The sequence below is a fragment of the Leisingera aquaemixtae genome (assembly GCF_001458395.1).
Classification (GTDB): domain Bacteria; phylum Pseudomonadota; class Alphaproteobacteria; order Rhodobacterales; family Rhodobacteraceae; genus Leisingera; species Leisingera aquaemixtae.
The window spans coordinates 111826-167179 of record NZ_CYSR01000022.1 but is presented as its reverse complement, the minus strand read 5'-3'; the positions used below and the strand labels follow the sequence as shown (position 1 = coordinate 167179).

Below are 55354 nucleotides of genomic sequence, written 5' to 3'. Positions count from 1 at the left end.
GACCGACACGATCAGGGAAATCAGAAAGGCGTTCTGCATGAACGCGAACTGAAATGGCATCAGCAATGTATCAAGGTCCATCACACGGCCCTCTGTTGTGCGGCGGGGCCGCGCTTCAGCGCCTCGCGCGCCCTGCGCTTGGCCGCCAGCAGCCCGTGTTTCGGGGCAAAGACAAACACGATCAGGAAGATCAGGGTCTGCAGCGTCACGATGATGCCGCCGGTGGCTCCATCCAGGAAATAACTGGCATAGGCCCCGAAGAAACTGGTGGCCGCGCCGATGAATACGGAAACCATGATCAGCCGCGGAAAGCGGTCGCACAGCAGATAGGCGGTCGCCCCCGGCGTCACCACCATGGCAATCACCAGAAACGCCCCCACGGTCTGCATCGCCGCCACGACAGAGGCCGACAGCAGCACAAAGAACACCGCCTTCAGCAATCCGGGACGCAGCCCGATGGTGCGGGCGTGGTTTTCATCAAAGAAGGTGACCATCAGGTCCTTCCACTTGGCCAGCAGCACCGCCAGCGACACAAAGCCGATGATCGCCAGCTGCAGCGTGTCCTCCGGCGTGATCGCCAGGATATTGCCCATGGTGATGGTCTGCACCGAGACCGACATCGGGCTGATCGACACGATAAACAGGCCCAGCCCGAAGAAGGACGTGAAGATCAGTCCAATGATCACATCGACCTTCAATCCGGACCGTTCCGACAGGAACAGCATCGCCCCCGCCGCCAGCCCGCCGGCGATAAAGGCGCCCAGCGCGAACGGCAGGCCCAGGATATAGGCCCCCGCCACCCCCGGCACCACCGAATGCGAGAGCGCATCGCCGATCAGCGACCAGCCCTTGAGCATCAGATAAGACGACAGGAAGGCGCAGACGCCGCCAACCAGCGCCGAGACCCACATCGCGTTGGTCATATAGCCGTAGGTGAACGGCTCCAGCAGATAGTCCATCATTGCTGGCTCCCGTCCTCGCGCTTGCTGTCGCTCGTCTGGGTCTTTTCGCCGTACTGGACAAAGGGGCGCTCGTCATCGGTCAGGATGGTGACCTCGCGGGTGTCGCCGTCGTCGTGCAGCGCCTGGCCGCCCAGGGTGAAATGGCGCAGCACGCCGCCAAAGGCGTGTTCCAGGTTTTCGCGGGTAAAGGTGGTCTCGGTCGGGCCGGACCCCAGCACCGTGCCCTTGACCAGCACCGTGCGGTCGCAGAATTCCGGCACGCTGCCCAGGTTATGGGTGGAAACCAGCATCACCCGGCCCTCGTCGCGCAGCTCGCGCAGAAGGGCGATGATCTGCTCCTCGGTCTTCACGTCCACGCCGGTAAAGGGCTCGTCCAGCAGGATCACCTGCCCGTCCTGCGCCAGGGCGCGGGCCAGGAACACCCGTTTGCGCTGGCCGCCGGACAGCTCGCCGATCTGGCGGTGGCGGAAATCCTGCATGTTCACCCGGCGCAGCGCCTGATCGACGGCCTCATGATCGGCCTCCTTGGGCCGGCGCAGAAACCCCATGTGGCCGTAGCGGCCCATCATCACCACGTCTTCGACCAGCACCGGAAAGGCCCAGTCGACCTCCTCCGACTGCGGCACATAGGCGACCAGGTTCTTGCGCAGCGCGTCCTTCACGGACATGCCGAGGATGCGGATTTCGCCCTGCGCGGCCGGGACAAAGCCCATGATCGCCTTGAACAGGGTCGATTTGCCCGCGCCATTGACCCCGACCAGCGCAGTCACGGTGCCGCGGGGAATGTCAAAGCTGGCGTTCCACAGCGCTGTATGGCCGTTGCGGTAGGTCACCGTGACGTTCTTGGCGGCAATCCCGCCCTCCGCAGCTGCGGCGCTGGTGTTCATGATGTGGGTCTCGCTGGCATCAAGCATGGGCTGTCCTGCAGAGTTACACACAGAAATTGTGCTTTGTGAAATGAAACGCCCCGCAACTTGCGCTGCGGGGCTCTTTGGATATGCGAAAATGCGGTCTTAATTGGTCACTTCGGTCAAACCGCGGGCCACGGTCTGAGAGGTGACCTTGAGCAGGTCCAGATAGGTCGGCACCGGGCCGTCCGCCTCGCTGAGGGAGTCGACATAGAGCTCCCCGCCATAGGCCACGCCGGTTTCCCGCGCCACCTGCTCCGCCGGGGCGGTGTTCACGGTGCTTTCGCAGAACACCACCGGGATGTCGTTGGCGCGCACGCCGTCGATCACCGAACGCACCTGCTGCGGGGTGCCGACCTGATCGGCGTTCATCGGCCACAGGTACAGCTCCTTCATGCCGAAATCGCGCGCCAGATAGCTGAAGGCGCCTTCGCAGGTCACCAGCCAGCGTTTGTCCTCGGGGATCTCCGCGATGGCCCGGCGCAGCGGCTCGATGGTGGCGCGCAGCCTGTCCTTGTATTCGCCCGCGTTCTTGACATAGACCGCGGCGTTTTCCGGGTCGTGCTCGGCAAAGGCTTCGACGATGTTGTCGATATAGATCAGCGCGTTATCCAGACCCATCCAGGCATGCGGGTTAGGCTTGCCCTCGTAAGAGCCGGCCGCGATCGGGATCGGGTCGATGCCATCGGTCAGGGTCACCGACGGCACGTCCTTCAGGTTCGACAGGAACTGTTCAAACCACAGCTCCAGGTTCATGCCGTTCCACAGGATCAGGTCGGCATCGGACGCCCGCACGATGTCGCGCGGTGTCGGCTCATAGCCGTGGATCTCTGCGCCCGGCTTGGTGACCGAGACGACTTCTGCGGCATCGCCTGCCACATTGGCCGCCATATCAGCCAGCACGGTGAAAGTGGTGACCACCTTCATCTTGTCTTCGGCCATGGCAGCGCTGGCGGCAGCGGCCGCAATCGCGGCGGCGGAAACCGTCTTGAGCAGGTTCGAAAGCATTCGATTCTCCGTTCTTGAAGATGTCTTTGCAGCATCGTTATTGCAAATCATTCGCAACTGTCAACGAAATTGAGAATGATTTGCAAAAACAGTCGCAACCCCGGGCAAGACGCGCGTTCGTGCAGGCCCGCGTAGCAAAGGGTTAACGCCGGTTAACGCCGTATAAATATTGCCCGGATCCCGGCCGTCTTTTCGCCCGAATCCGCCGCTAGACCTGACAGGGCAGCCAGAACGGCGCGGGACTGAACCTGATCCTTCAACCGTCTGAGCGAGCGATTCCATGATTTCACCCGGGACCCTTTCCGGCTGTTCTGCCGCAATCTGGCTGCTGGTCACCGGCTCCGCCGCGCTTGGCGGCCCGGTGCAAAGCATTGAGCTGCACTGCGGCAAAGCTTTGCAGCAGCCACTGTGCGACGCCTTGGCCGGCGCGTTGAGCGAAAGATTTCCCGGCGCGGCTGTCTCCGCTGCGGACGGTCAGACCGGCCCCGCCGATCTGACCCTGCGCTATGTCGGGCACTCCCAGACCGCCGACTGGATTTCTGGATACCTGGAGTGGCAGCACCGCGATGGCCGGTCCGGCCAGGGCCCGGCCATCGAACAGTCGGTCATGGACGGTCATCTGACCGCGGACAGCATTGCGGACTTTGCCGGCCACCTGGTCGGGCAAACCGAATTCCCCCTTTAAACCAAGGAGCTAGTTTGGAGCACGGTCATGTGTGAATATTGCGGTCAAGCCAATCACAGAATTCCCGAAGCCACCGGCAGCAGCGGCTCTGGCACCGGCACCGGCGATGCCGGCGGCAAGCCGACGTATACGGTCGACCAGATCGCCCAGTATCTGTACCAGGGCTTCTGGCAGGATACCGGCCGCACCCAGCGCTCCTTTGATGTGCAAACCGGCGGGCAGCTGACGGTCAACCTCAGCGGGCTGAATTCAACCGGCAAGGAGACCGCCCGCAAGGCGCTGGAAAGCTGGACCGCGCTGACCGGGATCGAGTTTACCGAGACCACCGGCAGCGCCAAGATCACCTTTGACGACAACAACTCCGGCGCCTACGCCAGCTCCACCGTCAGCAACGGCACCATTCTCAGCTCGCATATCAATGTGGACGACGGCTGGTCCGCCTACGGCAACTACTACCTGCAGACCTACATCCACGAGATCGGCCACGCCCTGGGCCTGGGCCACACCGGCAACTACAACGGCAGCGCCAGCTACGGTTCCGACGCGCATTTTGCCAATGACAGCTGGCAAATGTCGATCATGTCCTACTTCAGCCAGTCCGAAAACACTGCCGTCGATGCCTCCTTTGCCTATCTGGCGACGGCGCAGCTGGCCGATATCGCTGCGGTCCACCATCTCTATGGCACGCCTGTAAACGTGGAAACCGGCGACACCACCTATGGCGACGGCCAGACCACCGGCCGTTTCGGCATGGATCTGAACGGCGGCTGGGCGGTGGCGATTGTCGACAGCGGCGGCACCGACGTGATCAACCTCGGCTTGCGCAGCTACAATCAGACCCTGAACCTCAATGCGGGCACCTTCTCCAGCCTCAATGGCAAGACCGGCAACTTCTCCATCGCCAGCGGAACCGTGATCGAAAACGCCATCACCGGCAGCGGCATAGACAGCATCACCGGCAACGCCGCGGACAATGTTCTGGACAGCGGCGCCGGCAACGATCAGATCTCGGCAGGCGGCGGCAACGACACGCTGATCGGCGGCACCGGCGCGGATTACCTGACCGGCGGCGCGGGCGCCGACCGTTTCGTCTACCGGCAGTTGGGCGAGTCCGGCGACTCCATCGCCGACTTCAGCCTCGCCGCCGGAGACCGCGTCGATGTCAGCGCCCTGCTGCAGGAGATCGGCTATACCGGCACCGATGCGGCAGCCGACGGCGTCGTCTCGCTTCAGGCCGGCAGCGGCGGCTCCTGGCTGAAGATTTCCCACAACGGCAGCAGCACGCTGCTGGTGTTCCTGGCCGGTGTTGATGCAAACGCCGATCCGGCAGAAATCATCAACATCTCCGCCGCCCCGGACCCCGATCCGGAGCCCACACCGGACCCGGACCCAACCCCGGACCCGGATCCCACCCCGGACCCGGAACCAACCCCGGACCCGGATCCCACGCCGGAGGTCATCGACAACATCTATACCTTCACCAACAGCTTTGTGCCGAACTGGACCAGCGTTCTGGGCACCGTCACCGACACCAATGGCGGCACCGACACCCTGGATCTGAGCGCCGTGACCTATACGTCCTCGATCAACCTGCAAAGCGGCGTGCCCGGAACCATCGGCTCCAAAACGCTGACGGTCAGCGAGGGCTCGGAGATCGAGAACCTGATCCTGGGCAGCGCGTCTGACAAGGGCTACGGCAACAGCGCCGCCAACCTGATCGAAGGCCGTGACGGCAACGACCAGCTGTTCGGCCTGGACGGCGACGACACCCTGACCGGCGGCAACGGCAGCGACAAACTGTATGGCGGCCTGGGCAGCGACAGCCTGGACGGCGGTGAGGGCCGGAACCAGCTGTACGGTGAGGACGGCGACGACACCCTTCTGGCGGGCGGCGGAAGCGACAAGATCTACGGCGGCGCCGGAAACGACAGCCTCAACGGCGGCGACGGCAGCAACCGGGTCGAAGGCGGCCTGGGCGATGACGCCGTCGTCACCGGCAGCGGCAGGGACCTGCTGGACGGCGGCGACGGAAATGACACTATTACAGCCGGCGATGGCTACAACAAGGCCGATGGCGGCCTGGGCGATGACCTGATCAGCACCGGCAGCGGCAGAGACCAGCTCAAGGGCGGCGACGGAAATGACACGATTGCCGCCGGCGACGGCTACAACAAGGCCGATGGCGGCCTCGGCGATGACTCGATCAGCGGCGGCAGCGGCAAAGACCAGTTCATCGGCGGCGACGGAAATGACACCCTGTCAGCCGGCGAAGGTTTCAACAAGGCCGATGGCGGCGCGGGCCACGACTGGATCACCAGCGGCAGCGGCAAAGACCAGTTGATCGGCGGTGACGGAAACGACACGATCGCCGCAGGCGATGGCGACAACAGGGCCGATGGCGGCGAAGGCCACGACTCGATCACCAGCGGCAGCGGCAGGGACCGGATCAAGGGCGGCGCCGGAAACGATACGATTGCGGCCGGCGATGGCGACAACCAGGTTTCCGGCGACGATGGCGACGACGTGATCACCAGCGGCAGCGGCAAGGACAGGATCAAGGGCGGCCTCGGCGATGACACCCTCTCGGCTGGCGGCGGCGACAACAAGCTGGACGGCGGCGACGGAAATGATGTGATCACCAGCGGCAGCGGCCGTGATAAGGTGAAAGGCGGCAATGGCGGCGATCTGATCGAAACCGGCGCGGGCGCTGACAATGTCAATGGCGGCGCAGGCAACGATACGATCCAGGCCGGAGCGGCCGCCGACAAAGTCATCGGCGGCGACGGAGACGACAAGATCAGCGCCGGCAATGGTGATGACACCGCCGATGGCGGCGGCGGCGCGGACAAGATCAATGGCGGTGCCGGCAATGACACCATCCGCGGCGGCAGCGGCGATGACATGATTGACGGCAGCGCCGGCAGCGACCGGCTGGAAGGCGGCGCCGGGGCCGATATCCTGAAAGGCGGCGCGGATGCGGACGTGTTTGTCTTCGCCTCTGCCGAAGACGCAGGCGACATCCTGCGCGACTTCAGGCTCGGCGACGGCGATGCCCTGGATATCAGCGGCCTGCTTCTGGAGCTGGACACCAGCCTGGAAGACGCCCTGTCCAGCGGCAGCCTGTCCCTGAGCAGCACCAAAGAGGTCTGGCTGCAATACGACGCCGACGGCGAGGGCGGCAGCGATCCGCTGCAAATCGCCTGGCTGAAAGGGATCAGCTCCAGCAATCAGCTGACCGAAGACTGGTTCATCTGACCCGGTGAACCGCGCAAGGCCCGGCTTCCGGACAGGACCGGGCCTTGCGCCGCGCCGGCGGCCCGGCCTGCGCTCAGCCCCGCGGCGCCTGAAACCGCGGTACGGACCGCGCCCCGTCCGCGGTGATCGACACCAGCGACAGCGTGTGGTCCATATTCTTCATCCGGTGCCGCAGCATCAGCCGGGTCAGCCGGGTCAGATCCGCGGCATACTCCGGGCGCCCGGCCACATTCTCCAGCTCCCCCTGCCCTTCGGCATCAAACAGCATCGGCGGCAGGTCGGCGGCAAACTCCACCAGGGTAAAGCGCCCGTCCCGCAGGATCCCCAGGCTGCTGTCGCTTGGCGTGGTGCCCAGCGCCTTCTGCCACAGCGTCGGCTTCAACGGTTCTGAGAAATCCAGCTCCGAGAAGGAATACTGCCGCCAGTCCTGCGGCACCTCCCCGCGCAACAGCGGCAGCAGCGACCGCCCGTCCATGGCGTTCGGGATCTCCTGCCCCACCCAGTCCAGAATGGTCGGCGTCACGTCGATCGACTCGGTGATCTGAGAGACGCAGGCGCCGGCGTTGCCCTCGTTGCCCGGCATCCGGATGATCAGCGGCGTGTGATAGGCGGCGTCATAGACCGTCATCTTGCCCCAGGCGTGCCGGTCGCCCAGCATCTCGCCGTGGTCGGCGGTGATCACCACCATGGTGCTGTCATACTGGCCAGTGTCCTTGAGGAATTGGATCACCCGCCCGACGTGATGGTCCACCTCGGTGGCAAGGCCCAGGTAAACCGCGCGCAGGCTGCGGATAGTGTCATCCGTCGGCTCCAGATCCGGGAAGCCTTCGACAAAACCCGCCGCCGTGCTGCTGCGCAGCGCCGGGTCAAAGAACGGGTGCTGCGCGCCTTCCTGCTCCGGTGTGTCCAGCCGCTGCGGCAGCGGCAGCGAGGCGGGGTCATACATGGTGTTATAAGGGGCCGGGGCCACCAGCGGCGGATGCGGGCGGATATAGGTCAGATGCGCGAACCAGCTCTCCTTGTGATAGGCCGCCATCTTGCCCAGGAAGGAGTCGGTGAGAAACGCGGTATCGCTGTCCTCTGCCGCGTAAAGCGCCGGATCGTTCAGCCGCGGCGCACCGCCACCGGGCGAAACCGGCTTGTAGACATCCCAGTAGTTTTCAAATTCATAGCCCCGGTTCATCAGATGCGACTGCCAGGGATAGGACATCTCCAGCCGCATCTCGGTCATCTCGTGGAAGCCGTTCATCGGAAACTCATAGGTGCGCAGCGCCGGGTCGTTGGCATCAAAGGCGCGCGGGTCCTGCGCGGTGTCGGTATAGCCGAACAGCATCGGCAAATAGCCCGCCTTGCGCATCTCGGTGGCGATGTTGGGGGTGTCGTGGCGCAGCGGCGTGCCATTGCGCACCGACCGGTGGTTCATCGCATACTGGCCGGTCAGGATCGACGCCCGCGACGGCCCGCAGGGGTTGGTCACCGAGTAATGCCGCTGGAACGACACCGCCTCCTGCATGAAGGCGCGGATGCTGGGCAGCTCCACATGCCTGGCCATCGCCCCGAACACGCAATCCGCCCGCAGCTGGTCGATGATGATGAACAGGACGTTGCGGGTCGCGGGGCAGTTCTGGGGAGGGGTGGCAGGCATCCGGGAGTCCTTGCACGGCACAGGTCAGGTTTCGGCTGTCAAACTGTGATGATCCGGGCGCGGATTTCAAGCGTGGACTGCACGGCCCGGAGGAACAGCCTGCCGCGAATTGTCAGCTGGCAATTCCCGTAAAAATGTATCTATCCGGCCGCCAGACCCCGGGCGAACAGCCTGCCAAAGTGCGGCTGGGGGTCCGTGATCCCGGCCAGCCGCAGCATGTGCCAGGCCAGCGCCTGATTGCTGGAGACCACCGGCACCCCGGCCGCTGCCTCGATCTGCGGGATCACCCGCAGGCAGCGCAGGTTGGTGCAGGAGATCACGATGGCGTCGCAGTCCGCAGCGCTGGCCACCTGCTGCGCCGCCGCGGCAATCGCCGCCTCGGTGATCCGCGCCACCACCCGGTCGTCCATTTCCTCAAACGAGCCGAAACCGGCGATTTCGAACCCCGCCTCCTCCAGCTTCTGCCGCATCTGCGCCGAGACTTCCGGCAGATAAGGCGTGACAAACCCCAGCCGCGCCGCGCCCAGCGCCCGGCCCGCGGCGATGATCGCCGCCAGCGGGTCGGTGACCTTGGCCCGGGGCAGCACGGTCTGCACCGCCGCTGCCACCCTAGCCGAGCCGATCACCGTTGACGCAGACGTGCAGCCATAGCCGATCACGTCGAAATCCGGTGCGGACGGAAACAGCCGGGCAGAGTCCGGCAGATCCGCCTGCATCCGCGCCAGCGTCTCCGGGCGGACTTCGGGCACCATCGGAATGCGGCTGTGATAGAGCGCCACGCCGTCCTGCGCCATCATCCGGGCGAACTCAGGCTCCAGCGTCTCGTCGGTTTCCAGCACGATCACACCCAGCGTGGCGCGGGTGCCGATGCCTGCATCCGTGTCAAAGGGCAGTTTCATGGCCCAAGGCCTCCTTCAGATTACCGGCAGCTCGGGGGCGGCGCGGGTTGTCAGCAGCTCAGCACCCTCCGCCCGCACCACGATGTTTTCCTCATGCACCATGATACGGCCATCGCCATAGCTCAGCGAGGGCTCCAGCGTCAGCACCATGTTTTCCTCGATCACCGTCCCGTCAAACGCGGCGTGCGAGGGCCATTCGGTCAGCTGCATCCCCAGCCCATGCCCCAGCCGCCCCACGTCGCCGCCCTGATCGTCCATTTCGGCGATCACGGACTGCATCGCCTGGAACAGCTCGCGGCAGGTGGCACCGGGTTTGGCTGCGGCAATCCCGGCCTCGGTTGCCCGCCACAGCACGTCATAAGCTTGGCGCGACAGGTCATCGGCCCGGCCAATCGCAAAGTTGCGGTCGAAATCGCAGAAGTAGCCGTCCCAGGTGGCGCCGGTGTCCAGCATCACGATGTCGCCCGCCTGCAAGGGCCGGCCGGTCGGCGGCGAGATCACGTCGCTGTAGCCGCCCTGACCGGCGCCGCCGACCAGATAGGGCACATCGTCCGCCCCCTGCGCCAGCGCCTCGCGGCGGAAGGCGCGGAACAGAACCTCAAACGGCTGGCCTTCATGAGCGATTTCAGGAACCCGCGCAAACGTGCGGGAGCCGATGGCGCAGATATGGCGCAGCTTCTCGATCTCGGCGGCGGATTTCACCATCCGCAGGCTGCGCACCAGCGGCGTGGCATCCGCCACCTTCAGTCCCGGCAGCCCCGCCATCAGCCGCTCATAATCGCCCAGCGGCATCCGCAGAGAGGTCTCATGACCTTTCATCAGACCGATGGAACCGCCACGGGCCGCAATCGGCGACAGCAGCTCCGTCAGCAGGCCGAGGCCGTCATCCTGCGGCGCGGGCGCGCTCCAGGTGCGGATGTCCTCGATCCAGGTGCGGCGCATCAGGTCGGCGCCGATCTCCGGGATGATGGCAACGGGCTTGCCCGCGGGCGGCACAAACAGGAACCAGGGCCGGGTCGGGCTTTGCCAGAACAGGGTGTGGAAGCCGCTGAAATAGCGCACTTCCGGCTCCGTCAGCAGCAACAGCCCGTCCAGACCCTGCGCCGCCATCAGCGCCTGTGCTTTCTCGGTACGGGCTGCAAACTCCTCGTCCGGGAACCCGCGGGCGGGCGCGTCAGACATGGTCCTTGCCTTCCATGATCGCGGCATAGATCGCCGGATCGGTGACCCCCTCGGAACCGATCAGCAGCACGCGGGCGCTTTCATCCAGACCGAGTGTCTTCTTCATCTCAGGCGACTTGCACGCCGCGATCAGCGCCGCCAGCCCCGCCACCGCGCTTTCGCCGGCCTCCACCACCGGATCGCCGGTTTCGCCATTGGCCAGCAGCCGCACTGCGGGGGCCACGATGCTGTCGGGAATGGTCACGAAATCGGTGGCTTCTTCGGCCAGGATCTCCCAGGCCATTTCCGACGGCTCGCCGCAGGAGAGGCCCGCCATGATGGTTTCTTCCTTGATGGCGAAATTGGTTGCCTTGCCAGCCTTGGCGCTGTCGAACAGGCAGGCCGCCAGTTCCGGCTCGACAATCACCACCCGCGGCGATGCCGCACCGTAAAACTGCCGCAACGCCGCCGCGACCGAGGCCGCCAGCCCGCCAACCCCGCCCTGCAGGAACACATGGGTCGGGGGCTGCTCCAGCTCGCCGCAGGCCTCGCGGGTCATCACGCTGTAGCCGGCCATCACGTCGCGCGGCGGCTCGGTGTAGCCTTCCCAGGACGTGTCGGAAACCACGAACCAGCCGTTTTCCTCCGCCTCATTCTTGGCCAGCAGGACCGAGGCATCATAGTCGCCGTCGATCCGGATCACCTCGGCGCCCAGATCGCGCATCGCCGCGGCGCGACCCTCGCTGACCTCGGCATGGATGTAGATCCGGCAGGGCGCGCCGAACCGCTGGCAGCCCCAGGCCAGCGAGCGGCCGTGGTTGCCGTCGGTGGCAGAGACCAGGGTGATCCCGGCGCAGGCGTCCTTGTGGGCGCCCTTGCGGATTTCCTCCAGGCTGACGTCCTGGCCCAGCTGCTTGCTCAGCTCCCGCTGCAGCACCCGCAGCGCCGCGTAAGACCCGCCCAGCGCCTTGAAGCTGCCCAGGCCGAACCGCGGGCCTTCGTGCTTGTAGTCGATCCGGGCAACACCGATCTCCGACGCCAGCCCGGACAGGGACACCAGCGGCGTTGCCGCATACCCCTCCCAGGCGGTGATTTCTGCCTGAGCCTTGGCAAAATCCTGTTCCGACAGCACGCTATAGGCCGCCTCGCCGGGTTTCGGGTTTCCTGCCGTGTGGCGCAGGGCAACAGCAAATTGTTCAAGCATCGTCAGTCCTTTCCCGCTGGCAGCCGGTCCCGCACCAGCTGCACCCAGACCTCCGCGCCGATGGGCAGCAGAGCGTCGTTGAAATCATAGTCCGCCGCATGGAGCGGCTGGCCGTGCGGCCCGTCCTCGCCATTGCCCAAGAGCAGGAAGCAGCCGGGCACCGCGTTGGCGAAATGGGCAAAATCCTCCGAGAAGCTCATCGGCGGGCGGTTGCGGATCACGGCGCAGCCCGCGGCCTCTGCGGCGCGACAGACGGCCTCTGCCGGGCCTTGGGCGTTGATGGTTTCCACAAATTCGGTGTTAAAGCTCACCTCCGCCTCCACCCCGTGGGTGGCAGCCACACCGGCAGCGATCTGGCGCATGAAGCGTTCCACCGCGGCGCGGTCCTCCGGCACCCGGGCGCGCACGTCGCCCTTCAGCACCGCATGGCCCGGCAGCACGTTGCGCTGGCCGTCGGTCAGAAACTCGGTGACGGAAACAACCGCGCCCGCCCCCGGCGCCAGCTTTCGCGAGACGATGGTTTGCAGCGCCAGCACCATTTCGGCGCCGACGGTGATGGCGTCCACGCCCGCCTGCGGCATCGAGGCATGGCCGCCCTGCCCCTTGATCGCGATCTCAAACAGGCTCTCGCTGCTGCAGATCTGGCCCGTCCGGGTCGAGACCTGCCCCGCCGGCGCGCCCGGCAGATTGTGGATGGCATAGACCTCCTCGATCGGGAACCGCTCCAGCACGCCCTCGGCAATCATTGCCTGCGCGCCCAGGCCGTGTTCCTCGTTCGGCTGGAACAGGAACACCACGGTGCCGTCAAACCCCTGCTCCTGCGCCAGCCGCTCGGCGGCCCCCAAGAGCATCGCCATGTGGCCGTCATGGCCGCAGGCGTGCATGACGCCCGGCGTTTCGGAAACGTAGTCATGGGCAGAGGTTTCGCTGATCGGCAGCGCATCCATATCGGCGCGCAGCCCGATGGCGCGGTTGCCGGTGCCGGCCCGCAGCAGCCCGACCACGCCCGCGCCCTCATGCACCTCCAGCCCCAGGGCGCGCAGATGCGCCGCCACCCTGGCCTTGGTGCGGTCTTCCCGGAAGCCAAGCTCCGGGTGCCGGTGAAAGTCCCGGCGCAGCGCTGTCAGGCGGTTCTGAAAGCTGGTCATAGGCGCTCTCCAAGCTGTTTGAGGCGACTTTAGGCCGCCGCATCCGGCTTGACGCATATTATTCCGGCCCGAGGGTGACGAAATTGATCAAGCCGCCGGGCAATCGGGCTGAATTTCGTACTCTGCCCCGGCGCGGCGCCAACGGTCCTTGACGGATGGCCCAGCCCGCTAGATTTCCTCGCCTTTTTCCAGCAGGTCCTCGATCAGCTGCCGCTGGATCCCCGGGCTGTCGCCGCCTCCGAATTGCAAGGCTCCCCCGGTGTAGAGCGTGCCATAGGTGCGCGCGATATTCACCGTCTGCCCAAGGCCCGAGATCAGCTGATCCTTTTGCAGCGCGGACAGCGGGTGGATGAACACCGCCCACAGCTGGCCGCGCGCCACCGCATAGCGCGCATCCAGCGCGGTGTCGAAATTGGCCTGCATCATCCGCATCAGCTCCTCCGCCGTCAGCCCGTCGGACGGGCGCAGCGGCACCATCGCCCGCATCCGGTCCGCAGCCGGGTCGGTGATCACCAGCACCGGCACCCCGGCGATGGTCAGCTGAAAGCCCGGGCCCACCGGCTGCGCCGCGCCGTCCAGGGCAAAGAGGATGCGGCCCAGCCGTTCATAGGTCATCGGCGGCTCCGGCTCTGCGCCTGTGTCCTGCGCCAACGCGGGCGCAGCCAATACGCAAGCAATCACAAATCTCCACAGCCAGGCCATGACGGCACCTCCCCCTTTTGACGCTGCCTTTCAGGCTAATGCGCTGCCGCCTGCGGCTCCATGCACAGTTGGGTGAGGCGCCGGCAGGTGATCAGCCCGGAATTTCAGGACGATCTGCAAGATCACCGGGACGGATGGAGATTAAACGTACAGCGCTGCGGACTTAGCTTCAGATCACCGGGCTGCACAGCCGCCCGGGACATCTTGAAACCGCAGATAGATCCGATGAGGACCAACATGAAAACGCTTCTGACAACCGCCCTGATTTCGCTGACTGCCGCGCTGGCCGCGCCCGCCTTTGCCGCCGACGAGGTCAACGTCTCCAACGGCATCTCTGCCGGCGGCGCGCCGCTGGGCGCGCATGGCGTCGATCTGGTGGCGCTGCTGGACAGCCGCAACCCGGTGGAAGGCGTGGCCTCCTATTCCGCCACCGTGGACGGCGCTTCGTATTATTTCGCGTCTGAGGAAAACAAGACCGCGTTCGAGGCCAACCCGGCGAAATACCTGCCGCAGCATGGCGGCTTCTGCTCCTACGGCGTGTCAGTCGGCAAGAAGTTCGACGGCGACCCGGACCAGTATCTGGTGCATGACGGCAAGCTGTTCCTGTTCCTGAACGCCGCCACCCGCGCCGCCTTCCTGGAAGACGTGACAGGTACTGCCAAAACCGCGGACAGCCAGTGGGGCGAAATCAAGCACGTGGCGGTCGGCGCGCTCTGATCCCGCGCAGGCCGTGTCCCGCCGGGCAGGCTTTCCCACCTGCCTCTTGGCCCGCAGCTGATGTCTCAGTTGCGGGCGCTGCCGCGTCAGTCCGCGGGCTGCATCCGGCTTTCGATCACGGCCAAAGCCCGGGCTAGCGCTTCTTCGATGCTCAGCTCGCTGGTGTCAATCAGCACCGCATCATCGGCCGGCTTCAGCGGCGCCTCGGCGCGGTTCATGTCGCGGTCGTCGCGCGCCTTCACGTCGGCCAGAACTTCGGCCAGGGTGATCACCTTGCCGGCGGCCGCCAGTTCCAGGAACCGCCGCCGCGCGCGCACCTCGGCGCTGGCGGTGACAAACAGCTTCACCTGCGCATAGGGGCAGATCACCGTGCCGATGTCGCGCCCGTCCAGCACCGCGCCGCCCGCCCGGCGGGCAAAGGCGCGCTGAAAGTCCACCAGCGCCGCGCGCACTTCGGCAATCACCGCCACCTTGGAGGCCGCCTGCGCCACCTCCGGCCCGCGCAAATCCTCGCGCGCCAGATCCTGCGGCGTCAGAGTCTGGGCCGCCGTGACCGGCGCCACGCCTTCCAGCATCTTGGCGCCGACCGCCCGGTACAGCAGCCCGGTATCCAGGTGGCCGAAGCCGTAATGGGCCGCCACCGCCTTGGAGATGGTGCCCTTGCCTGCGGCGGCCGGTCCGTCGACCGCAATGGTAAAGCTCTTGCTCATGTGCGTTCCAGCCTGGCCCCCAGATTGCCCATCAGGGTTTCAAAGATCGGGAAGGAGGTTGCGATCGGGCTGCCGTCATCGACCGAGACAGCGTTTTGCGCGCCCATGCCCATCACCATGAAGGACATGGCGATGCGGTGGTCCAGGAAGCTTTCGCAGGTGCCGCCGCCCGGCACGCCGTCAATGCCAAGGCCGGTGACCGCCCACCAGTCCTCGCCTTCCTCGACCGCGACGCCATTGGCGCGCAGGCCCCTGGCCATCGCGTCGATCCGGTCGCTTTCCTTGACCCGCAGTTCCTTCACACCCGCCATCATGGTCTTGCCCTCGGCGAAGGCGGCCACCACCGACAGCACCGGGTATTCGTCGATCATCGAGGCGGCGCGCTCCGGCGGCACTTCGATACCCTTCATGCCGGGCGAGTATTTGGCGCGCAGATCGGCCACCGGCTCGCCGCCTTCTTCGCGCATGTTCTCAAACGTCAGATCGGCGCCCATATCCTGCAGGGTGTAGTACAGGCCCGCGCGGGTCGGATTGAGGCCGATGTTCGGCACCAGCACGTCGGAGCCGGGGGTGATCAGCGCCGCGCAAACCGGAAACGCCGCGGAGGACGGATCACGCGGCACCGCAATCACCTGTGGTTTCAGCTCCGGGCGGCCGGTCAGGGTGATGACGCGGCCCTCGTCGGTGTCCTCGGTGGTGATCTCGGCGCCGAAACCGGCCAGCATCCGCTCGGTGTGGTCGCGGGTGGCTTCCTTCTCGATCACCACGGTCTTGCCGGGCGCGTTGAGGCCTGCAAACAGCACCGCGGATTTCACCTGCGCCGACGGCACCGGCACCTCATAGCGCACCGGCACCGGATCCGCCGCGCCGATGATGGTCATCGGCAGCCGCCCGCCGGAGCGGCCCACGGACTGGGTTCCGAACAGCGCCAGCGGGTCGGTGACGCGCGCCATCGGGCGCTTGTTCAGCGAGGCGTCGCCCGTGAAGGTCGCGGTGATCGGAGAGGTCGCCATAACGCCCATGATCAGCCGCACGCCGGTGCCGGAGTTGCCGCAGTCGATCACATTGTCCGGCTCCGCAAAGCCGCCGACGCCGACGCCGAACACCGACCAGTTGCCGCCGCCGTGGTTCACCACCTCGGCGCCAAAAGCCTGCATCGCCTTGGCGGTGTCCAGCACATCTTCGCCTTCCAGCAGGCCGGAGATCTTCGTCTCCCCCACCGACAGCGCGCCCAGAATCAGCGACCGGTGCGAGATCGACTTGTCGCCGGGCACCTCCGCCACGCCCTTGAGCGGGCCAGAGCGGTGCGAGGTCATCGGGATGGGCGTGCCGTGTCCGGACATGGGGCTTCCTTCGTCTGTCGGTCGTTCGTCTGTTCGTTTGCGCTATCGGTAACGGATCGGGGCCGGCCGGTCCAGCGCATTTGCCCGTCGGCCTGCCTCGCCTGGTCAGCCGAGGCGGCGGAAGGTCAGGTAATGCGGCGTGCGGCCTTCGCGCAGGGCTTTCTGCTCATAGCGGGTGGAGATCCAGTCCTCCCAGGGCTGGCGCCAGTCTTCGGGGCCTTCGGCCAGCCATTCGAACCCGGCCTTCGGCACCTCCTCAAGCGTCTGGCGCACGTAATCGGGGATATCGGTCGCCACCCGGAAGATCGCGCCGGGCTTCAGGCAGCGGGCCAGCGGCTCCAGATGCTCCTGCGTCACAAACCGGCGGCGGTGGTGGCGCTTCTTCGGCCAGGGGTCCGGGTACAGCAGGAAGGCGCGCGAGACCGACCCCGCGGGCAGCACATCCATCAGGTCGCGGGCATCGCCCGGGTGGATGGCGATATTGTCCGCGCCTGAGTTGCGGATCTTGCCCAGCAGCATCGCCACGCCGTTGATAAAGGGTTCGGCACCGATGATGCCGGCATCCGGATTGCTGACGGCCTGATGCACCAGATGCTCGCCGCCGCCAAAGCCGACTTCCAGCCACACATCCCTGCCGCCAAACAGCGCGCCGAGGTCCAGCGGCGTGCGCTCCGGGTTTTCCTCCCAGCCGACGGCGCCGGGGCTGAGCTGGGCCAGATCCTCATCCAGATAGCGCTTCTGGCTGTCCTTCAGCGTCTTGCCCTTGAAGCGGCCGTAAAAATTGCGCCAGGGCGCGCCGCTGGCGTGTTTCTCTGCCGCATTGGTGGCGGCGGGCTGGGCATCCTTGGACTGGTCGTCGCGGGGCTTCTGGTCGCCGGACATGCGTCTGGGCTCCTGTTCGAGGCGGTATTTGAAAGGCTGGCCGCTCCTGTGCCGCAAGCAGGCCTTGGGGTCAAGCCGGCGTCAGCGCGGCTGCCGCTGCGGCCCGGGCAGAACCTCCCGCAGAACCCCGGCGGCGATCAGGCGCAGGCGGCTGGGATACCACTCCCCGTCGGGGCCGGTGCGCAGCGTCTCGATGGCAAAGGCAGGATCGACGCCGCGCGCCACCATATAGCTGAGATGGTCGTAGATCTCGCGCTGGGTGTCTTCATAAATCCACGAGCCGAACTCAAACGGGGTCGACCAGCGCTGCGCCTTGCGTTCGCTGCGGTAGTATTCGTGCACCGCCTGCGCCGGCCAGTTGCGCTGGTGGAACCCGATGCGGGAGCCAAGCGTCATCCGCCGCCGGTTGCCGGCCAGAAAGACATCGACGCAGGCGCTGATGCACTCGCCGTCGATCAGGGTGTCCAGCCCGTAATCCAGCACCAGCGCGGCAATCTCCTCGCCCGCAAAGACACTGCCGCCGATGCTGTTGAGCTGCAGTTCGGTGATCTGCGGCGTCTGGGCCAGGATCTCCTTCAGCTGTTCGGCATCCTCGTCGGTGATCTCCGCCGGCTCGCCTTCCACATCCGTTCCGGTGTCATAGACAAGCGTCTGGCCCTGCAGGCTGAATTTCTGCGGCAGCGTGTCCCTGGCCATCGCGGACAGCGGCAGCGCCAGGCAAAGAAAGGCAGTTGTCAATCGCAGCATCGCAGCCCCGGAAGCTGAAGAAGTCCACCCGATACTATGGCGCAGCCGGGCGGCCGGCTCCAGCCTGATCACGTCAGGAAGGCTGCCGGTGCGCCGCGCCCGGCGGGCGCGGCGCGTTGCCTGAATGTGCCGGTCCGGGCGAAAGTACCCCGGACATGAAAAGAGCGGACCCTGCGGCCCGCTCCCCCTTTGTGCCAATGGCCTCAGACCGCTTTTTTCAGCGCCTCGGCCAGATCGGTGCGTTCCCAGCTGAAGCCGCCGTCAGCCTCCGGCTCGCGGCCGAAGTGGCCATAGGCCGCGGTGCGCTGGTAGATCGGCCTGTTCAGACCCAGGTGCTGGCGGATGCCGCGCGGGGTCAGGTCCATCACCTGATCAATCGCCTTTTCGATGGCAGCGGGCTCAACTTCGCCGGTGCCGTGGGTGTCGGCATAGATCGACAGCGGCTTGGACACGCCGATCGCGTAGGACAGCTGGATGGTGCATTTGTCCGCCATCCCCGCGGCCACCACGTTCTTGGCCAGGTAGCGCGCAGCATAGGCGGCCGAGCGGTCCACCTTGGTCGGATCCTTGCCGGAGAACGCGCCGCCGCCGTGCGGGGCCGCGCCGCCGTAGGTGTCGACGATGATCTTGCGGCCGGTCAGGCCCGCGTCGCCATCCGGGCCGCCGATCACGAACTTGCCGGTCGGGTTCACGTGCCAAACGGTGTTCTCGGTCAGCCAGCCGTCGGGCAGGGTTTCGCGGATGTAGGGTTCGACGATGGCGCGGATGTCATTCGAGGTCAGAGATTCATCGAGGTGCTGGGTCGACAGCACCAGCGAGCTGATGCCCACCGGCTTGCCGCCTTCATAGATCACTGACAGCTGCGATTTCGCATCCGGGCCCAGCGCCGGCTCGGTGCCGTTTTTGCGCACCTCGGCCAGGCGGCGCAGGATGGCGTGCGAATACTGGATCGGGGCCGGCATCAGCGCGCTGGTTTCATTGGTGGCAAACCCGAACATGATGCCCTGGTCGCCGGCGCCTTCGTCCTTCTCGCCCGAGGCATCGACGCCCTGCGCGATATGGGCGGACTGCTCGTGCAGCAGGTTGGTCACTTCCACCGTCTCGTGGTGGAATTTCTCCTGCTCGTAGCCGATGTCCTTGATGCAGGCGCGGGCGATCTCGTCGATCTTGCCCATGTAGTCGTGCAGCTTGTCCTGATCGGACAGGCCGACTTCGCCCCCGATGACGACACGGTTCGTGGTGGCGAAAGTTTCAGCTGCCACACGTGCTTCGGGCTCTTCCGCCAGGAAAGCGTCCAGCACTGCATCGGAAATGCGGTCGCAGACCTTGTCCGGGTGGCCTTCGGAAACCGATTCCGAAGTGAAGGTGTAGTTCATACGGGTCATGAAAGAGTGCTCCATTGAGGTTCAGCCCGCCACGCCAGGAAGCCGTTGTGGCAGGTATCGGGCCGCATTACGCGGCAAGACCGCGCGGGTCAACTTATATTCGGATAGAGTTAATCAGCTATGAGCGCAGCGCAAGGGGCCGGCGGCGGAAGAATGCGGCAAATGCCCCCAAAAGACACAGCAGCAGAACCGGCCAGTCGCCGGTGCGGCTGTAGAGCGTCGGCGGCAGCGCTTTCGGCAGGCTTGCGTCGATGTATCCGGCCTCGCCCAGCGGCAGGCTGTCCAGCAGCGCCCCGTCCGGCGCGATCATGGCGGAGACGCCGGTGTTGGCGGCGCGGATCATCGGCAGCCCCTGCTCCAGCGCCCGCATCCGGGCCTGCACCAGGTGCTGGTAAGGGCCGGACCGGGTGCCGAACCAGGCGTCATTGGTGATCTGCACCAGCATCTGCGGCCGGGTTTCGGCGGCGTTCACATCCTGAGGGAAAACAGCCTCATAGCAGATCAGCGGCAGGGCGCTGCCGACCGGCAGCTCCATCACCTGCGCGCCGGGCCCGGCGGCATAGCCCGCGCCCGCCTGGGAGGCAAAGCCGTAGATGCCGAACCGCGCCAGCAGGTCGCCAAACGGCACATATTCCCCGAACGGCACCAGATGCGCCTTGTCATAGGTGGCGGTGGCCATGCCGCCGGCGTCCAGCAGCACCGCGGAGTTATAGTAGGCGCCTGCCTCTTCCCGCTGGATGCCCAGCAGGACCGGCACGCCGCCCGCGCTGTCCGAGATGACCCGCAGCGTGTCCCCGGCATAGTTCAGCAGCTGCGGCACCGCGGTTTCCGGCCAGACGATCAGGTCGGGGCGCGGCGCCCCTGCCGAAAACGCAACGGAGCGGCGGACGAATTCCCAGCGGTGGTCCGGGTGCCATTTCAGGTTCTGCGGCGCGTTGGGCTGAACGATTCGCACCGTCTTGCCGGCTGGCGCGGCCTGCTCTGGGGCCGGCACGGCGGCGGCCGCAGCCGCGGACAGGATCAGCGGCGCGGCGGCGGCAAGGGGCGCCTGCCGGATCAGGGCCAGCGGCAGGAAGGCCGCCAGCGTCAGCAGCCCCAGCCCCTGCGGCCCGATCCAGGGCAGCAGGTTCGCGGCCGGCGTATCGATCCAGAACTGCCCGAAGCCCGCCCAGGGAAACCCCGTCAGCAGATAGGCCCGGGCAAATTCCGCCAGCGTCCATACCGCCACCAGCACCGGCACCCGCCAGGCGCCGCGGCTGAGCCGCGCGGTGAGGCCAAAGGCCGCCCCCCAGAACAGGGCAAGGCCCGCGGCCAGGAACACCAGCGCAAACGGCGCCATCCAGGCGTGCCGCTCCGGGTCGATTTGAAAGGGTTCGATGATCCACGACAGGCCAAAGGCGAAATACCCCAGCCCGAACAGCCAGCCCGCCAGCGCCGCCGTGCGGGCCGAGGCGGCCTGCAGGACCAGCCAGCCGGCCGCAGCCAGCGCCACCGGCAGCCCGAACAGGAAATGCCAGGGGGCAAGCGCCAGCGACAGCAACGCGCCGCCGCCAACCGCCAGAGCGGCCGGCGCCAGCCGGAGCCCGCGGGCCGCCCGGCGCAGCCCGAGTGACATCATGCGGCGGCGTCCGGCAGCCGCACGCGCAGCCGCTTGATCCGGCGCGGATCGGCGTCGATCACCTCAAACTCGGCCCCTTCAGGATGCTCGATCACCTCGCCGCGGGCGGGCACCCGGCCCGACAGCATGAAGACCAGACCGCCCAGGGTGTCGATTTCTTCTTCATCGACCGCGTCATGGCTGGTCAGAGACTGGCCGATCTCGCTCTCGAATTCCGGCAGCGGCGTGCGGGCCAGGGCGATGTAGCTGCCCGGCTTCTCCTGGTACCAGGTCTGCAGCTCGTCTGCGTCGTGCTCATCCTCGATCTCGCCGACCACCTGTTCGATCAGGTCCTCGATGGTCACCAGACCGTCGACACCGCCGTATTCGTCGATCACCAGCGCCATGTGGCGGCGCTCGGCCTGCATCTTGGTCAGCAGCACCCCGATCGGCATCGACGGCGGCACAAACAGCAGCGGCCGCAGCATCCGCTGCAGGTCGAACTCAGTGCTGCCGCCATTGAAGCCATGGGTGAGCGAGAAATCCTTGAGGTGGACAAAGCCCAGCGGCGTGTCCAGCGTGCCCTCGTACACCGGGATCCGGGTAAAGCCGCTTTGCCGGAAGATGCCGACCAGGTCGTCCTTGCCGATGGTGACCGGCACCGCAGCAATCTCGGCGGAGGGGATGGCCACGTCTTCCACCCGCAGCCTGCGCAGATTGATCATGCCATGCGCGCCGGAGCCGGCGGCCGGCTGATCGCTGCCTGGATCGTCTTCTGCCTGCGGTTCCGCGCCGAACACGCTGAAAAGCCGTGCCCAGAAACCGGTTTTCTCGGTGACCGGCGCTTCTGGCGCCGTGCCGTTCATGTTCTGCAGCGCGCCCTGCGCCGCGTTAGAACTTCCTTCTGTGTCGCCCATCGGTCCTATCCAAAAGCCCCGTCTAAGAGGCGTCCTCAGTCATATATGGGTTTGCGATACCCATTTTGCCAAGTATCAGCACCTCAATCCCTTCCATTAATGCGGCATCGCGGTCACGGATGTGATCATAGCCCAGAAGATGCAACAGTCCGTGAACGATCAGATGGCGGGCATGGTCGGCCAGCAGCTTGCCTGCCTCCGATGCCTCGCGGGCGCAGGTGCCATAGGAGATGGCGATGTCGCCCAGCGGGATTTCGCCAGTGAAATCAGGCTCTGGCGGCACCGGCGTGCCGCCGTCCGTGTCCGGGGCGCGCTCCTCTGCGGGCCAGCTCAGCACATTGGTCGGCACGGGTTTTTCGCGGAACTCCGCATTCAGCCCGGCGATCTGGGCATCGTCGCAGCCCAGCAGCGAAATTTCGCACATCTCCGCATCCAGCCCGAAATGGGCCAGGACGGCAGCAACGGCCTCCTCCGCCAGCAGCTCAAGTCCGGCCTGCTGCCAGCGGGCGTCTTCGATGGTGATGTCGAGCGTCATGGATATCTTCCGGAAACGGGGGCCAGCCCCCGCACCCCCGCGGTCATTCGGGCAAGAGGACTGCGGGATCAGGCCGGCATGGCGTCTGCGTCATAGGCCTCGATGATGGCCGCCACAAGGGGGTGGCGCACCACGTCGCGGGCGGTGAAGTAGTTGAAGCTGATCTTGGGGATCGATTTCAGCAGCCGTTCGGCATCGGCAAGCCCCGATTGCACGCCCCGCGGCAGGTCGACCTGGCTGCGGTCGCCGGTGATCACCATGCGCGAGCCTTCGCCCAGGCGGGTCAGGAACATCTTCATCTGCATGGTGGTGGCGTTCTGCGCCTCGTCCAGCACCACGAAGGCATTCGACAGCGTGCGGCCGCGCATAAAGGCCAAGGGCGCGATCTCGATGCGTTTTTCCTCGAGCAGCTTGGCCAGCTGCTTGCCCGGCAGGAAGTCGTTCAGCGCGTCGTAGAGCGGCTGCATGTAGGGATCGACCTTGTCCTTCATGTCGCCGGGCAGATAGCCGAGCTTCTCGCCCGCCTCCACCGCCGGACGGGACAGGATGATGCGGTCGACATGGCCGGTGATGAACATCGAGACCCCCACCGCCACGGCCAGATAGGTCTTGCCGGTGCCGGCCGGGCCGATCCCGAAGGCCAGCTCGTTTTCAAACAGCGAATGCACATAGGCCTTTTGCGCCTCGGTGCGCGGCTCCACCAGTTTCTTGCGGGTCTTGATCTCCACCCGGCCGCCGCGGAACATCTGCAGCTGGCCATCGGGTTCGGCCTCGTCAGTTTCCGGGCCCATGCGCAATTCGCGGTCGATGTCGCCGCTTTCGACGCTGCGGCCGGTTTCCAGCCGGTCGTAGAGAGCCGTCAGCACGCCGGCCGCCTGTTCGCGCGCCGAATCTTCGCCCATCACCGAGAGCTGATTGCCCCGGCGGACGATCTGCACGCCCAGTTTTTGTTCGATGTCAGCCAGATTGCGGTCGTATTCGCCGCACAGGTCGATCAGCAAGCGGTTGTCGGGAAATTCCAGAAGCACTTCATGGGTTGCGGTCTGGTCTTGCGCGTCATTCAGGGCACCGATGGCCAAGCTGATCTCCTCATTCCAAGGTTGCCCTTTCAGTTTGCCGCCCCTGTTCCGTTTGCGCAAGCATCAGCAGCGGAAATTCACTCAATTGAAACAAATCAGCCGCCCCGAGGGGCGGCTGCAGGCAGCGGCGCTTGTCTGCCGCGGTCAGATCGGATCCCAGAGGGTCGAGCCGTTCTTGAACGGGCCGGTTGCCACATTGCGCGGCAGGTTGCTGTTGCAGACCGGCTTGCCATCGGGGGTGCGGCGCAGGTCGGCATAGCCCTCCAGGCCGTCATCAATGATCCAATGCTCGCAGCCATTGGGGTCGACCCAGATGCCTGCGGTCATGTTCGACAGGGTCGAGGAGCTGCCATCGCCGAAATGCCCGTCGGAGGATTTGTCGGCGCCCGTAGCACAGGCTGAAACTGCGGCGGCGGCGGCAAGGAGGAAGGCCGTTCTTATTGATGTCATCGTCTGTCTCTCCTCAGCGCAGGCAATAGATTTCGACACGGCGGTTCGTTGCCATGTTGGCGGCGCTGGTGTTGGGCACCCGCGGTTCGCGTTCGCCGTAGGCACGGACGTCATTGACCCGTGCGCCCGCCGAACGGGCCACCTGTGCCACCGCATTGGCGCGGCGCTGCGACAGGCCGATGTTGTATTCGTCCGAGGCGCGGCTGTCGGTGTGACCGGCGATCACAAAGGAACGGGCGCCGTCGGTCCTGGCCTTCTGGAAGAATTCGGTCAGGCGTTTGCGGCCAGCGGCATTGATGTGATGCTTGTTGGTGGCAAAGAACTGGTCGGACGGCATCACGCCGCAAATGTTGCCGCGGCGGCAGACCGGTTTGCCGTCCGGGGTGACATGCGGCGTCATAAAGCCCTCGGCGCCATCGTCCATCACCCAATGCTCGCAGCCGTCCGGATCGACCCAGATGGTGGGAACGTAGCGTTCGCCCTTGATCGTCCGCTGCTGCGACTGCGCGCCGGCCGGCGCGGCGGCGATGCTGAGCGCAGCCGAGGCAGCGGCAGCCAGCGCAATCACCTTGTTCAATTTGAATTTCGACACAACCAGATTTCCTTCACCTAAGTTCCCCAGGGTGTTAGCCGCATTGGTGCCCACCGCTCAGGCTTGACAGCAGAATTAACTGAAATTGATACTCTATATCTGTTAAATTTCTGTTTTTAGCGCGCACGCTGATTGCGCGCCACGGACACTTGGCGCGCGCGGGACAGATTGTGTCTGAGCAAGATGCAGTAAGGACACACCCGGTTCGCGCCGGGCGGCCGCGGCGGGCCTTGGGGAACCCGCCCGCGACAGGAGATTCGCGGGTGCCGCGGCAGGCTCAGCCGATCAGCTCGCCCGCCAGCGAATTCGCGCCCGAGGAGACAATCCGGACCCGCGCCAGCTCTCCGGCGTCCCGGTTGCAATCGGCGACGTGGACAGCGTGGAGGTAATCGGACTTGCCCACCATCTGGCCCGGCAGGCGGCCGGTTTTCTCAAACAGCACGCCAACCTCGCGGCCGACCATGCTGTCCTGCACCTCGCGCTGCTGCCGGGTGAGCAGGGCCTGCAGCCGCTGCAGCCGGTCGTCCGCCGCAGCGGGGTCGACCTGGGGACGCTCCGCCGCCGGGGTGCCCGGGCGGGTGGAGTATTTGAAGGAATAAGCGGTGCCGTATTTGACCTCTTCCACCAGGTCCATGGTGGCCTGGAAGTCCTCCTCGGTCTCTTCCGGGAAGCCGACGATGAAATCGCCGGAAATCAGGATGTCGGGACGCGCGGCGCGGATGCGCTCGATCAGGCGGATATAGCTTTCCGCCGTGTGCGCGCGGTTCATCCGCTTTAGGATCTTGTCCGAGCCTGCCTGTACCGGCAGGTGCAGATAGGGCATCAGCTTGGCGCAGGTGCCATGCGCTTTGATCAGGTCGTCCTGCATGTCGTTGGGGTGCGAGGTGGTGAAGCGGATGCGTTCCAGCCCGTCGATCTTGTCCAGCTCCCAGATCAGCTGCGCGAGGGTCAGGTCGCCGTTGGAACCGGCACCGTGATAGGCGTTCACGTTCTGGCCCAGCAGGGTGATTTCGCGTACGCCGCGCTCCACCAGGTCCTGAGCTTCGCGCAGGATGCGGTCCGCCGGGCGCGAGACCTCAGCGCCGCGGGTATAAGGCACCACGCAGAAGGCGCAGAATTTGTCGCAGCCCTCCTGCACGGTCAGGAACGCGGTCGGGCCGCGTTTGGCCTTGGGGCGGTTCTTCAGCTTCTCGAATTTGTCCTCTTCGGGGAAATCGGTGTCCAGCACCTTCTGCCCCGCGCGGGTCTTCGCTTCCATCTCCGGCAGCCGGTGATAGCTTTGCGGGCCGACCACCAGATCAACCAGCGGCTGGCGGCGCATGATCTCCTCGCCCTCAGCCTGGGCGACGCAGCCCGCGACACCGATTTTCAGTTCCGGCTTCTGCGCTTTCAGCCCCTTGAAGCGGCCCAGTTCGGAATAAACCTTCTCCGCCGCCTTTTCCCGGATGTGGCAGGTGTTCAGCAGGATCATGTCGGCGTCGTCGGCGGATTTGGTCTCGACATAGCCCTCGCCGCCCAGCGCTTCGGCCATGCGTTCGCTGTCGTAGACATTCATCTGACAGCCATAGGTCTTGATAAACAGCTTCTTCGGGGCGCTCATGAGTCTCAGCCTTTTAGCCTGATCCGGGGTCAGCGGCCTGCCATACAGGCAAATGCCGATGCTTGCAATGACGCCGGAATTACCCGATTTTGGCCGCAAAGGCCAGAAAGGCAGGGGCAGACGGGCATGATGCATTCTTCGCTGGAGGATTTCCTGAAGCAGGGCAAGGTGCTGCTGGCCAAAGGCCCGGTGGCGCTGGTGTTCATCGAGGATGAGGTGGAGATTGCCACCACCCTGCGCCACCACCTGCAATGCGGCTTCAAAGCGGTGGCCGCGCTGATGCCGGATGCCTTCGACCTGCCGCAGGACGTGCGCGCCAAGGTGCACCGGGTGCCGTTTGACTGCGGGCCGGAGGGCGCGGTCACCGATGCCGTCAACGCGGTCATTGCTGCGGCGCGGCCGGGCTGCTGGCTGTATTACTGCTACAATGCGGAATACCTGTTCTACCCGTTCTGCGAGACCCGCAGCATCGGCGAGATGCTGACCTTTCACACCGAGGAGCGGCGCGATGCGATGCTCAGCTATGTGATCGACCTTTATGCGGGCGATCTGGACAGTTGCCCCGGTGCGGTGTCGCTGGAAAATGCCCATCTGGATAAGTCCGGCTATTACGCCCAGGCGCGCACCGACCCCGCATCCGGCCAACCCCACGAGCGGCAGCTGGACTTTTTCGGCGGCGTGCGCTGGCGGTTCGAGGAGCACATCCCCCCGGCCAGCCGCAAGATCGACCGGATTTCGCTGTTCCGGGCCAAGCCGGGGCTGAAGCTGCAGCAGGGCCACATTTTCAACGATCCGGAATACAACACCTATGCCTGCCCCTGGCATCACAACCTGACCGCTGCCGTCTGCTCCTTCCGCACCGCAAAGGCGCTGAAGCGCAACCCCGGCTCCACCTTTGATATCGCAACCTTCCGCTGGCACAATTCCGCGCCGTTCGAGTGGCACTCGCGCCAGCTGCTGGATCTGGGGCTGATGGAACCCGGTCAGTGGTTCTGAGCGGCTGACGCCCGGCAGGCGCCCCTGCCCGCGCGCCCAGGCCGAAACGGCGGGATGCCGCTTCCCTGCCCGGGGATTATGTGTATTCTTATAGGTGTTAAATTTCTTTATGACCCTGAGAGGCACCATGGCAGCACCGCGCCAGAACATGAGCTACCGGGATATCAAGCAGGTCGTTCTTGACCGGATCCAGAACCGGATCTGGGCGCCCGACAGCCTGCTGCCGAGCGAGACCGACCTGGCGGAGGAGTTTTCCAGCACCCGCACCACCGTCAACCGGGCCCTGAGGGAACTGGCCGAGGAAGGCTTCCTGGAACGCAAGCGCAAGGCGGGCACAAGGGTGCTGAATTCGCCGGTGCGCAAGGCGCAGTTCTCCATCCCGCTGGTGCGCGATGAGATCGCCGGAACCGGCGCGGAGTACCGCTATGCGCTGGTGGAGCGCAGCGTGGCCGCCGCGCCCGCCTGGCTGTCGGCGCGGCTTGATCTGCCGCAGGGCCAGGAGGTGCTGCATGTCAGGTGCATGCATTATGCGGACAACGCCCCTTTCCAGTACGAGGTCCGCTGGATCATCCCTGGCAGCGTCCCGGAGGTGCTGGAGGCGGATTTTTCGCACTCGGGTCCGAATGACTGGCTGGTGCAGAAAGTGCCGTTCACCAATCTTGAGCTGAGCTTCATGGCCACCAAGGCGGATCAATCGGTGGCGGAGTTTCTGGATGCGCCGCTCGGGGATCCGGTGTTCACCGCGGAACGGATCACCTGGCTGCGCGGCAGCCCGGTGACGCTGGCCAAACTGTACTTTGCGCCGGGCTACAAGCTGACCACGCATCTTTGATGCCCGGGCGGGAGCCGGTCCGGCCACGGAAAAAGGCCCCGGCAGATGCCGGGGCCTTTGCGGTTGCGGGCGGGATCAGGCGTTCTGCACGCTGTCCGCGTGGGTGAGCACGTCAGGCTCCAGATCCCAGATCTTGCCGTCCAGGCCCTCGATCTGGTCGTCCTCATGCACCCGCAGGCCCACGGTGCGCTCCAGGATGAAGGACAGGATCAGCGCCGTGACCACGCCGGTGCCGATGCAGGCAGCCGTGCCCGCCAGCTGCATCACCAGCGAGATTTCCCCGTGCTGGAACGCATAGGCGCCCTCCTCGATGCCGAAGTAGCCGCCGCGCGGGGTGCCGGCCTTGAAAATCCCCAGCATGACCATCCCGAAGACGCCCGCGCCCAGGAACAGCGGGAACAGCTTGTGCTCATCAATGCCGCGCTTCAGCGTGAACTCATACACCGCGTAGGCCACAAACGGCGCCGCAAGGCCGACGATGAAGGCCTGCCAGGGCAGGTAGACATCGAAACCCGATGCCCCGGCGACATAGCCCGCCAGCGGGCCAAGCAGAGTATAGGCGTATTTGCCGGTCGAATAGGCAATCAGCAGGCCCGTGATCGCGCCGCCGGCCCAGACCATCGCGTAGTTGTTGATCGCGATACCGACGCTGGTGTCGGCCATGGTGACGCTCACTGCCAGCGCTTCGGGATCAAAGAAGAACAGGCAGGACAGGATCACCATCGGCAGCCCCGCAAAGATCAGCAGGAGGCCCGGCGCGCACAGGCCGATGCTGGGCGCCAGATAGGCCGAGATCCGCGGGTGCGGTGCCATCATGCCGGGGCGCGCGCCCAGCTTCGGGGTGAACACCAGCGCCATGCCCGCAGGGAACAGATACACAAAACCAACGCCAAAGAAGTCATGGAAACCCGCATTGGTCAGCGGCCCGACCGACCCCCAGGTGGCCCAGCTGAGTGCCGAGGACACTACCGCGGCGACGATGCAGGTGATGAAATAGGCCGGGGCCTTCATCCGCTCCGACACCGCGAAATGCAGCAGGATGTTGATGATCCCGGCAAACACCGCCAGGAAGAAGATGAAGATCTGGAAGGTGTTCAGCCCCGGAAAGGTCCCCGGATCGGTGTGATGCGCCATGGCGTTGGTCATCGCGCCGCCCAGCCACCAGTCGTTGATGGAATCCATCATGGTCGCGCCTTCCATGATGTAATACTGCCCGGCCCACAGGCCGAACCCGATGACGTAGTAGGTGGCAAACCCCAGGAAGAAGCCCAGCGTCTTTTCGATGGTCGAGTTGAACAGGTTCCTGCGGCGCGCGGTGCCCGCGTCGATCAGCAGAAGCCCGACAACCACCAGAATTGCCCCGACGATCCCCGATGCGTACAGAATGTTCTGCACCAGCGAGTTCAGAGTGACTTGCTGAGCAAATATTGTGCTCACGTCCAATGACATTTGAATTTTCCTCCCGGTTCATTGCCATTTTGCCGAGTGTGTTGCCTCGGCTTTTATCTCCCGGCGTGCGCAGCCGCCTCAGACGGGGCGGGCCGGTGTCAAGCGCACCAGATCAGGGCCGGCGTGCGGACTCATCTGGTCTCAAGAGAATGATGCGAGGAAGAAGGCGCATCACAAAGACATTTTTTATTTTCCGGAAATGTTTTTTACCTAGAGTGCGCATTTGCGGCGGAGCCTGCCGCATACGGCCAGGCAGAGAGGGTCATTGTGCCAGAAATTTGGGCTCCGCTTCCGCGAAAGGGACGCCAGCCTTCCATCCCGCGCCCGCCCTTAGCCCGGATAAAGACCTTCGGGGCAGCTCTGGCGCTTGCGGCGGGTCAGGGTTCGATAAGGCTGCCGTCCCAGGCGAAACACTGGCCGCTGTCGTCAGGCGTCAGGGCGGCGATCACATCCAGCATCCGGGACACCGCATACTGCGGCGAGAAGCGTTTCTCCGGGGCGACGTTGCGCAGGAAGGGCTGGGACAGGCCGCTTTCCACCGTGCCGGGATGCAGCCCGGCGGCAATGGCCTGCGGGTTGCGGCGGCGGATTTCTATCGCGGCATTGCGGATGATCATGTTCAGCGCGGCCTTGGACGCCCGGTAGGAGTACCAGCCGCCCAGATGGTTGTCGGAGATGCTGCCGACCCGGGCGGACAGGGCGGCGAAAACGCCCCGCCGGGCCCGCGGCAACAGCGGCAGGAAATGCTTGGCGGTCAGGGCCGGGACGACCGTGTTGGCGGTGAACAGCGCCAGGAGTTTTTCGGCGCTCAGCTCCCGCAGCGATTTTTCCGGCATCATATCCCCTTGATGCAGGATTCCCCCCGCCAGGATCATCAGATCAACCGCACCCGCCTTGCCGGCCTGTTCCGCCGCGGCTTGCAGGCTGTCCTCGTCCAGGTAATCCACCTGCAGCCTGTGCACGCCCTCCGGGACACGGGCGTCCGGGCTGCGGGACAGGCTGTGGATGCGGGCCTGCGGGTACTTGCGGGCCAGTGCGTCAACAAAGGCCGACCCGATCGCCCCGGACCCGCCGCTGACAACAATATTGCGCATAAGCAGTCACCTTCTTGAGAGCTGTTTGCTGCTGTTACGCGCCGCCGCCGCAGGCGGATCAGTTTGCCTGCACTGCCGGCATCTGCCCCGCGTAAAAAATGCGATAGCCCGTGATCCAACTTTCCCAGCGCTCCGTAACCGGACTATGCTGACACTAAACTTGGATAGGCCGCCCGGAAAAACCGCTGTGCTTCGGGCATCCCCTGAGGGCAAAGCAGTAGTGTCAAAAGACAAAACCTATTCTGAGCTGACCGTCTGGCTTTTGGCTGTGCGCGACCACCGGGACCGTGCGGCGTTCGGCGACATGTTCGATTTCCTGGCCCCGCGGCTCAAGGGGTTCATCATCCGCTGCGGCGCGCGGCCTGCGCTTGCCGAGGAAATCGTCCAGGACGTCATGCTGACGATCTGGCGCAAGGCGGCGATGTTTGACCCGCACAAGGCGCAGGCGTCGGCCTGGATCTACCAGATCGCCCGCAACCGCCATATAGATATCATCCGCAAGGAAAGCCGGCCGGTGCCCGATGAACTGGGAGAGGATCCCGGAGCCGAGCCCGACGCCAGCCAGATCCTCGCCCTGGAGCAGGAGGCCCTGCACCTGAAACAGGCGATCCAGCAGCTTCACCCCGATCAGAAGGAGATGATCGAAAAGGCCTATATCGGGGATTTGACCCATCAGGAGATCAGCACCCAGACCGGCTTGCCGCTGGGAACAGTAAAGTCGCGTATCCGCCTTGGCCTTGGGCGGCTGCGCAAGGAACTAAAAGGATTGCGTTGAATGCCTGCAATCACACATCACATCCCCGATCCGATGATCGCGGCCTATGCGTCCGGCAGCCTGCCGCACGCCTATTCCATGGTTGTCGCCAGCCACCTGTCCTATTGCCGCGACTGCCAGGCGGCGCTTGGCGCGCATCAGGCGGTTGGCGGCGCGCTGCTGGAAACGTCCGCTTGCGCGGCCTTGACGCAGGACGCAAAGCCGAAACTGATGGCGCAGCTGGATGCCCCCGCAGCGCCGGAGCCGGTGTATGACGCCGCCGGGATCTACCCCGGGCCGGTGATGCAGTCGCTGAAAGGGCGGCCGCTGCGCTGGAAGACACTGGGCATGGGGGTGAAACAGGACATCCTGTTCGAAGATGCGGCGGGATCCGCCCGGCTGCTGTATATCCCTGCGGGCCAGGCGGTGCCGGATCACAGCCACAACGGGCTGGAGCTGACGCTGGTGCTGCAGGGCAGCTTCAGCGACGAGACCGGGCGGTTTGGTGTGGGCGATGTCGAAATCGGTGACGAGGACCTGGACCATACGCCGGTTGCAGATCCCGGCGATCCCTGCATCTGCCTGGCGGCCACCGACGCGCCGCTGCGGTTCAAGGCGCTGATGCCGCGCCTGCTGCAGCCGCTGTTCCGGATCTGAGGCCCGCAAGCCGGGGGCGCTGCCCGTGCGGCGGCCCCGCTTACTTGCCGCGGTAGACCAGCCAGTCGGGCAGCAGCTCAAACGCTCTGATCGCATAGGAAAAGGGACGCGGGAAATCCGTCCGGAACCGCCGCGAGCGCATCGCGGACACCACATGCCCGGCGGCCTCCTCAGGCTCCATCAGCTGCGGCATCTTAAAGCTGTTCTTGTCCGTCAGCCGGGTTTTGATAAAGCCCGGATTGACCACGCGGACGGTGACGCCGCTGTCTCTCAGGTCAAGCCGCATGGTTTCCGCCAGGCTGATCAGCGCCGCCTTGCTGGCGCCATAGCCGATGGAGGCCGGCAGACCCCGGTATCCGGCCAAGGACCCGACCAGCGTGATGTCGCCGCGCCCGGCCTTCACGAACGCCGGCACGATCTGCCCCAGAACCCGCAGCGCACCGGTGAAGTTCACGTCGCTCATCCCCAGCACCGCGTCCGCATCCCAGTCCTGTGTCCGCATCGGCTCATAAGCGCCGGCGTTATACAGCAGCGCATCAACCGGACCAGCCCGGCGGGCAGCCTCTGCGACCGACTCCGCATCGGTCACATCCAAAGGCACCGCCCGCGCCTGCGTCAGCTCGCTTGCCAGTTCCTCCAGCGCGTCTTCGGACCGCGCCGACAGAATCAGCCGGGCGCCGGCCCGGTCGAGCTTCCGCGCCACCGCGCGCCCCAGCCCGTGACTGGCCCCGACCAGCCAGATCGTCTTGCCTGCAAAATCTGTCACGCTCAGCCTCCGGAAAATGTCGAACTGTCGGAAATCAGCGGCTTTGGCGGCGGCGGCTTGCGCAGGAACGGCGCCCGCTTGATCCAAAGCCTGAGCGCCTGCCAGTAAATCAGCGCCACCACGCGGGCCGCCCCGAAGGGCCTGCGCAGTGCGGCGCGCAGCAGGCCGCCGGATGTCACCGGGCGGCGCGGCCCGTCCAGCGTGGCCAGCACGCCCTCGGCCCCGTTGGTATAGAAAATCCGGATGTTGAACGCTTGGTCCGTCATCCCGAAATTGAACCGGTAGCGCCCCGCGACCTGCTGAAACGGCGAGACATGCATGAGCTTCTCCGCTTCGATCACATCGCTGCGCCGGATCGGGCGGAAGTCCGGGTGCGCCGCGAAATAGCAGTGGCGGTGGCCAAAGGTGTTGTTCACCTCCGCGATAAAGGCACGCGGGCTGCCGTCCCTGACCGCAATCCAGAAACTGACCGGGTTGAAGTGAAACCACAGGAAGCTCGGCTGGGTCAGCAGCAGCAGCTGGGCGCCCTCCAAAGGAAAGCCGCGCCGCTCCAGCTCCTCCCGGAACCACAGGATGCCGCGGCCGCAGCCGCGCGGGCCGCCGTGGCGGCGGTCGTGGATCGAAAACAGATTGAAGCGGTTGCGCGACAGCAGCGGCAGCGCGCCACTGGTCATATCGGTCAGAACGTAGTCCACGCCATAGCGGAAGGCGTTTTTCAGGCGCCCCCGGCGGGCGTGAAACGTCTGTGCTGAAACATGCTCAATCATGCACCGGTTACGCAGGCGCCGCCGCCCCGGATCACCCGCACGCACAGTTTTATCGCGAAAGCGGTGATCCGCTTTCTTGCCTGCGGCGTATCCGGTCCAAACAACAGCAAGGGAAAACCGTCGCATGCTGGATCAAACTCAGGGGCCACGCCGCAAGATCGCCATCGCGGGAGGCGGCATTTCCGGACTGTCCGCGGCGTATTATCTGGCTGGCAGCCATGACGTCACCTTGTTTGAGGCCGCGCCCCGGCTGGGCGGCCATGCCCGCACGGTTCTGGCGGGCAAGAACGGCGATCAGCCGGTCGATACCGGCTTCATCGTGTTCAACTATGTCACCTACCCTTACCTCACCCGGCTGTTCCGCGAGCTCGACGTGCCGGTGATCAAAAGCGAGATGAGCTTTTGCGCCAGCATCGACGACGGCCGCCTGGAATACGGGCTGAACAGCCTGCGGATGCTGGCGGCGCAGAAGCGCAACCTGGTGCGCCCGCAGTTTCACAAGATGGTCGCGGACATCGTGCGTTTCGGAAAACGGGCCGAGGCCGCCGCCACCGATGACGACAAGACCATTGGCGAGCTGGTGGAGGAACTGGGACTCGGCAGCTGGTTCCGCAACCATTACCTGATGCCGATGTGCGGCGCGATCTGGTCGACCCCGGTCACCGACGTCGATGCCTTCCCGGCCAAGTCGCTGGTCCGCTTCTTCCGCAACCACGCGCTGCTGGCGGGCACCGGCAAACACCAGTGGTGGACGGTCAAGGGCGGCAGCATCGAATATGTCCGCCGGCTGGAGGCGGCGCTGATTGCGCGGGGCTGCGAAATCCGCACCGGCAGCCCCATCCGGCAGGTCACCCGGCAGGCGGGCGGCGTTTCGGTGCAGGCAGAGGGCGCAGACCCGCGCCTGTTCGACGACATTATCCTTGCCTGCCATTCCGATCAGGCGCTGGCCATCCTGGGGGCCGATGCCACACCGGAAGAGGCCGCAGCGCTGGGGGCGATCCGCTATCAGCCGAACACGGCGGTTCTGCATTGCGACGAAGGCCAGATGCCTAAGCGGCGCAGCTGCTGGTCCAGCTGGGCCTACCGCAGCCAGGACGGCGGCGTTGGCGTCACCTACTGGATGAACCGCCTGCAAAGCATCCCCGAAAGCGATCCGCTGTTCGTGACCCTGAATCCGAGCCGCCCCATTCCTGCGGACAAAGTCTATGACACGGTGGAATTCTCGCATCCGCTTTTCGACAAGGCAGCACTGCGGGCGCAGCACCAAATCCGGGCGATGCAAGGGCAGAATAGGACCTGGTTTGCCGGCGCCTACAACCGCCACGGCTTTCACGAAGACGGTATCGCCAGCGCCATGCGGATTGTCCGCATGATGAACGCTCTCCCCTCCTCTCCGGTCAAAGGAACAGATCATGGCATTCACGGACAAAGCCCTTCAGTCGGAATTCCTGGACACCTGCGCGCGACTGCGTAAGGGGCGGCTGACGCTGCGCACCCCGGATGGCGCGCGCTATCAATTCGGCGATAGCGGTCCCGAGGCCGAAATGCAGATCAATGTCTGGGCCGCGGTTTCCGCGATGGCGGCGCACGGCCAGGTCGGGCTGGGCGAGACCTATGTGCAGGGCCTGTGGGACAGCCCGTCGGTCGATGCCCTGATGCAGCTGGCGATGCGCAACCGCGAGCATCTGGGCAGCTACGATCAGGCCAGCCCGCTGAACCGCGCCAAATTCCGCATTGTCGACACCCTGCTGCGGGCCAACTCCAAGCGCGGCGCGCGCAAGAACATCCGCGCCCATTACGATGTTGGCAATGAGTTCTATCAGCTGTGGCTGGACGATGGCATGACCTATTCCTCCGGCCTGTTCGCGGCGGAGGGCGATGATCTGGCGCAGGCGCAGACCCGCAAGAACGCCCGCATCCTGTCACGGCTGGGGGATGGCGAGCAAGTGCTGGAGATCGGCTGCGGCTGGGGCGGTTTTGCCGAACAAGCCAGTGCCGAGGGCCGCGATGTGACCGGCGTCACCATCTCGCGCAACCAGCACAGCTATGCCGAAAGCCGCCTGGACGGGCGCGCCGACATCCAGCTGCGCGACTACCGCGATATCGAGGGCAAGTTCTCCAGCATCGTCTCGATCGAGATGATCGAGGCCGTGGGCGAGCGGTACTGGCCCAGCTATTTCGCCAAGCTCAAAAGCAGCCTGGCCGAAGGCGGCCGGGTGCTGCTGCAGGCGATCACCGTGCGGGACGACTTCTTTCCGACCTACCGGACCTCCTCCGACTATATCCGCCAGTATGTCTTTCCCGGCGGCATGCTGCTGTCCGACCAGGTGATCGCGCAGCAGGCAAAATCGGCCGGGCTGCAGGTCGCGGACAGTTTCGCCTTCGGCCAGGATTACGCCCGCACCTGCCGGATCTGGGCAGAGCGCCTGGCCGCGCAGAAGCGCCGGATCGCGGAACTGGGCTATGGCGAGGCGTTCTTCCGCAACTGGCAGTACTATCTGGAGATCTGCGCCGCCTCCTTTGCCATCGGCCACACTAATGTGGTGCAGGTGGAGCTGGCCCATGCGTAGGCTGCTTCTGACCCTGTGCCTGCTGGCGGTTCCGGCGGCTGGGTTTGCCTCTCCGGTGCAGTCGCTGCTGCCGGGGGCCGAACAGCGCGGCGCGGCGACGTTCCGGTTCCTTGGTTCTCCGGTCTATCAGGCGCGGCTGTTCACGCGGGGCGCAGCGCCTTTGGACTGGTCGCAGGATTTCGGGATCGAGCTGACCTATCAGCGCCGGCTGAGCCAGAAGGATCTGGTCGAATCCACCCTGCGCGAGATGCGGCGCCTGGGGCATCCCGCCCCGGCCCGCGCCCGCTTTGAGGCCTGTTTCCAGGCCGTCTCCCCCGGCGACCGCTATCTGGCCGTCAGCCAGGGGCCGGACCGGGTGACGTTCCTGCGCAACGGGCGCACCGCCTGCACCCTGAGCCAGCCGGGCATCAAGCGCGGCTTCATGTCGATCTTTGTCGGCGCAAACACCCGCTCTGCCCGGTTCACCCGCGCGCTTCTGGGCTGATGATGCTGTATCCACGCGTCAGCCTCTATGCGATGATGCTCGCCTCGGCGGGGATCCCGCTTTATATTCACCTGCCGCAGTTTGCCTCGGTGACATTGGGGATCGGCCTGGGGGTGCTTGGCGGCATCCTCTTGGCGATCCGCCTGTTCGATCTGGTTCAGGACCCGCTGATCGGCTGGGCCATCGACCGCTGGCCGCAGGCGCAGCGCTGGTTCGCGCTGGCGGCTGCGGGCGGGCTGGCCATCGGGTTTCCGCTGCTGTTCACCCTCTCTGCCGGCCCCCTTGCGGTGCCCAAGCTGGTGCTGATCCTGCTGTTGCTGTTTTCGGCCTACAGCCTGGGCATGATCCTGCTCTATGGCCGCAGCGCCACGCTAGCCAATCATTCCACCCCGCGCGAACTGATGAGGCTGGCCGCCTTCCGCGAGGCGGGAATGCTGAGCGGTGTGATCTTTGCCGCCATCGCGCCGGCGGTTCTGGTGGCGCTCGGAGCCGCGGGCCAGGGCTATGCCGCCTTTGGCCTGGCCCTCGGCGGCTTTGCCCTGCTGACCGCTGCGGCCACCCGGCCCATGTGGAGCCGCCCGGCGGTCACCGGCCAGCCGCTGTCGGCGATGGCGCTGACCCAGGCCGGCGCGGTGCGCCTGCTGGCGCTGGCGGTGCTCAACAGCCTGCCGGTGGCGCTGACCTCCACCCTGTTCCTGTTCTTTGTCGAGGACCGGCTGCACCTGCCCGCCTATGCAGGGCCGCTGCTGGTGCTGTTTTTCCTCTGCGCCGGGCTCAGCGTGCCGCTGTGGGCGCGCCTCAGCCAGCGGATCGGGGCGAAACAGACCTTGCTGATCGCCATGCCGCTGGCCATTGCCAGCTTTGCCGGCGCAGCCTTTCTGGGGCCGGGCAGCCTGCTGGGCTTTGCGGTGATCTGCGCGGTGTCGGGCGCCACCCTGGGCGCTGACATGGTGCTGCTGCCCGCCATGTTCAGCATCGCGCTGACCCGCGCGGGCCTCAACGCCTCCGCTGCCTTCGGGATCTGGTCCTTTGCCGGCAAGCTGGCGCTGGCGCTGGCCGCCGCCCTGGCGCTGCCGCTGCTCGAACAGCAGGGCTTCCAGCCCGGGGCGGACAACAGCCCGCAAGCGCTGAGCGCGCTGGCCCTGGCCTATGCCGTCCTGCCCTGCGTTCTGAAAACCGCCGCCTTCGCCTTTGCCCTGACCCTGCCATCAGAAAGAGCAACCGCATGAAACTCCTGACCCTCGCCCTCGCCCTCATCGTGCTTGCGATGATCGCAAAAACCTATCTGTTCAGCTTCCGCTTCCAGTCCCCGGAGGATTACGCGGACAAAGGCCCGCAGTTCATCCTGACCAAGCACCTCTCTGGCGAGATCCTGTCGGAAGGGGTGATTTTCGGCCCCACCGGCAAGATGGCCAACAGCTTCACCGCCAGGATGGTGGGCGAATGGGACGGCGATACCGGCACGCTGAGCGAGGAATTCACCTATTCCAACGGCGTTACCCAAAGCCGGAAATGGTTTCTCACCCTTGGGCCCGGCAACACGTTCACCGCCACAGCCGATGACCTTGCCGGAGAGGCCAAGGGCATCGTGTCCGGCTCCACCGTGCAGCTGACCTACGAGATCATCCTGCCCGAAAGCGCAGGCGGGCACACGCTGCAGGCCACCGACTGGCTGTATCTCACCGCAAACGGGGTGATCATGAACAAATCGGAGATGCGCAAATTCGGCCTCAAGGCCGCGGAGCTGGTCGCCACCATGCGGCCTGCCAGCTGAGCCCGGCGGTGACACCCGATGACCGCCTCTGACGATCAGCCCGCCGGCCGCAGCCTCATCCTCATTCTGGGCGATCAGCTCACCCGCAACATCGCCGCGCTCAAGGACGCAGACCCTGACCGCGACATCGTCCTGATGGCGGAAGTTGCGGAGGAAGCCGGTTATGTCCGGCACCACAAGAAAAAGATCGCGTTTCTGTTTTCGGCCATGCGCCATTTCGCCAAGGCGCTCAAGGACGACGGCTGGCAGGTGCATTACGTGCGGCTGGACGACCCGGACAACACCGGCAGCCTGACCGGCGAGGTCGCCCGGCTGCGCGAGGCGCATCCGGTTGCCCGCGTGGTTGTGACCGAACCCGGCGAATACCGGCTGAAATCGGCCTTTGAGGACTGGGCGGAGGCGGCGGATATTCCCCTCGATATGCTGCAAGACAGCCGGTTTCTGTGTTCCCATGAGCGGTTTGGCGAGTGGGCCGAGGGCCGCAAGCAGCTGCGGATGGAGTATTTCTACCGCGAGATGCGCCGCGAAACCGGGCTGCTGATGGACGGCGATGAGCCGGAGGGCGGCCAATGGAACTTCGATCACGAAAACCGCAAGCCCGCTGAGGACGGCCTGACGCTGCCTAAGCCGCCGGAAACCACCCCGGATGAGATCACGGAGGAGGTTCTTGATCTGGTGGAGGAGCAGTTCGGCGATCACTTCGGCACCCTGCGCCCGTTCTGGTTCGCAGTGACCCGCGAGGATGCGCTGGCGGCCCTGGAGCGCTTCGCCGGGGAGGCGCTGCCGAACTTCGGCGATTATCAGGATGCGATGCTGGAGGGGGAGAAGTTTCTCTACCACTCCGTCCTGTCGCAGTACATCAATGCAGGCCTGCTGGAGCCGCTGGAGGTCTGCCGCCGGGTGGAGCGGGCCTATTACGAGGGCGATGCCCCCCTCAATGCGGCCGAGGGGTTCATCCGCCAGATCATCGGCTGGCGCGAATACGTGCGCGGGATCTACTGGCGCAACATGCCGGGCTATACCGAGAAGAACTTTCTGGAGGCCATCCGTCCCCTGCCCGGCTTCTACTGGACCGCTGACACGGACATGGCCTGCGTGGCGGCCGCGGTCAGCCAAACCCGCGACGAGGCCTATGCCCATCACATCCAGCGGCTGATGGTGACGGGGAATTTCGCCATGCTGGCGGGCGTCGATCCGCATCAGGTGCATGAATGGTATCTGGCGGTCTACGCCGACGCCTATGAATGGGTGGAGGCCCCCAATGTGATCGGCATGAGCCAGTATGCCGACGGCGGCCTGCTGGGATCGAAACCCTATGCCGCCAGCGGCAATTACATCAACAAGATGTCCGACCATTGCGCAGGCTGCCGCTACAGCGTGACCAAGAAGACCGGCGAGGACGCCTGCCCGTTCAACCCGCTGTACTGGGATTTCCTGGTGGGCAACCGGGACAAGCTGCGCAACAATCCGCGCCTGAAACGGGCCTACAGCACCTGGGACAGGATGTCCGGGCCGCGGCAGAAGGAATACCTAGACAGCGCGCAGAAGGTGCTGGACCGGCTTTGAACGCAGGCGCGGGGCGGGCCCCGCCCGGGCCGGGGGTCAGTCCGGCCAGGGCAGCGAATAGGTCTTCACATTGGTGAAGAACTTCATCGCTTCGATGACCCCTTCCTTGACCCCGTTGCCGCTGTCCTTGATGCCGCCGAACGGGGACATTTCGATGCGGTAGCCGGGCTGCTCCCAGATGTTGCAGGTGCCGACGTCCAGCCCGTTGATATAGGCAATCGCCCGGTTCAGATCGTTGGTGCAGACGCCCGATGACAGGCCGAATTGGGTGGAGTTCGAGATCCGCATCACCTCTGCGTCATCATCCGGCACCCGCACGATCGGGATGATCGGGCCAAAGGTCTCCTCCATCACCAGCTCGCTGCCGTGGGGCACCTTGTCCACGACGATCGGCGGCAGCAGCGCCCCCTGACGGCCGGGGTGATAGAGGATTTCGGCGCCCGCCCGTTCCGCCTGCAAAACCCGGTTCTCGAACAGTTCGGCCGCCGGTTCATGGATCACGCAGCCCAGTTCCGTTTCAGGGTCCTGCGGATCGCCAAACCTGATCTTCCGGGCCTTTTCCAACACCAGCGGCACGAAGCGGTCCGCAACGCTTTCCTGCACCAGGATGCGCTTGATGGCGGTGCAGCGCTGGCCGGAATTGCCGGTGGCCCCGGCGACGGCGATGGCGGCGGCCTTGTCCAGATCATCGCCGGACAGGTCATTCAGCACGATCAGCGGGTCGTTGCCCCCCAGCTCCAGCGCCTGGCGCTTATAAACGCCCTTCTCGGCGATCATCTTGCCCACCGGCACGCCGCCGGTGAAGGTGATGATGTCGATGTTTTCATTGGTGATCATCTCGTCACCGATGTCCTGCGGCCAGCCGGTGACCACCTGGAACATCTCCGGCGGCAGGCCCGCCTCGTACAAAATGTCGGCCAGCGCGATGCAGGTCAGCGGTGTCAGCTCCGTCGGCTTGCAGACCATGCAGTTGTTGGTCGCAATCGCCGGCGCGACCTTGTGGCTGACCATGTTAAGCGGATGGTTGAACGGGGTGATCGCCGAGATCACCCGGACCGGCTCGCGCTTGGTGAAGATCTTGCGCGCCTTGCCGTTGTGGGTCAGGTCGCAGGAGAAGATCTCGCCATCGTCCTTCAGTGCCTCCGCCGCGGCGAACTGAAAGACGTCCTGTGCCCGCTTGGTCTCATAGATCGCATGCTGGCGGCTGATGCCCAGCTCCAGCACCAGCCATTCGGCCAGCCAGCCGCGCTTCTCGCCGATCAGCTCGCCAGCCCGCTGCAGAATTTGGCTGCGCTCGTAGCGGGTGAGCCTGGGCCTGTAGTTCGCCGCAATCTCAAACGCCATGCGGGCGTGCTCCGCCTGCCCTGCGGGCACGGTGCCGACCAGTTCCCCGGTGTAGGGGTAGTGGACCGGCACGGTTGCTTCGGTAAAAACGGCCTCGCCGCCGATGCGCATGCCCTCGTTGCGGATTTCGATACTGGTCATAGCGTCCCCCGTTGGTTCACAGCGCCGCCGCGGTGCAGGCGTAGAAGAAAGCGTCAAAGTTGCGCAAAGTTTCAGGCTGCTCCGGCAGGTCCAGAACCCGGTTCACGATAAAGGGCACCTCCTGTTCCGTCAGCCCGCCGTGGCTGCGCAATGGCTCCTTCAGCGCGGCCAGGTCGTGGCGGTGGGCCGAGGTGCCAATCGTGACATTCTCGCCGGAGATCACCACCAGATGGCCGATCCGGTCCTTTGGCAGCTCAAAGCGGCGCACGGCCTCATCCTGATCCAAGACATGGGTGATCCCGTCCAGGCCCTCAATCTGCGGAATGATCTCGCTCATTATCACGCCATCGGGCAGGTACACGGTTGCAAAAGACCCCAGCGCGCCGTGGTGGACGACGTAGGGATCGGTAATCGGCAGGATCACTCGGGCCTTTCCCGCGCCCAGGCTTTCATCCAGGTAATCCTGCAGGTAGACCACATTGGGCGACCCGTCGGCGTGGTGCTTGGGTTTCATGCCGTGATCGGCAGTCACCACGATGGCCGCGCCCGTTTCATCCAGTTGCGCCAGATACCTGTCGAACATCGCATAGAAGTCCAGCGCGCCCTGCTGGTCCGGGGCGAACTTGTGCTGGATGTAGTCGGTGGTCGACAGGTACATCACGTCCGGCCGGAACTCCTGCAACAGCTTTACCCCGGCGGCAAAGACAAACTCGCTCAGCTCCGCCGAATAGACCTCCGGCACCGCCATGCCGAGCCATGCGCTGGCGTTATCAATGCCGTGCTCCGCCTTGGTGGTCTCCCCCGACCGCTCCGAGGAGAACGCGACCGCCCGGTTTTCGTCGAACCTGAGGCCCGCCCCCAAAAGCGCCCGCAGCTTGTCCTTGGCGGTGACCACGGCAACCCGGCAGCCCGCCTCGTAGAATTGCGAAAAGATGGTGGGCGCGCGCAAAAACCGCACGTCGTTCATCATCACTTCTTCGCCTGTGTCCGGGTCGATCAGGTAGTTGCCGCAGATCCCGTGCACCGCGGGCGGCCGGCCCGTCGCGATGCTGAGGTTGTTGGGATTTGTGAAGGACGGGATCACCGAATGCGCCAGCCGGTCCGTGCCAGTCTCGCGGATCCGCTTCAGCGTTGGCATCAGCCCCTTGGCGATGGCCGTCTCCAGGTACTCCGGCTCGCAGCCGTCCAGGCAAATCGCAATCGCCGGAACCTTGGGCGCCGGATAGCTGCGCCCGTTGGCGGTGACAGGCCCGGTAAAGGGGGTTCCAGTGGTCATGTCTTGAAGTCCTTTGTGTCTCAGGCGGCCAGTTTGGCGCGTTCTTTCAGGGCCGCAGCGGGCGGCGCCGCGCTGGCGACCCCCATTTCGGCCAGGGTTTCCTTGGCGGCGGCCACAACCCGCCGCATCACATGTTCGTCCATCTGCCCGATGCAGCCGATGCGGAAGCTGTCCACCACCGTCAGCTTGCCCGGGTAGAGGATAAAGCCCTTCGCCTTCATCAGATCGTAAAAGCGGCTGAACTCGAAGTTACGGTCCGCAGGGCAAAAGAATGTGACGATGATGGGGCTCAGCCAGCGGCTGTCCAGCAGGGTCTCAAACCCCAGCTGCCGCATCCCCGCCACCACCACACCGCGGTTCCTGGCATAACGCGCGCCGCGCGCCGCCACCCCGCCCTCCGCTTCATGCGCGCGCAGCGCCTCCAGGAAGGAGGCCGCAACATGCGTCGGCGGCGTGAACCGCCACTGGCCGGTCGTCTCCAGCGCGGCCCATTGCGCATGCACATCCAGGGACAGCGAATGGCTGTTGCCCTCTGCTGCCTCGATTTCCGCCTTGCGGGCCAGGACAAAGCCAAAGCCGGGCACCCCTTCGATGCATTTATTGGCCGAGGACACCATCGCCTCATACCGGATCTGCGCAGGCTCCAGCCCGATCGCGCCAAAGGCCGACATCGAGTCTATCAGCAGCTTGCGCCCCGCCGCATAGGCGGCCTCCGAAATCTCCTCCACCGGGTTCAAAATGCCCGAGGAGGTCTCGCAATGGACCGCCACCACATGGGTGATCGCGGGGTCCTGCGCCAGGATCTGCGCCACCTCCGCGCCGCGCGGCGGCAGGTAGTCGCCCTTGTCCAGCACCGCATGATCGCGGCCCAGATACCGGAGCATCTGCGCCGCGCGCTGCCCGTAGGCGCCGTTGGCCAGCACCAGCGCCTTGCCATCGCGGGGAATGAACGAGCCCAGCATCGCCTCCACCGCAAAGCTGCCCGAGCCCTGCATCGGCACGCAGTCGAACGCTTCCGCGCCTGCGCCCAGCAGCGCCAGCAGGCGGCGGCGGATCTCGCGGGTCATGGCGCGGAAGTCGTCATCCCAGCTGCCCCAGTCCCGCAGCATCGCCTGTTTCACCGCAAAGGACGTGGTCAGCGGCCCCGGCGTCAGCAAATAGGGCTCGCCCAGCCGGGGCGGTTCAAGCGGGTCCGTCGAAACACTCATCTGCAATCTCCCAACGCAGGTTGCCCGCATCATTGCCGCCCGCACTTCCATATGTAAAATTGCAAAAAACGATCTATTCATAGGCTCAGCCTATGAAAAAACAGGACCTCCGCCATGCGCCATTCCCAGCTCAGGGCCTTCCACCATGTCGCCCTTCTCGGGGGGTTCTCCCGCGCGGCAGAGGCCCTGAGCCTCACCCAGCCCGCGGTCTCGGAACAGGTGCGGAAGCTGGAGCAGGACCATGATGTGCTGCTGTTTCACCGCGAGAAGAAGCGGGTCATCCTGACCGGCGCGGGCGAAAAGCTGCTGCAGCTGACGAAGCACTATTTCGAGGTCGAAGGCCAGATCGCCGATCACCTGTCCGAAAGCGGCGCTGCGGCCGGGGGCGAGCTGCGGATCATCGCCGATTCCGCGCAGCATCTGACCGGCTTTCTGGGGCCGTTTCAGCAGCGTTACCCGAATGTCACCATTTCGCTGCGGGCCGGGAACACCGGCGCTATCCTGGATGAACTGCGGGCCTACAACGCCGAAATCGGCGTCGTGGGAAGCCTCACCCCCGGCAAGGACATGAGCGTTCTGAACCTCGGCGCGACCGAAATCACCGCCTTTGCCGCGCGCGGCCTGCTGCCGGCCTCGCAACAGAGGCTGACGTTCAGGGAGCTGGCGCACCTGCCGCTGGTGTTCCGTGAAGACGGATCGAAAACCCGCGAAAAGGTCGAAGCGGCCGCCCGCGCGCAAGGGGTCACGCTGAAGCCCGCGATTGTTGCCGAAGGGCGCGAGGCGGTGCGGGAGCTTGCCGCCTCAGGCGCGGGCGTCGGTTTCGTGTCGGCGGCGGAGTTCGGCCATGACAGCCGCCTGGTACAATACCGGCTGCAGGGGGCCGGTCTGGAGATGAGCGAAAGCATGGTCTACCTGACCCAGCGGCGCGACGTGAAGGTGATCCGGGCCTTCATGGAGTTCGCAACCGGCCTGCAGGCACAGAAAGCCGCCGCAGCGCAGCCGGGGGTATAGCAGAGGCCGGCTGTGCGCCATCGGCGGCCCTCGCCGCCAAGGCTCATCCCCGGCGCCTGCGGACCATCTGCCGAACCGCGTTAATGCTTGCGCACGGCGCTGAACCATTCCGCCATGAAGCGGCGGCGCTTCTCCGCGTCCAGATAGACCAGCAGGCCCGGCCCCAGCTGAATCGGCCGTTTCGGGCTGGCGCTGTCCACAAAGGCAACCGGCGGCTGCGCGAACGGATAGTTGGCCGCTGGCGGCTGCGACCAGGCCGCGGCAGCCAGATGGTCGGCAAAGCTGCGCGCCAGACCGGGCTGCCGCCCGCCCTTCAGCAGCACGGCAGAGCGCATCATCAGATGGGTGTAATCCTCGGGATCGATCACGATGATCTTGTCCGCCAGATCCCGCCGGGCCCGCGCATAGCTGCCCAGAACGTTATAGGCCACCAGGATCTCCCCGGACGCGACGCTTTCGATCATGCTGGAGGAACAGCAGAACAGCTGCGGGTCCAGGCTGCCGATGACCTCCATCAGCCGCCAGTAGGTTTCCGACGTACGCGCATCCTGGGTCGCAAAGAGATACCCCAGCCCGCTCAGCGAGACATCATAGGTGCCCACCTTGCCGCGGAACCGCTCCGGCTCGGCGCGCAAGAGCGAAATCAGGTCCTGACGCGTGCGCAAGGCTTCGCCGCCCGAAAACGCCGCCGCCGACACAACGATGGAGGCGGGCTCCAGGGAGAAGGCAAACACATGGCTGCGCCACTCGCCCCATTCCGGGATCAGCGCAGTCGCCGCTGAGCGGTGCGGGCGGGTGAACCCGTCATTGGCCAGCTTGGTCTGCAAGTCCATGGCCGAAGACAGGGCAACGTCGAACGGCTCCTGCCCCTCCAGCACCGCCTTCATCACCTCGCTGCTGTTGGCCACCGTGTATTCGATCGCCGCCTCCGGATGCTCCTCCAGAAAGCTGCCGATCAGCGGCTCCAGAATGGCGGTGTCCGTGGTCGAGATCACACGCAGCGGGGTGCCGTCCTCGGGGCCGATCCAATGCCGTTCCTCCACCTCGAACCCGGCTGCCGCTGCCGCCGCGAAGGCCAGCAACGTCAGCAGAGCGGAAAACAAAGCGTGACGCATGCGCCTGCTCCTGTCTGGCTGTTTTCGATAATCAGGCGGCCGCCGTGGGCCTCGGCCACCTCGCGGGCAATGGTCAGCCCCAGCCCCGAGCCGATGGTCTCCCCCGCATTGGCGCCGCGGACGAACCGGCGGGTCAGGGCCTCGGTGTCTTCGCCCGCAAAGCCGCCGGCCTCATCCTCCACTTCGATATTGCCCCAGCCGCCATTGCGGACCGTGCGCACCCGCACGGTCCTGTCGCGCCCCGAATACTTGATGGCATTGTCCAGAATGTTGCGCACCGCGTTTTGCAGCAGGATGGCATCGCCCTTGATGCTGACATCGCCATCGCTTTGGAAATGCAGGCCGATGTCCTTCAGCTCCGCCACCGGCTGCAGCCGCTCGGCCAGATCGCGGGCCAGCGCGGTCAGGTTGACCTCTTGCCGCTCCAGGCTGTCGGTGCGGAACGACACCATCGCGTGATCCAACAGCTGCCCCGCCGCGCGGGAGCTTTCGTCGATGGCGCGGATCATCTCGCGCAGGCTGGCCCGGTTGTCCTCATTCTCCACCCGCATCAGGGTGACCTCAGCCTGGGCGCGCACCGTCGCCAGCGGCGTGCGCACCCGGTGCGCGGCTTCGGCGATGAAATCCTCGGACCGGGCCAGCGAGGCCTGCAAGCGGCGGATGAAGCTGTTGAGCGACAAGACCAGCGGCGACATCTCGGCGGGGACCGGGCGGGTGACCGGGCGCAGATCCTTGGGACCCCGCCGCGAGATCGCCTCGGTCAGCGAGCGCAGCGGGGTGATGCTGGACTGGGCGGCCCACACCGCCAGGCCCGAGGCCAGCACGAAAAAGCCCACCCCCAGAAACAGCGCGGACCTGAACAGCTGTTCCAGCAAGGCCGCCTGGCCGGTGCGGGTCTGGGCCACCGACACCTGCACCGCCACCGGCGCGCCCTGCGCCGCCAGGCGGCGCGACACCGTCACTGCCCGGATCGCCTCCCCCTTGTACGCGGCGGTTTCGAACAGCGGCTGCCGCGGCTGCACCGGCTCTTCCGCCACCGGCAGATCGGCATATCCGGTCAGCACCCCGGCAGGGCTTGCGATCCGGTAAAACACCCGGTCATCGCTGACATTGCCCAGCATCGACAGGGCGGCATAGGGGATGTCGGCGGTGATTTCCCCCGCCTGCACCGACACGGAGTCCAGTATCGAGGTTGCCGAGGCCAGCAGGATCCTGTCGTGGCTTTCCTCCGCAACCGTGCGGACAAACCCCAGCACCGCAAAGAACAGCACCGCCGCCAGCAGCGCTGCGCTGCCCACCAGCTGCAGCAGCAGGCGGCGGCGGAGGGAGCCGCTGACATTGACCGCTGCGCTCATTCCAGGCTCAGCCGGTAGCCCAGGCCGCGCACCGTGGTGATCTGCACGCCGGAGCCGGCCAGATGCTTGCGCAGCCGGGCGACATAGACCTCGATGGCATTTTCCGATCCCTCCTCGTCATAGGAAAACAGCCGGTCGACCAGATTCGGTTTGGAAAAAATCCGGTCCGGCGCGTTCAGAAACACCTCCAGCAGCCGCAGTTCCCGGTTGCGCAGCGCCACGGTCCTGCCGCCAGCGGACAGGGTTCCCGCCATCGGATCGAACTGCAGGTTTCCGAATCGCCGCAGGTTGGAACTGCCGCCGCCGCGCCGCCGCAGCACCGCCCGGCAGCGCGCCTCAAGCTCGGAAAAATCAAACGGCTTGGTGATGTAATCGTCGGCGCCAAGGTCCAGCATCCCAACCCGGTCAGACACCTCGGAGCGGGCCGTCAGCACGATGACGGGGGTTTCCTTGCGGTTCTCCCGATGCGCTTTCAGGAAGCTGCGCCCGTCCCCGTCGGGCAGCATAATATCCAGTAAAATCAGATCGTAATCCGTCGTGCCGGAAAATGCAGAGGCGGTGCTCACATCCGGCGCATGGTCCACAACATGCCCGTCCAGCCGCAGCCGGTCCAGAACCGCCTTTGCCAGGCTTTCGTTGTCTTCAACCAGCAGGAAGCGCATCGGCGCCGCTCCTTCCCAAACGGGCCTTGGCGGCCCCGTGACAGGTTTGTGTCAGCTTGCTGTGCTTCCTTCAGTCATGAGCGGCTTGACCGCGATTTGTCAAATGGGAGGACAACATGAACAAATGGACCCTGACCCGCCGCGCAGCGCTGGCGGCAACAGCGGCAGCACTGGCGTTCGCCACCCCGTCCTGGGCCGGCGAGCAGGTGGCCGACAGCATCCACTTCCTGATCCCCGGCGGCGCAGGCGGCGGCTGGGACGGCACCGCCCGTGGCACCGGCGAAGCGCTGACGGAGGCCGGGCTGGTGGGCAAGGTGTCTTACGAAAACATGTCCGGCGGCGGCGGCGGCAAGGCGATCGGCTACCTGATCGAAAACGCCGCCAGCAACCACGGCACGCTGATGGTGAATTCCACCCCGATCGTGATCCGCTCGCTCACCGGTGTGTTCCCGCAGAACTTCCGCGATCTGACCCTGGTGGCGGGCACCATCGGCGACTATGCGGCCATCGTGGTGGGCAAGGACAGCCCGATCAATTCGATGGAGGACCTGCTGGCCGCCTACAGGGCCGACCCGCGCGGCACTGCGGTGGGCGGCGGCTCGGTGCCGGGCGGCATGGACCACCTGGTTGCGGCCATGGTGATGGAGGCCGCGGGCGAAGACCCGACGGCGTTCAAATACATCCCCTATGACGCCGGCGGCAAGGCGATGGCCGCACTGCTGTCGGGCGAGATCGCCGCGCTCAGCACCGGGTTTTCCGAAGCCATCGACCTGGCCAATGCCGGCGAAGTCAAAATCATCGGCGTCACGGCCGATGCCCGCGTGGACAGCTATCCCGATGCGCCGACGATGAAGGAACAGGGGCTCGACACCACCTTCGTCAACTGGCGCGGTTTTTTCGGGGCCCCCGGCCTGCCTGAGGACAAGCTGGCGGCCTATCAGGACGCGCTCGCAAAGATGTACGACACCCCGGAATGGGAAGAGGTCCGCGCCCGCAACGGCTGGGTCAACATCCACAATTCGGGCGATGATTTCCGCGCCTTCCTGGAGGACCAGGAACAGGCCATCGGCGACCTGATGAAAAAGCTCGGCTTCCTCTGACCCCGGGTAACACGCGGGGGCTTTGCCCCCGCACCCCCAGGATATTTCCAGCCAGAAGAAGCCTGCCCCTGCACAGCCGCTCACAGAGTGCCGGTTCCGCCCCCCGGCGCCGCACCCTGTGGTCAAAGCGCCGAGCACGGTCCTTCTTCTGGCCGCAAATATCCCGGGGGAGCCGCGCAGCGCGCGGCGGGGGCAGCGCCCCTTTTCCTTAAATGCCTTCACAATACCGGAGGAGAACATGGCACTCGACCGCTGGATTGCCCTGATCATCCTGATGATCTGCCTCGCCTATGGCTATGCGGCCTTCTTCACCATGGACGCCGCACTGCCGCCGTTCATGAAACGCAACCCGGTCTGGCCCAGCACCTTTCCCAAGGTGCTGTCGGTGATGGCCGTTCTGGCGGCGCTCTTTGTGCTGCTGGGGTTTGAAAAAGGCGCTGACGATCCGAAACCGATGGACATCAACTACCGCCGCTTGACGGAGTACAAGCTGGGCCAGGCGCTGGCGCTGCTGGGGCTGATGGCGGCCTACGCGCTGCTGCTGCGGCCCGCGGGCTTCCTGCCTGCCACCGTGGGCTTTCTGACTGCCGGCGCCTGGGTGCTGGGCGAGCGCAAGCTGCACATCCTGCTGCCGGTCACGGCCGGGGCGGCCGGCGTGGTCTGGTATCTGGTGCAGCAGGTGCTTGGGATTTTCCTGAGCCCCTGGCCCGCATTTCTGACAAACGGAGGCTGACATGCTCGAAGGCATCATGGCCGGGCTGGGAACGGCCTTTTCCCTCACCAATCTTCTGATGGTCATCGGCGGCTGCCTGATCGGCACCTTCATCGGCATGCTGCCGGGGCTGGGGCCGATGTCGATCATCGCCATCATGATCCCGGTGGCGATCTCCATCGGCGATCCTTCCGCGGCGCTGATCCTGCTGGCCGGCGTCTACTACGGCGCGATTTTCGGCGGCTCCACCTCCTCGATCCTGATCAACGCGCCCGGCGTCGCCTCCACCGTGGCGACCAGTTTCGACGGCTACCCGCTGGCGCGCCAGGGCAAGGCGGGCAAAGCGCTGACGGTGGCGGCGATTGCGTCCTTCTCGGGCGGCACCATCGGGGCGGTTCTGCTGATGATCTTTGCCCCGGCGCTGGCGACCGTAGCGCTGCTGTTCCATTCGGCCGAGTATTTCGCGCTGATGGTGGTGGGGCTGTCGGCAATTGCCGCCTTCGCCGGATCCGGCCAGGTCGGCAAGGCGCTGCTGATGACGCTTCTGGGGCTGATCATGGCGACGGTGGGCGAAGGCGCGCTGTTCAACATGCCGCGCTTTACCATGGGCATCATGGACCTGCAGTCGGGCTTTGGCTTCATCACCCTGGCGATGGCGATGTTCGCCCTGCCCGAAGCGATGTATCTGGTGCTGGATCCCTCCCGCTCCAGCTCCGGCAGCGGCAGCGGCGAGATCAAGGACCTGCGTATCACCAAGGCTGAGGCCAAGGCCATCGCCCCGGTGATCGGGCGCCAATCGATCCAGGGTTTTCTGATCGGCGTGCTGCCCGGCGCGGGCGCCACCATCGCGTCCTTCCTCGGCTACGCAGTGGAGCGCAACATTGCCCCGAAGGAGGAGCAGGAGCAGTTCGGCAAGGGCTCTCTCAAAGGCCTCGCCGCACCGGAAAGCGCCAACAACGCCGCCTGCACCGGCTCCTTTGTGCCGCTCCTGACGCTGGGTATCCCCGGCTCCGGCACCACCGCGATCCTGCTGGGGGCGCTGATTGCGCTGAACGTCTCGCCCGGGCCGCGGCTGATGGTGGACGAGCCGCAGATCTTCTGGGCGGTGATCATCTCGATGTACCTCGGCAACCTGATCCTCCTGATCCTGAACCTGCCGCTGATCCCCTATATCGCCAAGGTGCTGGCGGTGCCGCGCAACTACCTGATCCCCTTCATCCTGTTCTTCACGCTGATGGGGGCCTACATCGGCCAGAATAACGCCACCGAGCTGCTGATCCTGGTCGGCCTCGGGATCTGCGCGACAGTGCTGCGGTTTGCGGACTACCCGCTGGCGCCGCTGCTGATCGGGTTCATCCTGGGGCGGATGCTGGAGGACAACTTTGCCCGCTCGATGCAGCTTTATGACGGGCTGGGGTTCATCCTGGAACGGCCGATGACCCTTGGCCTGCTGGGCCTGGCCCTGATCCTGGTGGTTCTGCCCAGCTACCGCGCCCGGCGCGCCCGGCTGCGGGCCGGAGGTGCCGCCGACGCGGACTGATCCCAGGCGGGACAGTCCCCTGCCTGCCCCCCGGCTGCGCGGGCAGGCAGGACAGGGCGGTGATCAGGCCCCCGTGACGGGGGCCTGAACCGGATGATGCCGTTACGCTGCCCCTTGCAGCTCATGCAGCGGACCGAATTGCGAGACTGGCGACAAATAGAACGCGGCCAGATCCTGGTTCACCGCGGGGTCGCAGGCCATCAGAAACGACCGGTACTCCCGCCCGTCGTCCTCGCACATATAGCGGGCCGCCTCCCTGCGCACGGAGTACCCGAACCGCCTCAGCAGCAGCCCCAGGCTGCGCGGCGACAGCGACATCATTTCCGAGGCGCCAAGGCTGAAGGCCGCCTGGCACAGGCCCGCGACGACCAGCTTGGTCTCGATGGACGGCTGCGCGGTGTCCGCCAGGGTTTCATCCATGACAAAGCGGGTGCATTCCCAGGTCCGCCCGGTCTCCGGGTAGGCGCTCAGCAGGCCGCCCGGGATGCCCTGGATCTTGCCGTCCCTGGCATCCTTCAGCATGTAGCTCCAATAGCCGTCGCTGCCGCCGCAGGACGCGGCCCGCGCCCCGGCGACAACCCGGCTGCCCTGCGTGACAATCGAATAGACGGCCCCCGGCCGGTCGTACTGGTCCTGCTCGAAGGTTCCGTCGTGGTCCAGACCCCAGCCCAGTTCATCCACCAGCTTCTGCTTGCGCAGGGCAAGAAAGCCCTGATACGCCGCATTAAAACCGGACCGCTGTTCGAAAGAAAAAATATGTAGATGCATGACGCTCTCCTTATTGCAGCGCCATGATCGAAGGGTCTTAGCCGTTTGAAATCCTGAAGTGTCAGATCAGTCCGAATTTTATTACTTGTGATATAAGCTGAGCGCTTGTTTTTGCGTCCAAAGCTTGCATCGCCGTCCGCCGCCGCGCCCTGACCGTTTCCAGTTTGACGCCCAAATTCTCCGCGATTTCCTGATCTTTACAGCCATTGCACATCATCCGCAGCACATCCTTAACGGGAGCCGTGAGCGTGATGGACTGCGACGGCTCATACTCCAAAGCGTGCAAGGCATAGAGGGCCGCACGGGCAATCCGCAGTTCCTCGTCCCGCCACTTGGGGCCGGAACAGCTGAGAACGGAGACCCGCCCGTCAGCGCTGATCGCCAAAGTGTTGCCGTGAACCAGCCCGTAATTTGCGGCATCCTCGAAAAAGGTTTTTGAAGACGGAAACAGCCGCTCCAGGTCGTTCCAGGTCACCCAGCCGGTGCTGCTCAACCCGAACTGGATGGTCGGGTCCACAAGCAGGTAGGCCTGATCGACATAGCGGTCCACCCAGCGCTGCGCATAGGTGCTGTGGACAAACACCGGCTCGACCCCGTCAAAGCCCACACCAATGGAGTAGCCGCTCTCCGAGATATTATCCAACGACCTTAAAAGAATGCCGCGAATATCACTTCTCATATTGTAATCCACACGCATAGTATGCAACCAAATGTTACGATACCGCAAAAAGCGATTATCACAAATGATAAATTTTAGGCCTGGACTCGACTATGCAAAAAGAGGAAATCACCGCGGCGACCCTGGAAGCGCTGCTGCGCACGGTCGCCAAGGCCAACCAGGAAAAGCCCCGCCAAGGAACCCGCCTGTTTGAACGTATTGTGGAAAGGATCGAATCAGCGCGCGCGGGCGCTGCTGATGAGCCGGTTAACTAGTTTCGCGTCGTCTTCGGTAAGATCCGCTGCCTTGTCCAGAACACTGCGGTCATCCGCATTCGGCTCATCTGAGAACAGATAAGCCATATCGATATTTGCGACCTCGCAAATCCGGATAATCCGGGCAACGGTGGGATTGAAGCGGCCATTCAGCACCTTGCTGACGTATTCTGGGTTGTTGCCCGCCGCCTCGGACACCTCATCATAGTCCAGCCCCCGGATGTCCAGCGCCTGACGCAGGCGCTGCCGCCAAAGCTCTACCCCCTCATCCGCAGAGAGTCGCGTTTTATCTTCGTGTCTAGTCATGCCCAGAACCATACACGGAACTATAGTTCCTGCAAATAGAATTATACATCTATACTTCACTCATCCAGAGCAGGTATTTAAAAAGCGGGCGGCAGATTCCGATTTACACCTGCCCGCTGATAGAACTATATTTCTACCGCACCGAAGCGCCGGAGGACGCGATGACATTCAGCACCCCATATGCCCGGCGCAGCGGGCAGCACGGCCCGGCCATCCTGAAGACGGCTGCCGGCCCCGCCGGCCGCGGCACGCTGCCCGGCCATTTGCTGATAACGCTTGGAGGTTTTTTCACATGAACGCCAGCAGTGCGCCCCTTCCTGAAACGCAGGCGGAACGCATTCGGGCCGTGATCGCGGCAGCCCAGGACTATGCCCAGGCACGCGAAGCCTTTGATGCGGCCTCCGAAGGGCTGGAGCGCGCGCACCGCCAGAACTGCAGCACTGCCGGCCAGGACCTGGAAGAGCTTGACGCCGCCGCCGATGCCATCGGCAGAACCCAGGCGCAGGTCGCCGACCTGATCGCAACGCTGGTGACCGACGGCTCGCTGGAAACGCTCAGCAGGCTTCTGGCGGCCGAAGCCGCCCTGCCCGGCACGCCCAAGGGCAACGGCGCCTAGACCCCGCCGTCAGAGCCGCCCGCCCGGCCCCGGCGCGGTAGCGGGCGGGACGTGCGGCCGCCCCGTTACGGCAGCAGCGCCAGCCGCTTCAGGAACTGCGATTTCACCGCCTCCGCGTCCACCGTCATGCAGACCTTCACCGGGTCGCGCCCGCTCTGTGGCGCGGCCAGCGTGGCACCGGAGGTCTCCCCCTCGCAGGAAACCTCAAGCGGCACATCGCGCATCCCGAACAGCTCCGGATGGGTGCAGGCGATCACCGCCGCCGGGTCATGCAGCGAGCAGCCGTTCTTGCCCGCAACCTCGTGATAGAACTTGAGGTAGAAGTAAGACATCTCCTGCAGCATGCCGCCCAGCTCCGGCGACCTGGCCGCGATGGCCTCGAAATCCTCGGCCAGGCAAAGAATGCGGTGGGTGACGTCCAGCCCCACAAACACCACCTTGGCCCCGCCCTGGCAGACCACGTCCGCGGCGTGCGGGTCGTGATAGATATTGGCCTCTGCGTGCGGCGTGATATTGCCGCCCTCCTCCAGCGAGCCGCCCATCACCACGATGGATTTGACGTTCTGGATGAACTCCGGGTCGCGCTGCATGGCCAGGGCGATATTGGTCAGCGGGCCGATCGGACAGACTACCAGCTCGCCCTTGTGCTCGCGCGCCATGCGGCACAGGAACGCCGCGGCGTCCTCCTCCAGCGGTTTGCCCTTGGGCTCCGCCGCCGGAATGTCGCCAAAGCCTTCGTCCCCGTGCACATGCGACGAGGGGTTGAACGGCGGCAGCACCAGCGGCACGGTCGCGCCTGCGGCCACCGGCACATCCAGTTCCGCCGCTTCCAGAAGGCGCAGCGCGTTGCGGGTGGCCGTTGCCGTGGTCACATTGCCGAAGATCGTGGTCAGCCCCAAGAGGTCGATGTCCGGCGCCGCGGCGGCATAGAAGATCGCCATCGCATCGTCGATGCCCGGATCGGTGTCGATAATCAGTTTCACCATCTGTCTGCCCCTTGGCTCACTTGAACTTGTCCATCAGCTTTTCCAGCGGCGAGCGGGTGTCCGGCGCCGTCTCCCCCCTGGCCGCATTCTCCGCCTTCGCCTCTGCCTTGGGCTTGGTGGTAGAGCTGCGCGGCGGCGCCACCCTCAAGGCAACTGCATTCATGAACTTGCCGCCATCGCCCTTCGCCAGCTCTGCCGCACCGTCGGAGATGCCGCGCATCAGATCGTCCAGCCAGCCCTCATCCGCCTTGGGGAAGTCGCGCAGCACATAGCCCGCGACCGCGTCCTTGTGGCCCGGATGGCCGATCCCCAGCCGCACCCGGGCGTAGTCGGCGCCGATGTGCGAATGGATGGAGCGCAGGCCGTTATGGCCGGCATGGCCGCCGCCCTGTTTCATCCGCGCCTTGCCCGGCGCCAGGTCCAGCTCGTCATGCAGCACCA

Annotated in this window: 56 protein-coding genes and 1 riboswitch (2 of these 57 running past the window's edge); of the genes, 19 read left to right on the top strand and 37 right to left on the bottom strand. The window is 65.3% G+C overall.

The window, feature by feature from the left end; translation table 11 throughout:
- The 4 genes from PHA8399_RS11575 to PHA8399_RS11560 form a co-directional block, all read right to left on the bottom strand.
- Positions 1–81, bottom strand: the 5' portion of a protein-coding gene (locus PHA8399_RS11575) for a metal ABC transporter permease (RefSeq protein WP_058286304.1). Its footprint begins 780 nt before the window's first position; 81 of the gene's 861 nt are visible here — the first part of the coding sequence; the start codon lies at positions 79–81; its stop codon lies beyond the left edge, outside the window.
- A complete protein-coding gene (locus PHA8399_RS11570) occupies positions 81–959 on the bottom strand; it encodes a metal ABC transporter permease (RefSeq protein WP_058286415.1) in 879 nt (292 codons plus the stop codon). The genes PHA8399_RS11575 and PHA8399_RS11570 overlap by 1 nt, the downstream gene beginning before the upstream one ends.
- Positions 959–1876, bottom strand: a complete 918-nt coding sequence (locus tag PHA8399_RS11565; protein ID WP_058286303.1) for a manganese/iron ABC transporter ATP-binding protein — start codon at positions 1874–1876, stop codon at positions 959–961. The genes PHA8399_RS11570 and PHA8399_RS11565 overlap by 1 nt, the downstream gene beginning before the upstream one ends.
- Positions 1877–1975: 99 nt before the next feature.
- Complete coding sequence (locus PHA8399_RS11560; RefSeq protein ID WP_058286302.1) at positions 1976–2878, bottom strand: metal ABC transporter substrate-binding protein; 903 nt, start codon at positions 2876–2878, stop codon at positions 1976–1978.
- Positions 2879–3158: 280 nt separating this feature from the next.
- Here PHA8399_RS11560 and PHA8399_RS11555 point away from each other — a divergent pair, with 280 nt between their 5' ends.
- Positions 3159–3563, top strand: a complete 405-nt coding sequence (locus PHA8399_RS11555) for a hypothetical protein (protein WP_058286301.1) — start codon at positions 3159–3161, stop codon at positions 3561–3563.
- 27 nt (positions 3564–3590) lie between these two features.
- Positions 3591–6818: a M10 family metallopeptidase gene (locus tag PHA8399_RS22330; RefSeq protein ID WP_058286300.1), complete on the top strand. Its 3228-nt coding sequence runs from the start codon at positions 3591–3593 to the stop codon at positions 6816–6818.
- A gap of 73 nt (positions 6819–6891) precedes the next feature.
- On the opposite strand, the gene PHA8399_RS11545 is transcribed toward PHA8399_RS22330, so the two are convergent.
- From PHA8399_RS11545 to PHA8399_RS11520, 6 genes are all read right to left on the bottom strand, one after another.
- Positions 6892–8463 carry an alkaline phosphatase family protein gene (locus PHA8399_RS11545; RefSeq protein ID WP_058286299.1) on the bottom strand — a complete coding sequence of 524 codons (1572 nt, stop codon included), beginning with the start codon at positions 8461–8463 and terminating at the stop codon, positions 6892–6894.
- A gap of 140 nt (positions 8464–8603) precedes the next feature.
- Entirely contained in the window at positions 8604–9362 is a 759-nt protein-coding gene (locus PHA8399_RS11540; RefSeq protein WP_058286298.1) for a maleate cis-trans isomerase family protein, read from the bottom strand.
- 15 nt (positions 9363–9377) lie between these two features.
- The gene (locus PHA8399_RS11535) at positions 9378–10544 is read right to left on the bottom strand and encodes a M24 family metallopeptidase (protein WP_058286297.1); all 1167 of its coding nucleotides are present in this window, start codon (positions 10542–10544) and stop codon (positions 9378–9380) included.
- Entirely contained in the window at positions 10537–11727 is a 1191-nt protein-coding gene (locus PHA8399_RS11530) for a diaminopropionate ammonia-lyase (RefSeq protein ID WP_058286296.1), read from the bottom strand. Before PHA8399_RS11530 ends, PHA8399_RS11535 begins: the two co-directional genes overlap by 8 nt.
- Positions 11728–11729: 2 nt before the next feature.
- Positions 11730–12875 (bottom strand): amidohydrolase, encoded by a 1146-nt coding sequence (locus PHA8399_RS11525; protein WP_058286295.1) that lies wholly within the window; start codon positions 12873–12875, stop codon positions 11730–11732.
- Positions 12876–13043: 168 nt separating this feature from the next.
- The gene (locus PHA8399_RS11520) at positions 13044–13577 is read right to left on the bottom strand and encodes a polysaccharide deacetylase family protein (RefSeq protein ID WP_058286294.1); all 534 of its coding nucleotides are present in this window, start codon (positions 13575–13577) and stop codon (positions 13044–13046) included.
- A gap of 237 nt (positions 13578–13814) precedes the next feature.
- Here PHA8399_RS11520 and PHA8399_RS11515 point away from each other — a divergent pair, with 237 nt between their 5' ends.
- Positions 13815–14294 carry a YHS domain-containing (seleno)protein gene (locus PHA8399_RS11515; RefSeq protein WP_058286293.1) on the top strand — a complete coding sequence of 160 codons (480 nt, stop codon included), beginning with the start codon at positions 13815–13817 and terminating at the stop codon, positions 14292–14294.
- Positions 14295–14380: 86 nt separating this feature from the next.
- On the opposite strand, the gene PHA8399_RS11510 is transcribed toward PHA8399_RS11515, so the two are convergent.
- From PHA8399_RS11510 to miaB, 12 genes are all read right to left on the bottom strand, one after another.
- The gene (locus PHA8399_RS11510) at positions 14381–15004 is read right to left on the bottom strand and encodes a (d)CMP kinase (protein WP_058286292.1); all 624 of its coding nucleotides are present in this window, start codon (positions 15002–15004) and stop codon (positions 14381–14383) included.
- The gene (gene aroA / locus PHA8399_RS11505) at positions 15001–16347 is read right to left on the bottom strand and encodes a 3-phosphoshikimate 1-carboxyvinyltransferase (RefSeq protein WP_058286291.1); all 1347 of its coding nucleotides are present in this window, start codon (positions 16345–16347) and stop codon (positions 15001–15003) included. The genes PHA8399_RS11510 and aroA overlap by 4 nt, the downstream gene beginning before the upstream one ends.
- Before the next feature lie 105 nt (positions 16348–16452).
- The gene (gene trmB / locus PHA8399_RS11500; protein WP_058286290.1) at positions 16453–17229 is read right to left on the bottom strand and encodes a tRNA (guanine(46)-N(7))-methyltransferase TrmB; all 777 of its coding nucleotides are present in this window, start codon (positions 17227–17229) and stop codon (positions 16453–16455) included.
- A gap of 81 nt (positions 17230–17310) precedes the next feature.
- Positions 17311–17976 carry a COG3904 family protein gene (locus PHA8399_RS11495; RefSeq protein WP_058286289.1) on the bottom strand — a complete coding sequence of 222 codons (666 nt, stop codon included), beginning with the start codon at positions 17974–17976 and terminating at the stop codon, positions 17311–17313.
- Between the two features lie 203 nt (positions 17977–18179).
- Positions 18180–19361: a methionine adenosyltransferase gene (metK, locus tag PHA8399_RS11490; RefSeq protein ID WP_058286288.1), complete on the bottom strand. Its 1182-nt coding sequence runs from the start codon at positions 19359–19361 to the stop codon at positions 18180–18182.
- Between the two features lie 7 nt (positions 19362–19368).
- Positions 19369–19418: riboswitch (SAM-SAH riboswitch) on the bottom strand.
- Between the two features lie 61 nt (positions 19419–19479).
- Complete coding sequence (gene lnt, locus PHA8399_RS11485; RefSeq protein ID WP_058286287.1) at positions 19480–20979, bottom strand: apolipoprotein N-acyltransferase; 1500 nt, start codon at positions 20977–20979, stop codon at positions 19480–19482.
- Positions 20976–21875 (bottom strand): hemolysin family protein, encoded by a 900-nt coding sequence (locus PHA8399_RS11480; RefSeq protein WP_058286286.1) that lies wholly within the window; start codon positions 21873–21875, stop codon positions 20976–20978. Before PHA8399_RS11480 ends, lnt begins: the two co-directional genes overlap by 4 nt.
- A gap of 22 nt (positions 21876–21897) precedes the next feature.
- Entirely contained in the window at positions 21898–22410 is a 513-nt protein-coding gene (gene ybeY, locus PHA8399_RS11475) for an rRNA maturation RNase YbeY (RefSeq protein ID WP_058286285.1), read from the bottom strand.
- Between the two features lie 68 nt (positions 22411–22478).
- A complete protein-coding gene (locus tag PHA8399_RS11470) occupies positions 22479–23489 on the bottom strand; it encodes a PhoH family protein (RefSeq protein WP_058286284.1) in 1011 nt (336 codons plus the stop codon).
- Between the two features lie 144 nt (positions 23490–23633).
- Positions 23634–23939, bottom strand: a complete 306-nt coding sequence (locus PHA8399_RS11465) for a hypothetical protein (protein WP_058286283.1) — start codon at positions 23937–23939, stop codon at positions 23634–23636.
- Positions 23940–23952: 13 nt separating this feature from the next.
- Complete coding sequence (locus tag PHA8399_RS11460) at positions 23953–24531, bottom strand: OmpA family protein (protein WP_058286282.1); 579 nt, start codon at positions 24529–24531, stop codon at positions 23953–23955.
- Between the two features lie 277 nt (positions 24532–24808).
- Complete coding sequence (miaB, locus tag PHA8399_RS11455) at positions 24809–26131, bottom strand: tRNA (N6-isopentenyl adenosine(37)-C2)-methylthiotransferase MiaB (RefSeq protein ID WP_058286281.1); 1323 nt, start codon at positions 26129–26131, stop codon at positions 24809–24811.
- A gap of 126 nt (positions 26132–26257) precedes the next feature.
- Here miaB and PHA8399_RS11450 point away from each other — a divergent pair, with 126 nt between their 5' ends.
- Both PHA8399_RS11450 and hutC read left to right on the top strand, forming a co-directional pair.
- The gene (locus PHA8399_RS11450; protein ID WP_058286280.1) at positions 26258–27127 is read left to right on the top strand and encodes a glycosyltransferase family protein; all 870 of its coding nucleotides are present in this window, start codon (positions 26258–26260) and stop codon (positions 27125–27127) included.
- 127 nt (positions 27128–27254) lie between these two features.
- On the top strand, positions 27255–27959 hold the full coding sequence (hutC, locus tag PHA8399_RS11445) for a histidine utilization transcriptional repressor HutC (RefSeq protein ID WP_244270206.1): 705 nt from the start codon (positions 27255–27257) through the stop codon (positions 27957–27959).
- A 75-nt stretch (positions 27960–28034) separates the two neighbouring features.
- Here hutC and PHA8399_RS11440 read toward each other — a convergent pair whose 3' ends face one another.
- Complete coding sequence (locus PHA8399_RS11440) at positions 28035–29408, bottom strand: ammonium transporter (protein ID WP_058286278.1); 1374 nt, start codon at positions 29406–29408, stop codon at positions 28035–28037.
- A 377-nt stretch (positions 29409–29785) separates the two neighbouring features.
- Positions 29786–30502, bottom strand: a complete 717-nt coding sequence (locus PHA8399_RS11435; protein ID WP_058286277.1) for an SDR family NAD(P)-dependent oxidoreductase — start codon at positions 30500–30502, stop codon at positions 29786–29788.
- Positions 30503–30722: 220 nt separating this feature from the next.
- Between PHA8399_RS11435 and PHA8399_RS11430 the strand changes: the two genes are divergently transcribed.
- Positions 30723–31277 (top strand): sigma-70 family RNA polymerase sigma factor, encoded by a 555-nt coding sequence (locus PHA8399_RS11430; RefSeq protein WP_058286276.1) that lies wholly within the window; start codon positions 30723–30725, stop codon positions 31275–31277.
- Positions 31278–31913 carry a ChrR family anti-sigma-E factor gene (locus PHA8399_RS11425; RefSeq protein ID WP_058286275.1) on the top strand — a complete coding sequence of 212 codons (636 nt, stop codon included), beginning with the start codon at positions 31278–31280 and terminating at the stop codon, positions 31911–31913.
- 40 nt (positions 31914–31953) lie between these two features.
- On the opposite strand, the gene PHA8399_RS11420 is transcribed toward PHA8399_RS11425, so the two are convergent.
- Both PHA8399_RS11420 and PHA8399_RS11415 read right to left on the bottom strand, forming a co-directional pair.
- Positions 31954–32679, bottom strand: a complete 726-nt coding sequence (locus PHA8399_RS11420) for an SDR family NAD(P)-dependent oxidoreductase (RefSeq protein ID WP_058286274.1) — start codon at positions 32677–32679, stop codon at positions 31954–31956.
- A 2-nt stretch (positions 32680–32681) separates the two neighbouring features.
- Positions 32682–33446 carry a DUF1365 domain-containing protein gene (locus tag PHA8399_RS11415; RefSeq protein WP_058286273.1) on the bottom strand — a complete coding sequence of 255 codons (765 nt, stop codon included), beginning with the start codon at positions 33444–33446 and terminating at the stop codon, positions 32682–32684.
- A 124-nt stretch (positions 33447–33570) separates the two neighbouring features.
- Here PHA8399_RS11415 and PHA8399_RS11410 point away from each other — a divergent pair, with 124 nt between their 5' ends.
- From PHA8399_RS11410 to PHA8399_RS11385, 6 genes are read left to right on the top strand one after another with little or no spacing between them, the layout of a single operon-like run.
- Positions 33571–34920: an NAD(P)/FAD-dependent oxidoreductase gene (locus PHA8399_RS11410; protein ID WP_058286272.1), complete on the top strand. Its 1350-nt coding sequence runs from the start codon at positions 33571–33573 to the stop codon at positions 34918–34920.
- Positions 34859–36016 (top strand): SAM-dependent methyltransferase, encoded by a 1158-nt coding sequence (locus PHA8399_RS11405; RefSeq protein ID WP_058286271.1) that lies wholly within the window; start codon positions 34859–34861, stop codon positions 36014–36016. The genes PHA8399_RS11410 and PHA8399_RS11405 overlap by 62 nt, the downstream gene beginning before the upstream one ends.
- Positions 36009–36500: a hypothetical protein gene (locus PHA8399_RS11400; protein ID WP_058286270.1), complete on the top strand. Its 492-nt coding sequence runs from the start codon at positions 36009–36011 to the stop codon at positions 36498–36500. The genes PHA8399_RS11405 and PHA8399_RS11400 overlap by 8 nt, the downstream gene beginning before the upstream one ends.
- Positions 36501–36502: 2 nt before the next feature.
- A complete protein-coding gene (locus tag PHA8399_RS11395; protein WP_058286269.1) occupies positions 36503–37729 on the top strand; it encodes an MFS transporter in 1227 nt (408 codons plus the stop codon).
- Entirely contained in the window at positions 37726–38274 is a 549-nt protein-coding gene (locus tag PHA8399_RS11390; RefSeq protein ID WP_058286268.1) for a DUF3833 family protein, read from the top strand. The genes PHA8399_RS11395 and PHA8399_RS11390 overlap by 4 nt, the downstream gene beginning before the upstream one ends.
- An 18-nt stretch (positions 38275–38292) precedes the next feature.
- On the top strand, positions 38293–39840 hold the full coding sequence (locus PHA8399_RS11385; RefSeq protein ID WP_058286267.1) for a cryptochrome/photolyase family protein: 1548 nt from the start codon (positions 38293–38295) through the stop codon (positions 39838–39840).
- Between the two features lie 36 nt (positions 39841–39876).
- Here the strand turns inward: PHA8399_RS11385 and phnY are convergent, their stop codons facing one another.
- Genes phnY through PHA8399_RS11370 form a run of 3 tightly spaced genes read right to left on the bottom strand, consistent with a single transcriptional unit; the run spans position 39877 to position 43809 of the window.
- The gene (gene phnY, locus PHA8399_RS11380; RefSeq protein ID WP_058286266.1) at positions 39877–41325 is read right to left on the bottom strand and encodes a phosphonoacetaldehyde dehydrogenase; all 1449 of its coding nucleotides are present in this window, start codon (positions 41323–41325) and stop codon (positions 39877–39879) included.
- A gap of 16 nt (positions 41326–41341) precedes the next feature.
- Positions 41342–42601, bottom strand: coding sequence for a phosphonoacetate hydrolase (gene phnA / locus PHA8399_RS11375; RefSeq protein WP_058286265.1), 1260 nt, complete (start codon positions 42599–42601; stop codon positions 41342–41344).
- A 20-nt stretch (positions 42602–42621) separates the two neighbouring features.
- Positions 42622–43809, bottom strand: a complete 1188-nt coding sequence (locus PHA8399_RS11370; protein ID WP_058286264.1) for a 2-aminoethylphosphonate--pyruvate transaminase — start codon at positions 43807–43809, stop codon at positions 42622–42624.
- 114 nt (positions 43810–43923) lie between these two features.
- On the opposite strand from PHA8399_RS11370, the gene PHA8399_RS11365 reads away from it, so the two are divergent.
- Complete coding sequence (locus PHA8399_RS11365; RefSeq protein WP_058286263.1) at positions 43924–44820, top strand: LysR substrate-binding domain-containing protein; 897 nt, start codon at positions 43924–43926, stop codon at positions 44818–44820.
- 80 nt (positions 44821–44900) lie between these two features.
- Here PHA8399_RS11365 and PHA8399_RS11360 read toward each other — a convergent pair whose 3' ends face one another.
- The 3 genes from PHA8399_RS11360 to PHA8399_RS11350 are packed head-to-tail and all read right to left on the bottom strand — an operon-like array spanning position 44901 to position 47952.
- On the bottom strand, positions 44901–45935 hold the full coding sequence (locus PHA8399_RS11360; protein ID WP_058286262.1) for an ABC transporter substrate-binding protein: 1035 nt from the start codon (positions 45933–45935) through the stop codon (positions 44901–44903).
- Positions 45905–47290 (bottom strand): sensor histidine kinase, encoded by a 1386-nt coding sequence (locus PHA8399_RS11355; RefSeq protein ID WP_058286261.1) that lies wholly within the window; start codon positions 47288–47290, stop codon positions 45905–45907. Before PHA8399_RS11355 ends, PHA8399_RS11360 begins: the two co-directional genes overlap by 31 nt.
- A complete protein-coding gene (locus PHA8399_RS11350; protein WP_058286260.1) occupies positions 47287–47952 on the bottom strand; it encodes a response regulator transcription factor in 666 nt (221 codons plus the stop codon). Before PHA8399_RS11350 ends, PHA8399_RS11355 begins: the two co-directional genes overlap by 4 nt.
- A 116-nt stretch (positions 47953–48068) precedes the next feature.
- Here PHA8399_RS11350 and PHA8399_RS11345 point away from each other — a divergent pair, with 116 nt between their 5' ends.
- The 3 genes from PHA8399_RS11345 (at position 48069) to PHA8399_RS11335 (ending at position 51304) form a co-directional block, all read left to right on the top strand.
- A complete protein-coding gene (locus PHA8399_RS11345) occupies positions 48069–49052 on the top strand; it encodes a tripartite tricarboxylate transporter substrate binding protein (protein WP_058286259.1) in 984 nt (327 codons plus the stop codon).
- Positions 49053–49290: 238 nt separating this feature from the next.
- On the top strand, positions 49291–49785 hold the full coding sequence (locus PHA8399_RS11340; RefSeq protein ID WP_058286258.1) for a tripartite tricarboxylate transporter TctB family protein: 495 nt from the start codon (positions 49291–49293) through the stop codon (positions 49783–49785).
- 1 nt (position 49786) lies between these two features.
- Positions 49787–51304, top strand: coding sequence for a tripartite tricarboxylate transporter permease (locus PHA8399_RS11335; protein WP_058286257.1), 1518 nt, complete (start codon positions 49787–49789; stop codon positions 51302–51304).
- 102 nt (positions 51305–51406) lie between these two features.
- On the opposite strand, the gene PHA8399_RS11330 is transcribed toward PHA8399_RS11335, so the two are convergent.
- Both PHA8399_RS11330 and PHA8399_RS11325 read right to left on the bottom strand, forming a co-directional pair.
- Positions 51407–52072: an acyl-homoserine-lactone synthase gene (locus PHA8399_RS11330; protein ID WP_058286256.1), complete on the bottom strand. Its 666-nt coding sequence runs from the start codon at positions 52070–52072 to the stop codon at positions 51407–51409.
- A 61-nt stretch (positions 52073–52133) separates the two neighbouring features.
- Positions 52134–52769: a helix-turn-helix transcriptional regulator gene (locus PHA8399_RS11325; RefSeq protein ID WP_082649529.1), complete on the bottom strand. Its 636-nt coding sequence runs from the start codon at positions 52767–52769 to the stop codon at positions 52134–52136.
- Positions 52770–52843: 74 nt separating this feature from the next.
- On the opposite strand from PHA8399_RS11325, the gene PHA8399_RS22560 reads away from it, so the two are divergent.
- A complete protein-coding gene (locus tag PHA8399_RS22560) occupies positions 52844–53005 on the top strand; it encodes a hypothetical protein (RefSeq protein WP_158509262.1) in 162 nt (53 codons plus the stop codon).
- On the opposite strand, the gene PHA8399_RS11320 is transcribed toward PHA8399_RS22560, so the two are convergent.
- Positions 52967–53311, bottom strand: coding sequence for a helix-turn-helix domain-containing protein (locus PHA8399_RS11320; protein WP_058286413.1), 345 nt, complete (start codon positions 53309–53311; stop codon positions 52967–52969). The two genes, PHA8399_RS22560 and PHA8399_RS11320, sit on opposite strands and share 39 nt — an antisense overlap.
- Positions 53312–53603: 292 nt before the next feature.
- On the opposite strand from PHA8399_RS11320, the gene PHA8399_RS11315 reads away from it, so the two are divergent.
- A complete protein-coding gene (locus PHA8399_RS11315; RefSeq protein WP_058286255.1) occupies positions 53604–53927 on the top strand; it encodes a hypothetical protein in 324 nt (107 codons plus the stop codon).
- A 65-nt stretch (positions 53928–53992) separates the two neighbouring features.
- Here the strand turns inward: PHA8399_RS11315 and PHA8399_RS11310 are convergent, their stop codons facing one another.
- Together PHA8399_RS11310 and pth are read right to left on the bottom strand one after the other, a co-directional pair.
- The gene (locus PHA8399_RS11310) at positions 53993–54913 is read right to left on the bottom strand and encodes a nucleoside hydrolase (RefSeq protein WP_058286254.1); all 921 of its coding nucleotides are present in this window, start codon (positions 54911–54913) and stop codon (positions 53993–53995) included.
- Between the two features lie 16 nt (positions 54914–54929).
- Positions 54930–55354 carry the 3' portion of an aminoacyl-tRNA hydrolase gene (gene pth, locus PHA8399_RS11305; protein WP_058286253.1) on the bottom strand. 259 nt of this gene lie beyond the right edge of the window, so only the last 425 of its 684 coding nucleotides appear in the window; its start codon lies beyond the right edge, outside the window — the gene reads right to left on this strand; the stop codon is at positions 54930–54932.

Bases quoted from the DNA above. Each gene is read 5' to 3' on its own strand.
- PHA8399_RS22330 (WP_058286300.1), top strand. From the start codon at position 3,591: ATGTGTGAATATTGCGGTCAAGCCAATCACAGAATTCCCGAAGCCACC.
- PHA8399_RS11530 (WP_058286296.1), bottom strand. From the start codon at position 11,727: ATGCTTGAACAATTTGCTGTTGCCCTGCGCCACACGGCAGGAAACCCG.
- PHA8399_RS11355 (WP_058286261.1), bottom strand. From the start codon at position 47,290: ATGAGCGCAGCGGTCAATGTCAGCGGCTCCCTCCGCCGCCGCCTGCTG.
- PHA8399_RS11365 (WP_058286263.1), top strand. From the start codon at position 43,924: ATGCGCCATTCCCAGCTCAGGGCCTTCCACCATGTCGCCCTTCTCGGG.
- PHA8399_RS11540 (WP_058286298.1), bottom strand. From the start codon at position 9,362: ATGAAACTGCCCTTTGACACGGATGCAGGCATCGGCACCCGCGCCACG.
- PHA8399_RS11450 (WP_058286280.1), top strand. From the start codon at position 26,258: ATGATGCATTCTTCGCTGGAGGATTTCCTGAAGCAGGGCAAGGTGCTG.
- lnt (WP_058286287.1), bottom strand. From the start codon at position 20,979: ATGATGTCACTCGGGCTGCGCCGGGCGGCCCGCGGGCTCCGGCTGGCG.
- PHA8399_RS11560 (WP_058286302.1), bottom strand. From the start codon at position 2,878: ATGCTTTCGAACCTGCTCAAGACGGTTTCCGCCGCCGCGATTGCGGCC.
- PHA8399_RS11555 (WP_058286301.1), top strand. From the start codon at position 3,159: ATGATTTCACCCGGGACCCTTTCCGGCTGTTCTGCCGCAATCTGGCTG.
- PHA8399_RS11415 (WP_058286273.1), bottom strand. From the start codon at position 33,446: ATGATTGAGCATGTTTCAGCACAGACGTTTCACGCCCGCCGGGGGCGC.
- PHA8399_RS11350 (WP_058286260.1), bottom strand. From the start codon at position 47,952: ATGCGCTTCCTGCTGGTTGAAGACAACGAAAGCCTGGCAAAGGCGGTT.
- PHA8399_RS11435 (WP_058286277.1), bottom strand. From the start codon at position 30,502: ATGCGCAATATTGTTGTCAGCGGCGGGTCCGGGGCGATCGGGTCGGCC.
- PHA8399_RS11535 (WP_058286297.1), bottom strand. From the start codon at position 10,544: ATGTCTGACGCGCCCGCCCGCGGGTTCCCGGACGAGGAGTTTGCAGCC.
- PHA8399_RS11390 (WP_058286268.1), top strand. From the start codon at position 37,726: ATGAAACTCCTGACCCTCGCCCTCGCCCTCATCGTGCTTGCGATGATC.
- PHA8399_RS11440 (WP_058286278.1), bottom strand. From the start codon at position 29,408: ATGTCATTGGACGTGAGCACAATATTTGCTCAGCAAGTCACTCTGAAC.
- trmB (WP_058286290.1), bottom strand. From the start codon at position 17,229: ATGTCCGGCGACCAGAAGCCCCGCGACGACCAGTCCAAGGATGCCCAG.
- PHA8399_RS11330 (WP_058286256.1), bottom strand. From the start codon at position 52,072: ATGCATCTACATATTTTTTCTTTCGAACAGCGGTCCGGTTTTAATGCG.
- PHA8399_RS11370 (WP_058286264.1), bottom strand. From the start codon at position 43,809: ATGAGTGTTTCGACGGACCCGCTTGAACCGCCCCGGCTGGGCGAGCCC.
- PHA8399_RS11345 (WP_058286259.1), top strand. From the start codon at position 48,069: ATGAACAAATGGACCCTGACCCGCCGCGCAGCGCTGGCGGCAACAGCG.
- PHA8399_RS11335 (WP_058286257.1), top strand. From the start codon at position 49,787: ATGCTCGAAGGCATCATGGCCGGGCTGGGAACGGCCTTTTCCCTCACC.
- PHA8399_RS11480 (WP_058286286.1), bottom strand. From the start codon at position 21,875: ATGGGCGACACAGAAGGAAGTTCTAACGCGGCGCAGGGCGCGCTGCAG.
- PHA8399_RS11405 (WP_058286271.1), top strand. From the start codon at position 34,859: ATGGCATTCACGGACAAAGCCCTTCAGTCGGAATTCCTGGACACCTGC.
- PHA8399_RS11325 (WP_082649529.1), bottom strand. From the start codon at position 52,769: ATGCGTGTGGATTACAATATGAGAAGTGATATTCGCGGCATTCTTTTA.
- PHA8399_RS11320 (WP_058286413.1), bottom strand. From the start codon at position 53,311: ATGACTAGACACGAAGATAAAACGCGACTCTCTGCGGATGAGGGGGTA.
- PHA8399_RS11510 (WP_058286292.1), bottom strand. From the start codon at position 15,004: ATGAGCAAGAGCTTTACCATTGCGGTCGACGGACCGGCCGCCGCAGGC.
- PHA8399_RS11565 (WP_058286303.1), bottom strand. From the start codon at position 1,876: ATGCTTGATGCCAGCGAGACCCACATCATGAACACCAGCGCCGCAGCT.
- ybeY (WP_058286285.1), bottom strand. From the start codon at position 22,410: ATGACGCTCGACATCACCATCGAAGACGCCCGCTGGCAGCAGGCCGGA.
- miaB (WP_058286281.1), bottom strand. From the start codon at position 26,131: ATGAGCGCCCCGAAGAAGCTGTTTATCAAGACCTATGGCTGTCAGATG.
- PHA8399_RS11395 (WP_058286269.1), top strand. From the start codon at position 36,503: ATGCTGTATCCACGCGTCAGCCTCTATGCGATGATGCTCGCCTCGGCG.
- phnA (WP_058286265.1), bottom strand. From the start codon at position 42,601: ATGACCACTGGAACCCCCTTTACCGGGCCTGTCACCGCCAACGGGCGC.
- PHA8399_RS11315 (WP_058286255.1), top strand. From the start codon at position 53,604: ATGAACGCCAGCAGTGCGCCCCTTCCTGAAACGCAGGCGGAACGCATT.
- metK (WP_058286288.1), bottom strand. From the start codon at position 19,361: ATGACCCGTATGAACTACACCTTCACTTCGGAATCGGTTTCCGAAGGC.
- hutC (WP_244270206.1), top strand. From the start codon at position 27,255: ATGGCAGCACCGCGCCAGAACATGAGCTACCGGGATATCAAGCAGGTC.
- phnY (WP_058286266.1), bottom strand. From the start codon at position 41,325: ATGACCAGTATCGAAATCCGCAACGAGGGCATGCGCATCGGCGGCGAG.
- PHA8399_RS11465 (WP_058286283.1), bottom strand. From the start codon at position 23,939: ATGACATCAATAAGAACGGCCTTCCTCCTTGCCGCCGCCGCCGCAGTT.
- PHA8399_RS11340 (WP_058286258.1), top strand. From the start codon at position 49,291: ATGGCACTCGACCGCTGGATTGCCCTGATCATCCTGATGATCTGCCTC.
- PHA8399_RS11385 (WP_058286267.1), top strand. From the start codon at position 38,293: ATGACCGCCTCTGACGATCAGCCCGCCGGCCGCAGCCTCATCCTCATT.
- PHA8399_RS11400 (WP_058286270.1), top strand. From the start codon at position 36,009: ATGCGTAGGCTGCTTCTGACCCTGTGCCTGCTGGCGGTTCCGGCGGCT.
- PHA8399_RS11425 (WP_058286275.1), top strand. From the start codon at position 31,278: ATGCCTGCAATCACACATCACATCCCCGATCCGATGATCGCGGCCTAT.
- PHA8399_RS11310 (WP_058286254.1), bottom strand. From the start codon at position 54,913: ATGGTGAAACTGATTATCGACACCGATCCGGGCATCGACGATGCGATG.
- PHA8399_RS11525 (WP_058286295.1), bottom strand. From the start codon at position 12,875: ATGACCAGCTTTCAGAACCGCCTGACAGCGCTGCGCCGGGACTTTCAC.
- PHA8399_RS11545 (WP_058286299.1), bottom strand. From the start codon at position 8,463: ATGCCTGCCACCCCTCCCCAGAACTGCCCCGCGACCCGCAACGTCCTG.
- PHA8399_RS11570 (WP_058286415.1), bottom strand. From the start codon at position 959: ATGGACTATCTGCTGGAGCCGTTCACCTACGGCTATATGACCAACGCG.
- PHA8399_RS11360 (WP_058286262.1), bottom strand. From the start codon at position 45,935: ATGCGTCACGCTTTGTTTTCCGCTCTGCTGACGTTGCTGGCCTTCGCG.
- aroA (WP_058286291.1), bottom strand. From the start codon at position 16,347: ATGTCCGGACACGGCACGCCCATCCCGATGACCTCGCACCGCTCTGGC.
- PHA8399_RS11520 (WP_058286294.1), bottom strand. From the start codon at position 13,577: ATGGCCTGGCTGTGGAGATTTGTGATTGCTTGCGTATTGGCTGCGCCC.
- PHA8399_RS11515 (WP_058286293.1), top strand. From the start codon at position 13,815: ATGAAAACGCTTCTGACAACCGCCCTGATTTCGCTGACTGCCGCGCTG.
- PHA8399_RS11410 (WP_058286272.1), top strand. From the start codon at position 33,571: ATGCTGGATCAAACTCAGGGGCCACGCCGCAAGATCGCCATCGCGGGA.
- PHA8399_RS22560 (WP_158509262.1), top strand. From the start codon at position 52,844: ATGCAAAAAGAGGAAATCACCGCGGCGACCCTGGAAGCGCTGCTGCGC.
- PHA8399_RS11495 (WP_058286289.1), bottom strand. From the start codon at position 17,976: ATGCTGCGATTGACAACTGCCTTTCTTTGCCTGGCGCTGCCGCTGTCC.